This is a genomic window from Yersinia similis (assembly GCF_001053095.1).
Lineage (GTDB): Bacteria > Pseudomonadota > Gammaproteobacteria > Enterobacterales > Enterobacteriaceae > Yersinia > Yersinia similis.
On the sequence record NZ_CGBP01000002.1, the window covers coordinates 57,348 to 115,018 of the forward strand.

The following is a 57,671-nucleotide window of genomic DNA, read 5'->3' on the forward strand; positions in this document are numbered from 1 at the left end:
TAGCCGCCTTAATCTCACTGTAGTCTGTTATCCTTTTGTTTTTACAGAAACTCTGCCCACCAAACGCGTCTTGAAAGCTCCCCACTAAACCGGTCCTTAAAGCTAGCCATCATCCAACCGCCCCCGATATAACATACGGTTTTAAACTCGCCTTGGTACCGAGCCGTTCGATCACAATTTGTTGTGTTGCTCACTAGTTATCTATTTATTCTTGTTTAACCGGTTTCAATCCGTGATAAAATTCACAGTTTATTAACAACATCACATCTATGCTCTAGTACTTTTATACCTGAATGCGTCAATATGTCATTAGTTACCGGATAAAAAATAAGCGGTAGCGGGTTTTAGAAGAGCACTTTGCAGATGCGTGTTCCGCATAACATGGCAAGTCTGTAAATGGCATGGCTTTTGAATAATCAGGCGGTTTTTTCGGAGTGGAGTGAAGTCATGGACGATAGATATTCAGTTGCCAGTAGCTTTAGACGATACTTTTTTCGTTAAGGCATGGTGTTATCACCTTGTACTACCCTACATAAACCCGGAGATACAAATGAATAAGAAGGTTTTCACATTAGCGACTTTGGTTACCAGCATGATGATTGGCGCATACGCTCAAGCTGAAACCCGTATTGGTGTTACTATTTATAAATATGATGACAACTTTATGTCTGTGGTCCGCAAAGCCATTGAAAAAGACGCGAAAGCTTCCCCTGAGATCACTCTGCTGATGAATGACTCCCAGAATGACCAGTCCAAGCAAAATGATCAGATTGACGTATTGTTGGCTAAGGGCGTGAAAGCGTTGGCAATTAATCTGGTTGATCCCGCTGCTGCTCCAGTTGTAATTGATAAAGCACGTTCAAATGATGTTCCGATTGTATTTTATAACAAAGAACCGTCTCGCAAGGCATTGGATAGCTACGATAAGGCTTATTACGTCGGGACTGATTCAAAAGAGGCTGGCGTTATTCAGGGGGAACTGATCGCTAAAGATTGGCAAGCTAATCCAGAGTGGGACCTGAACAAAGACGGTAAAATTCAGTTTGTGTTGTTGAAAGGTGAACCGGGCCATCCAGATGCAGAGGCGCGTACTACTTATGTTATTAAGACCCTGAATGAAAAAGGCCTACCCACCCAACAATTGCAATTAGATTCCGCCATGTGGGATACCGCACAGGCTAAAGATAAGATGGATGCATGGCTGTCTGGCCCTAATGCAAATAAAATAGAAGTGGTTATTGCCAACAATGATGCGATGGCAATGGGTGCAATAGAAGCGCTGAAAGCACACAATAAAACCAGCATTCCAGTCTTTGGTGTCGATGCCTTACCAGAAGCGTTAGCGCTGGTTAAATCAGGCCAAATGGCGGGTACAGTGCTGAATGATGCCAATAATCAGGCGAAAGCGACCTTTGACTTGGCTAAGAATCTGGCGGCTGGCAAACCTGCAGCAGAAGGGACAACTTGGAAAATTGAGGACAGAATCGTACGTATTCCATACGTAGGTGTTGATAAAGATAATCTGGCTGAATTCACTAAATAACCACTGTGATAAGATATATTTATTAGGCAAAAATATATATCCAAAATTATTGGCCTACAGGAGAGCAACTCGCCCTCCTGTAGCGTCAAGTATTACGGGTATATACCGGGCGTCCAATACCGGGGCTGAAGGTTATCTGTTACATAGTTTCTTATTTTAAAAATTGCGCTGGTCTGGTGGTACTCCATATCACCAATAGGCAAGTAGCAGTTCTTAGCCAGGTATAATTATGGTCGATATTAATACAGCACAACCTCGTGACTGGTTACTGGAAATGAGCAATATTGATAAATCATTTCCAGGTGTGAAGGCGTTAGATAACGTTAATCTTAAAGTCCGGCCCTATTCGATCCATGCATTGATGGGCGAAAATGGAGCAGGTAAGTCAACGCTATTAAAATGCCTATTTGGTATCTATAAAAAAGATTCCGGAAGTATTATTTTCCAGGGACAAGAAATTGAATTTAAAAGTTCTAAAGAAGCGTTAGAACATGGTGTTTCTATGGTACATCAAGAATTAAACTTGGTGTTGCAACGTACAGTAATGGACAACATGTGGTTAGGGCGCTATCCAACCAAAGGCTTTTTTGTCGATCAAGATAAGATGTACAAAGATACCAAGGCCATCTTTGATGAATTAGATATTGATATTGATCCGCGCGATAAAGTAGCCATGTTATCGGTATCTCAGATGCAAATGATCGAGATCGCCAAGGCTTTTTCTTACAATGCAAAAATCGTCATTATGGATGAGCCAACCTCTTCACTAACAGAAAAAGAGGTGAACCATTTATTCACTATAATCCGAAAGTTAAAGGAGCGAGGCTGCGGTATCGTTTATATTTCTCACAAGATGGAAGAGATATTCCAACTGTGCGATGAAATTACTATTCTGCGGGATGGTCAGTGGATTACCACCCAGCCTTTGGAAGGTTTGACGATGGATCAGATCATTTCAATGATGGTCGGTCGCTCTCTGAGCCAACGTTTTCCTGATCGCCTGAATAAGCCCGGCGAAGTCATTCTTGAAGTAAAGAATCTGACCTCATTGCGTCAGCCTTCTATCCGCGATGTTTCCTTTGATTTACATAAAGGGGAAATTCTGGGAATTGCAGGTTTAGTAGGGGCTAAACGCACGGATATCGTTGAAACTTTATTTGGTATCCGCGAAAAAGTGACTGGCACTATTAAGCTGCATGGTAAGAGTATTAATAACAATAGTGCTAACGAAGCCATTAATCATGGTTTTGCCTTAGTGACAGAAGAGCGCCGTTCAACCGGGATTTACGCTTATCTCGATATCAGTTTTAACTCCCTTATCTCTAATATTCGTAACTACAAAAATAAATTTGGGCTGCTGGATAACTCCCGCATGAAAAGTGATACCCAATGGGTTATCGATGCCATGCGAGTAAAAACACCGGGCCATCGGACAAGTATTGGCTCTTTATCGGGGGGGAATCAGCAGAAGGTTATTATTGGCCGCTGGTTACTCACTCAGCCAGAAATATTAATGTTGGATGAGCCAACCCGAGGTATCGATGTTGGCGCTAAGTTTGAAATCTATCAGTTAATGGCTGAACTGGCGAAGAAAGACAAAGGGATTATTATTATCTCTTCTGAAATGCCTGAGTTATTGGGGATTACTGACAGAATACTGGTAATGAGTAACGGTCAGGTTGCGGGCATTGTTGATACCAAGCAAACCACGCAAAATGAAATATTACGCCTTGCATCCTTGCATCTCTAATCTAGTTGAAGGTTCTTATTATGAATGTGTTAAATAAGAAAGATATGCTCACTTACTTTAAAGAGAGCGGGATTTATGTGGTGTTGTTTGTGCTATTGGCAATTATTATTATCAAGGATCCGACATTTTTAAGTTTGATGAACTTAAGTAACATTCTGACTCAATCTTCGGTGCGTATTATTATCGCGTTAGGGGTCGCTGGCTTGATTGTTACCCAGGGCACGGATTTGTCCGCAGGTCGTCAGGTAGGGTTAGCCGCAGTGGTTGCTGCGACAATGTTACAATCAATGGATAACGTGAATAAAGTTTTCCCGGACTTGCAGACTGTACCTATTCCAGTGGTCATTCTAGTTGTCTGCCTGATTGGGGCGGTTATTGGTTTGATTAACGGTATAATTATTGCGTACCTGAATGTGACTCCATTTATTACCACATTGGGCACTATGATTATCGTTTATGGCGTTAACTCGTTGTATTACGATTTTGTCGGTGCTTCACCGGTTGCTGGTTTTGATCCGGCTTTTTCGACCTTTGCTCAAGGTTTTTTGCGGTTTGGTGATTTTAAACTGTCCTATATTACCTTTTACGCCTTAATAGCAATTATTTTTGTTTGGGTACTGTGGAATAAGACCCGTTTTGGTAAGAATATTTTTGCTATCGGCGGCAACCCGGAGGCGGCGAAAGTCTCTGGTGTGAATGTGCCATTGAATTTGATCATGATTTATGCGTTGTCGGGGGTGTTCTATGCCTTTGGCGGTATGCTGGAAGCAGGGCGTATCGGCAGTGCGACGAACAATCTCGGATTTATGTATGAGTTAGATGCGATAGCGGCCTGCGTGGTGGGTGGGGTGTCCTTCAGTGGTGGCGTCGGTACCGTGATTGGCGTGGTAACAGGGGTTATCATTTTCACCGTAATTAACTATGGGCTAACGTATATCGGTGTAAACCCGTACTGGCAATACATTATCAAGGGCGGGATTATCATCTTTGCGGTTGCGTTGGATTCACTGAAGTATGCGAAGAAGAAATAACCGGTTGTTGTTCGTAAAAGCACTATTAACCCAGGTGTACTGTTAGTTCAGAGGTACAACTATTTCAGGTATATCACTATTTCAGACATACAATTACGTCAGGAATAAAGTAAAAGCCAGTCAGGGCGATAGCCCGACTGGCTGAGGTTAATTATAGGCTGTTCTCTAGATCGGTTATCGGAAGTTTTATCGCCCTTCGAGACGCTTCATTGGTTTTGTTGTTTCTTTTCTGCCAACCGGCGCTCCAGTTCGACTAACTGCTCTGGTGTTACCGCTGGGTAACCTTGTGCGTCATCTGGTATCACATGTACTGCCGGAATGGGAATCAATGGACCAAGGAAGCGAGGTTCCCGCTTAAGAATATAGAGGTCAGACAGGGCACCAAGGCGCGCAAAAATCTCCCGTACTCGCACGCTGAGCATATTTTTCGGTGAAGGTACTGCAAAGCATTGTGCTTGAATGCCCATGTACATGGCGATAAATAACGCCCGTTCACAGTGAAAGCGTTGGGTGATAATGATGAAATCATTGGTATCAAAGACTTTACGAGTTCGCACGATGGAGTCTAGAGTGCGAAAACCTGCATAGTCCAGCACGATATCTGCGGGAGCAACACCCGCAGCGATCAGGTCGCGGCGCATGGTCATTGGTTCGTTATAACTATGCTGGGCATTATCACCACTGAGTAATAAATAGCTGATCTTACCGCTGTTATAGGCGTTTATTGCCCCCTGAATGCGGTATCGATAAAACTGATTAATGCCACCGGTACGAAAATATTTCGCTGTACCTAATACTACACCGACCTGACGATGAGGCAGTTCCTGTAGTTCATCGTAGATAAAAGGCGCAGTTTTCCAGCTGATCCAGCGATCGAGCGCAATAGCTGTCACCATCAGTAATCCAATGATGATAATTAAGCTAATAATCAGGCGTTTCCACATTCTCTGGCCTTTGGTTTGTGCAACTTACTGGCGATATTGGCAAGGCTACTTTACCTGCCTATGCTGTGCAAGACGTGCAGACAGTTTCTTTCCTTGGCATGAGAGTTATTTATAAAAACACTTTATTGATAAAAGTGATTCATTAATAAACGCATGTGCTTTTGGGTTACAAGTGACTTTTTGTTCAAAGTTATTCTTATTAAAAGTGATTCCGGTAGAAGAACGGTGTGGGGTAGCATTTGAGTACCCGGCCTGCGGTATATAGCACAGGCCGGGTTATACTCAAAACGAGGTGCGTTTATAGCTACGGTACTGTGGTTGCCAATAATTGTGCTCAATGGCTTTAGCCAACGCTTCTTCCGAAGTCACAATAGCGACACCTTGTAACTGAGCGGCTTGACCGACTCGCATTGCGATAGCTTTCGATACCGCCTGAATATCATCGATATTAGGCAGTAAGGCCCCTTCGCCATGGAGTGCGAGCGGCGAGCTCTCTGCTAATGCCCGGCTAGCAGCCATTAACATGCCATCAGTGACACGGCTCGCACCAGATGCCAATACACCCAAGCCGATACCGGGGAAGATGTAAGAGTTATTGCATTGAGCAATAGGATACTGTTTTTCTTTATAACTGACTGGTGGGAATGGGCTACCTGTAGCAACCAGTGCCGCGCCATCGGTCCAGTTAATAATATCTTCTGGCCGGGCTTCAACCCGTGACGTTGGGTTAGACAATGGCATGACGATAGGTCGGGCGCAGTGGCTGTGCATTTCACGGATCAACTCTTCAGTAAACAGCCCTGGTTGACCTGAAACCCCAATGAGTACGGTTGGTTTGGCATTACGGACTACATCGAGCAATGAAATCGCATCATTGTGCAGATTCCAGTGGTGTAGGGCGTCACTTTTTTGTACCAATTTACTTTGGAAATCTAGCAAGTTAGGCAGTTTATCTGTCAGCAGACCAAAGCGGTCAACCATAAAGATCCGCTCTCGGGCCTGTATTTCGCTTAAGCCCTCTGACATCATCTGAGCAATGATCTGTTCGGCAATACCACAACCAGCAGAACCCGCACCAAGGAAAGTTACTGTTTGGTCGCGCAGTTGGCTGCCCGCAGCATGGCTGGCGGCAATCAGGCTACCCAGAGTGACCGCTGCGGTCCCCTGTATATCATCATTGAAACAACATAATTCATCGCGATAGCGGTTTAGCAGCGGGGTGGCATTTTTCTGAGCAAAATCTTCAAACTGCAACAAGACATTTGGCCAACGACGTTTTACCGCCTGAATAAATTCATCAACAAATGCATAGTACTCATCACCGGAGATTCGTGGATGACGCCAGCCCATATACAGTGGGTCATTCAACCGTTGCGGGTTATTCGTCCCAACATCGAGAACTACGGGCAAAGTGTAGGCCGGGCTGATGCCGCCGCATGCGGTGTACAACGATAATTTACCTATTGGGATGCCCATACCGCCGATACCTTGGTCGCCAAGGCCTAGAATACGTTCACCATCAGTGACGACAATAACCTTAACATTTTGTTTGGTGGCATTTTGTAGCATGTCATCAATGTGTTCGCGGTTCGGATAGGAAATAAATAATCCACGTGCGCGGCGATAAATATCAGAAAAGTGCTCACACGCTTCCCCAACGGTTGGGGTGTAAATAATCGGCATCATCTCACTTAGGTGGGCTTCTAGCAGACGATAAAATAGCGTCTCATTGGTATCCTGAATATTGCGCAGATAAATATGCTTATCGTCGTCGTTTTTAAAATCCTGATACTGGCGGTAAGCCCGCTCTGCCTGCTCTTCAATGGTTTCAACCGCTTCTGGCAATAGGCCATGTAGGTTGAAATGATTACGCTCATCATTGGTAAAAGCACTGCCTTTATTGAGAAGTGGGAACTCCAGCAATATTGGGCCAGCGTAGGGGATGTACAGGGGGCGCTTACTTTCGTATTCAAGTTCCATGAGTTCTTACTCTTAAACGTTATCAAATAACAATTGTTACCCCCGATCCTAAAAGATAAGAAAAATATGTACAGCATTTGTTAGCAAATTATGACAATTGCCCGTAAAAGTGCGAGTTAACTTACAGATTTAATCGCTGGGAGGTAAAGTGCTGCATAATGTACGCGGGCAGCTACGCATTTTGTAATCAAACACCTTCGATTATTTTCTGTTTATGTTATTACATTGGCATCGATTGATTGACGGCTAACTCAATCCGTTGCGAAACAGATTTTCAGCACTTTCGTATCACCATGTTTGATTGTGAGAAGGGGCGCTTGGAGCTAGTAGCCTAACCCCGACCATCAATAAGTTGTTATGGTATTAAAACGTCACGCGTTTTACCGCTGAACAGCCCAATGCGTTCAATGTCGCCAGAGTCGCATCCCACTGGCTCATCACTGCGTTATGGCCTTCAACCAGTACAGCGCGCCGGATAGATTCACAATTCTCACCGGTGATATTAGCCAAGATCAGCGCGGCTTGCAGGGGAGGAAGGCTAGGGTTAAAGGCGGCATTTTCAGCATAACGGCCAGCATAGATTTTTCCATTGGTGGTTTCTAGTGCGACACCACTATGGGATTGGCTGTAAGGCGCATGGCTGTGATTTGCAGCATTTAACGCCGCCTGCGTAAGGGCATCGTTTTCTGCTAGCGTGTAACCGTGATTAACGGGATCCATCAAGAGTGTTGTGATCGCTAAATCTGTTGGTCCAAAAGAGTCTGGTAAATATTGGCCTAGTGTTGATGGCGGTCGGCCAGGTAGATGAATATGTAATTCAGACCCACTGTTTAATTCATTCATAAATTGGCGGCAATGACCACATGGGGTGTAATTGACAGTGATCGCAACCAGATTGGTTTCACCACGCAGCCAGGCATGGGTTACCGCGCATTGCTCGGCGTGGATTGTTTGTTGCAGTGGTACACCACTGAACTCCATATTGGCCCCGAAATAAAAATTACCACTTTTTCCACGGGCAATGGCACCAACATTAAAATGGGAGATAGGGGTAAGCGCACAAGCGGTTGCTAGCGGTAACAATGCAAAAGCCAAGGCATCATCATCCAGCCCACTGATATTTTTTACCGTTTTCACTTGCTCAGCGGTCAGCATGGCAGGGAAGTTTTCTGCGCTCAGAATAGGTTCTAGTGCGAATTGTAATGAGGCGGGTAACTCAGCCCAAGAGGCGTGAAAACGTACTTGCATAAGGTTCTCTCCAGTAGTAGCAGGAAACTAGTTTAGGCAGATTGAAGACTTATAATTGTGACTTAAATCTCGTTATTTATGAAATTCATGTAATTAAAATTTAAAATGAGAGACTTATCTCAAGTTTATATGCAAGTAATGACGACAGCTCACACCCTGCTCGCAGGCCCTAACGATGATTATCGGCTTTGATAAGGAAGACATCCCTGACGTTGCTACCACGCCAAGGGGGGGATTAACCAAACAAATGTAATAGGACCGGGAACAGGAACGGAGCCAGTAGTGAGGTAATAATTCCGCAAATCACTAGGGCTAAAGAGCTGAACGCACCCTCTTTAAAGTCTAGTTCGGCGCAACGGGCGGTCCCTAAGGCATGAGAAGCCGTCCCCATTGCTAATCCACGAGATGCTTTGGTGGTGATTTTTAATAAATTCAGCAAACTATGGCCCAAAACAGCCCCTAAAATACCGGCAAAAATAACGCAAACTGCGCTAATAGCGGGTAAGCCATGAAGAGACTCGGCCACGGCCATGGCAATCGGTGTCGTTACGGATTTAGGTAATATGGACGCCGCAATTTCTGGCGTTGCCCCCATCCACAGGGCTATCGCTGTGCCGCTGACCATGGCAGTGATACTGCCAATAAAGCAAATGGCAATAATTGATTTCCAACTGGCGCGGATCTGATGTAGCTGCTCATACAGCGGAAAAGCGAGTGCCACGACTGCGGGTTGTAGCAAGTCATTCAGAATTTTGCTGCCAGCAAAATAGTTGGCGTAAGGCATGTGCGTGACTAACAGCAATGGAATAATAACGACCATTGATATCAATAGTGGATTTAGTAAGGGGATTTTTGCCCAACGAGATAGCTGGCGTGCACCAAGGAACACCATTAGGGTCAATGGCAGTGACCACCATAGATTGCTGATCATTTGTCCTCCTCAGTCTCAGTCGGTGTTGAAGAACTGATAACTTTGCGGTCACGGTGGACATAATGAGAGCTATAGGCCACTACTAGCATCACAATCAAGGTACTGATAAAACAGGACACCACAATTGGACCGAACTGTTTGGTGAGTTGTTCGTAATATTGCATGACTCCGACGCCTATCGGTACAAACAGCAGCGCCATATAACGGATCAGTAACTGGCAGCCTGGTTTTACCCATGGTGAGGGTAAAATCTGTGATGCGAGTAAGATGAACAGAATCAGCATGCCGATGATACTACCGGGGATGACGATAGGCAGAAGTAAGGCCAGAGCTTTACCAGCCCATAAGCACAGGTAAATAATGGCAAAAGCTCGCAGGTACTGCCAGCAAAGTAACATCACATTACGCATAGATATTGTCCTGGGTGACTTGACGCATTCATCATACAATTAACTTTTGTTCTGTGCTACCCATCACACTATGAATAGCATTAATGAGGCTATGACAATCACGGTAGATTCTCCGGGCGATAAATCAGTAAAGCGTCGGGGGGCACCTAACGTATTCTGACGACGGGAGTTTTTGAGTGAGTGCACATACAAATTATTTTGTCTCATCGGGTTACCGTACTTAAATGTCCCGTTTTGTCGCTATTTTGCCAAACGGTAGCCGCGGTAGAAGAGCGCTAGCCCTAAAGTAGCCGCAATAATCAGCATATAAAACATCATTTCAGGTACTGTGTAGGCTAGCAGAAAACCACAGAGTACCGGGTTAATTGCTCCGCCGAGTTGACCAAGATTCTGCACCCCATAGTAACTGCCTTTGAGGTTTGCTGGAGCAATAAAGTCGATAAACAGGTATTCGGCTGGAATAACAATGATCTCGCCCAATGAGAAAATGGCCATTGCCAGCATCCATAACGGAATGGAATCCTGAGCCACCATAAATCCTAGTAAACCAATAATAAAGAACAGGGTGCCTATCATGAGCCAACGCATCAAATTCTGCTGGTTCATCCGGCGGCTTAATAGATATTGCAGAGTAATGACGATGGTCGCATTGACAGTCATCACCGCCCCAATAACCTGATAAGCGAAGTTGGCGTCGGATACCGTGATCAGATATTGGGAGAGGTAACCGGAGAACTGAGCGAATACCATAGCACCGAGCATGCTACCGAGCGTAAAGTAAATCAGCCGTTTATCGTGACGCAAGATATTGAATGTTTGGCGAAGGTCAGGTACTGATTCGCTGGACGCCCGTTCAGTGGCTAACATATCGGCGTCGTTTATCCTGAATTTCAGTACGATAACAACCAGTAAAGCTAGAGCGCCTGAAATGATAAAAGGCAGTTGTGGGCCGAAACCAACCACTAATACTCCCATTACCGGGCCGATAGCCCAACCTACATTAACCAGTGTGTAGTTGGCTGAAAACGCTTTAATGCGTTCATTGACCGGTAGCCAGTCGGCAAAGCAGGCTTTTACCGCGATAACGTAGACGGAGTATGCCGAATGCAGCAGTGCCAAAATCAAGATGATCCAGGCAGGATGTTCAATCCATGGCAATGCAAAAAAAGTGGCTGAGAATAATATTATGGTCAGTAAAATTAAATGTTTTTTATTAAATTTGTCGACCAGATAACCGCCATACAGGCTGGTAAAAATACCCAATGCTAAACTGGCCCCCAATAACAGGCCAACGTTATCCGGGGCCAGTTGAAAATGCTCGACCAGATAAATAGTAATGAACGGTAAGGTGACTGCACGCCCTATGGTTAGCACCAACGAAGCAATCAGCAAATTGGTTACGCGTGATTGGAATCTTTGCATGTATTTTCTTATTTTTAGTGATTTATAGAATAACTAATTGTTTTTTGTGCAATTTTTAAGCAAAAAATGGGCTTGTTATACTTCTGGCGACTCAGATGATTACAGTAAACTATTCTGATAATAAAGAGAGGGGGGCGAGAGGAAAATTTTTTGCAGGAAGCAGTTCGGCAAGAACCAATCTGCTATTAGTTTATGATTATCCCAGGTAGTTTATGATTATCCCAAGTGATTAATAAATATTCAAATAAATTGATAATTAACCTAGATGATTAATAATTAACCTGGGTGATTGATGGTTAATCTGGGTGATTGATAGTTAGCCTAAATATTCGATGATTGAGAGACCGCCGTTATAATCGGTACTGTAGATGATGCCATGAGCGTCAACAAATACATCACATGATTGAATGATTTGTGGGCGACCAGGGCGCTTATCCATCATTTTTTCGGGGGCTGCTGGAACTAACGCGCCAGTTTCCTTTGGATGACAGGGGTCACTGATATCGTAAGCGCGGACCCCAGCATTCTGATAAGTAGCAAAAATCAGAGACGAACTGATAAAACTACCTGGGCGGTTTTCATGCAGATTGTGTGGGCCAAAATGAGCGCCTTTTTTTACATAATCTCGCTCTTTCGGAACCGGAAACGTTGAAATACTCACCGGGTTGCTTGGTTCACGGATATCAAACACCCAGATATGTTTCTCGCCATCTTCTTGGTTATCCAGCACGGCTTCATCCAGTACCACCAATAAATCACGATCGGGGAGTGGCAAAGCGGTATGGGTGCCACCGCCAAAGGGGGGGCTCCAATTACGGTGGCTTATGAGTTTCGGTTCGTGACGATCACTGACATCCAATAAGGTTAGGCCACCATCACGCCAACTACCGTAAGCGGTATCGCCACTAATAATGGCATGGTGCAGTGCATAGCGTTTGCCCGCTGGCCAGTTAGGCTGTTCACCAGCCGCAGTATCCATACCAGGTAATGCATAGCGCCCGGCAACCTGTGGCTTTTGCGGATCAGCCAGATCAATGGTTAGGAAGATATAATCGCTATAGCCATCCAACAGTGCGGATACATACGCCCAACGTCCACCGACATACCAGATTCGATGGATACCTATGCCATCAAGCGGCAAGAAACTGATCTCTCGTGGCTGGTCTGGCGTTGAAATATCAAAAATACGTAAACCCGCGCTCCAACTGCGGCCTTCCTGACGCGTGCTGACCGTTTCGGCGACTGAGCGGGTGTAATACACTTTTTCTTCGGCAAAACTGGCGTCGGCAAAGAGGTCGCGTGCGTTAATCACCAGCAGCAGATCATCATGGGTCTGTAAATGCACATTCCAGGTGTTAGGTGGTGCTGCGATGAAACCCGCGGGGCGCGGGTTTTTGGCATCCCTTACGTCAATAATGGATACGCCTTGCGATACCATATGGCCGACATAGGCATAGCCCCTATGCACCATCACTTGTACACCGTCTGGTTTGCCACCTTGGTCACTGTGACCAATCAGCCGCATATTGCGGCTGTATTCAGGTATCAGCAAGGAACCTTGTGTTGCCATCTATATTTACTCCAAATCTATTGACCATTTTGGGCTGCAAGGGTCGCAAACCAAGGGGAGTTAAAATCATCAGACTGACCCCAACCAGGGATAATCTTAGCTAAACCAGCCACATTAACCGGGCCGGGTTGGCTGGCTAGCAATGCCTGAGGAATAGAGGCCGCGCGGAATTCATAGCTGGCAGGTGTGGTTTCCCTAGCAATTTTCTTGGCAATCAGGCGCAGGTTAATCGCCCCAATTAGCTTAGGGTCTACCGCAACACTGACTTTCCATGGGCTATTCGCTTCGCGCATCAGTTGTAAGTCTTGATTGGATATATCAATACTATACAGTTTGATCTCAGTGCGACCATTTTCCTGTAAAGCTTTATAAGCGCCCTGTGTGAAGGCATCCCAGGTTCCCCAGATTGCATCTATTTTACCTTTTGGGTATTTCGCCAGTACCGCCCCGACTTTATTGGCTGTATCGCCCTGAACATCAGAGGAGACTGCCCCGATAGATTCCAGTTCATTAATTCCAGGATTTTGCTTTAGCAATGCCAGATAAGCGGCTTGGCGTCTTTCCATTGGCGGGAAACCTGCGACCCAGAGCTTGATAATATTGGCTTTACCATCGAAATCTTTGATTAACTGACCGAAGGATTCATTGGTTAATGAGGCGTCATCCTGTTGAGTTACGGTCAGTCCCGGGATCTCACCCTGAATGGCAGTGTCAAATACCGATACGGCAATTCCATTATCGGTAATGCGCTTTACCAACTCTGTTGAGTAGGGGGCACGGCCCTGAGAAAGAATGATACCGTCATATTTCTGGCTAATAGCCTGATTGACAAAGTCCTGAAAGCGAGCGTCATCGCCGTTACTCAGGAAGGTATCCACTTTGAAGCCTAGCTTTTTGCCTTCTTTTAATATACTGGACAGGAATTGTGTCGTGTTGTCATCGGAACCTAAATTACGGATTACCGCAATTTTAATCTGCCCTTGATGGTTGCGATAGCGTCCGGTACCGTAGCTAATGTGGCGGGGTCAGTAGCCAATACTGGTAGTGCTGTGAGTAGGCTCAAAGCCAATATAGGGTAAGCGATTTTTTTCATTAGTAGCTCCATCATGGTGTCAATAAGTTATGCAATGTGTTGTTGTTTTATAATGGCTGTTAGTATGAAAATCATACTGTTATAGGCACTATGTATTTATAAAGAACTGTATTTATAAAGAACTGTATTTATAAAAAATCTTTATATAGCTATCTTTGCTTCTAGACGTCCGCAGGTTCGAGTCTAGCATCATAACCATAACTATTTTGATAATGAATTAACTTTGTTATAAGTTTTTCGATTGCGTTATATCTTTTAGTTTGGATAGCCTAAATAAGCAGCAAAAGCAGCCCTGAATGGGGTTATGGGGTGATGTCGTATGAATAGGCTTGCTTTCATAAAGGATTATGTATTTCTTATTATCGATTAAATTTATTTAACTTATAAATACCAAAGTTAATATCTTATTTCGTTAATGGCCTAGTACTGTTATTATAAATAAAATACAAGTGCAATAATCAAGAAAATAGATGTCAAACAGCGTATGAAGGCGCTCTTTCATCTGTGCGTTTTTTTGCCTTTTTTAAATAAATGGCTAATGATGTTTAAAGGATTAAAGTCACCATGGGTAAGATTAGCACTCTATGTAAATTAAGAAAAGATGAGACACATATAGCATGGCTAAATTCCAAAAGTCATAATAATGACACTACCTATTTTTATATATCGCGTAGTGATTTTTTATTACTTTTTATCCGATATTTATTCATGTTAATTGTTTTTATTATCGTATTGGCCGTATCATTACCTGAATCACACGATGAGTTATTACATGCATTTATATGTCTTTCACCTGCGATTTTGTCACTGGTCCTGCTGCTGCCCTGTGCCGCACGCCTTGCTAGCCAACGGTTGAGCCAGTATTTATTGGTTTTTCACCTTTTCCCGTTTATAACCTATTTTTCACTGAATCCATTAACCATACCTTTATCTGGGGTATTTTTACTTTATCTTATATTTATTAATATTTATGTCGATACGCCACCGAGTTGTGAACGCAAGAAACAGCAGGCCAATATATTACCTCAAGAGTACCCTGTTGGTTTAACACTACTCTGCTTCAGTGGGCTATATCTGACTTTTTTTGTGTGGTTTGAACTGGATCATGCGATTATTTCTCTGATGTTGTTATCGTGGGTTTTCTTTTTACTGTCCAAGTGGCGTTGGCAAGTTGTGGCATTAAATGTATTAGGCGGTGTTGGGTTGTTTTGGTTTTTTTCCTCTGGTTTTGTGGACATAAAGTATCATAAGAATATTATTGTTCGTGCTCTGATTAAAATATCTTTACTGGATAGTGTATTATTTATAATTTTCTCATTAAGCTTATTTATCAATATGTTATTTTGGTTGGAAGAGTGGCAGCGCACACGGAAACCACTAAAAGATGAGTGAGAAGTTTTACATTGGAAATGCGTGTTTTCAGTCATAAAAATGCCGGCAGGGTTACCCCAGACCGGCATTCTTGATTTTTATGACCTTCCAGCTATCTATCGTATTTTCGCTTAGTCGCCAGAAGAAGATTACTTCACTTGCATACCTGGCTGCGCACCACTGTCCGGGCTGAGCAGGAAGATATCGCTACCTCCGGGGCCAGCGGCCATCACCATGCCTTCTGAAATACCAAAACGCATTTTTCGTGGGGCCAAGTTAGCGACCATCACGGTCATGCGGCCTTCCAAGGCTTTTGGGTTAGGGTAAGCTGAACGGATACCAGAGAATACCTGGCGGGTCTCTCCTCCGAGTTCAAGTGTCAGTTTTAATAACTTATCTGAGCCTTCAACAAATTCTGCCTGTTGAATCAATGCTATTCGCATATCAACTTTGGCAAAGTCATCAAAACTGATGGTTTCCTGAATTGGATCATCGGCTAACGGGCCTGTAACCACAGTTGTAGGTGCCATATCCTCTTTAGACGAAGCGACCATTTCGTTTACTTTGACTAAATCAATACGATTAAACAGTGCCTTGAAAGCGGTGATAGAGTGGCCCAGCAGAGGTTGTTCAATGCTATCCCAAGTTAGCTCGGTATTAAGGAAAGCCTCGGTACGCTCTGTCAGAGAGGGTAATACCGGTTTCAGATAGGTCATCAGGACACGGAATAGGTTGATCCCCATAGAGCAGATTGCGTGCAGATCGGCATCGCGGCCTTCTTGTTTAGCGACCACCCATGGAGCTTGCTCATCAACATAGCGATTAGCCACATCAGCCAGCGCCATAACTTCACGAATGGCTTTACCCGACTCACGGTTGTTATAAGCATCAGCAATACTGGTTGCGGCATCGGTGAATGTTTTATACAACACCGGGTCAGCCAATTGGTCAGCTAACTGGCCTGCAAAGCGTTTATTGATAAAACCAGCATTACGCGAGGCCAGATTCACCACTTTATTGACGATATCGGCGTTAACACGTTGGACGAAATCTTCCAGATTCAAATCGATATCATCGATACGCGAAGAGAGTTTCGCCGCGTAGTAGTAACGCAGGCAATCCGCATCCAGATATTTCAGGTAAGTCCCCGCCTTAATAAACGTACCGCGAGATTTAGACATTTTCGCGCCGTTTACCGTGACATAACCATGGACAAACAGGTTTGTCGGCTTGCGGAAGTTACTGCCTTCCAACATTGCTGGCCAGAATAGACTGTGGAAGTAAACAATATCTTTACCGATGAAATGATAGAGGTCAGTCTTGGCGTCTTTACCCCAGAACTCATCAAAATCCAGGTCACCGCGTTTATCACACAGGTTTTTAAACGCCCCCATGTAACCAATTGGGGCATCTAACCATACGTAAAAATATTTACCCGGCGCATCTGGTACTTCGAAACCGAAATAAGGTGCATCACGCGTGATATCCCACTGCTGCAGGCCGGAATCAAACCATTCCTGCATTTTGTTTGCGACTTGTTCTTGTAACGCCCCTGAGCGTGTCCAGGCTTGCAACATGTCACTAAAGGCCGGTAAATCGAAGAAGAAGTGTTCAGATTCACGCATCACTGGTGTTGCACCAGAAACGGCAGATTTGGGTTCGATAAGTTCAGTTGGACTGTAGGTTGCGCCACAGACTTCACAGTTATCGCCGTACTGTTCCGGTGCCTTGCATTTTGGGCAAGTGCCTTTCACAAAACGATCGGGCAGAAACATGCCTTTCTCAGGATCATAGAGCTGAGAAATGGTACGGTTCTTTATATAACCATTGTCTTTCAGACGGCCATATATCAGGCTCGATAGTTCACGGTTTTCATCACTGTGGGTGGAGTGATAGTTATCATAACTGATAGCAAAACCGGCGAAATCCTGTTGGTGCTCCTGGCTCATTTCGGCAATCATTTGCTCCGGTTTGATACCCAGTTGCTGAGCTTTCAGCATGATAGGAGTACCGTGGGCATCATCTGCACAGATAAAATGAACCTGGTTGCCGCGCATTCGCTGGAAACGGACCCAGATGTCTGCCTGGATATGCTCGAGCATGTGGCCGAGATGAATAGAACCGTTAGCGTATGGTAGCGCGCACGTCACCAATATTTTTTTCGCGACTTGAGCCATAGTGGGAAATTGCTTTCTTTATTTTGATTAAAGGGCCTTTGATGTTAACCGATAAGCGAGTTTGCCGCTAGGGCAAGGGAGCTGGTACTGCACCTTAAGTCTGAAAGGTTCTGCTAGCAAATTCTGATGATGCGGCCATTAGCCATCAGGATTATGCATACATATTACGTATTCTCTACTGTAGACTCACACAGGTGTGGCTGAGTTCTGGTACACTAATGAATGTTGTTTTTAGGTTGATAACGATAATTTAAAGGAGCCGGGATGAGCGAAAAATCCCCCGAGCAGACAACCCCTGACCTGCTGCAATCACAAATTTTAAAGGTCCTTACGGCCTTCACCCATCCGACCTTGCAAAAGGATCTGAACGCACTGCGCGCCATTCATCACTGTGCCTTGTTGGACAACGTGTTGCATATTGAGCTGGTGATGCCTTTTGCCTGGCAATTTGGTTTTGAAATACTGAAAGAATCGGTCAGCGAAGAGTTGCTGGTGGTGACCGGTGCCAACGCCATTGACTGGAAGCTTTCCCATAACATCACCACATTACGCCGTGCTAATGATCAACCAGGTGTAAAAGGTGTACGTAATATTCTGGCTGTCAGTTCCGGTAAGGGCGGGGTGGGTAAATCCAGTACTGCGGTTAACCTGGCACTGTCGTTGGCGGAAGGGGGGATGAAAGTGGGTATTCTTGACGCGGATATCTACGGCCCTTCTATCCCAAACATGCTAGGTACGATGAACCAGCGGCCAACATCGCCAGATGGCAAGCATATGGCACCGATTATGGCCCATGGTATGGCTACTAACTCGATTGGCTATCTGGTTACTGAAGAGAACGCCATGGTGTGGCGTGGCCCAATGGCCAGTAAGGCATTGATGCAGATGCTGCAAGATACCTTGTGGCCGGATTTAGATTATTTGGTCATTGATATGCCACCGGGAACCGGTGATATCCAACTGACGCTGTCGCAAAATATTCCGGTGACGGGGGCGTTGGTGGTGACAACACCACAAGATATTGCCTTAATCGATGCCATGAAAGGTATCGTGATGTTTGAAAAAGTGCATGTGCCAGTGTTGGGTATTGTTGAAAACATGAGTATGCATGTTTGTAGTAATTGCGGCCATCTGGAGCCTATTTTCGGTACCGGTGGTGCGGAGAAACTGGCTGAGAAATACCATTGCAAATTGCTGGGCCAGATCCCGCTGCATATTTCACTGCGTGAAGACCTCGATCGTGGTGAGCCAACAGTTGTCAGCCGTCCTGATAGCGAGTTTACTGATATTTATCGTCAGTTGGCGGCTAATGTTGCTGCAGAGATGTATTGGCAAGGCGAGGCGATACCGACAGAAATCTCATTTCGTGCAGTGTAATGGCAGTTTTCGCTAAGTTGAGCGCATAAGGCACTGAGCCGGAAAGGTCATTCAATGATGCTTCCGGCTCGAAAGCTGCTTACATAGCCAGAAATTGCCTTCTTCCTTGGTATTATTCTTCGATGTGGTCGCCAAAGCGTTGCCTTAGCACTGGTATCACACTTGTTAACTCCTTATAATTGCCCCGCTCGAAGCACTTCGTGTGCTTTGTCTCCCTCCACACTTCGTAATCAGGTCTTTAATTTTATGACTGACAAAGCACATCAGTGCGTCATTATCGGGATAGCGGGTGCTTCTGCCTCCGGAAAAAGTCTTATCGCCAGTACGTTGTATCGCGAATTACGTGAACAGGTAGGCGATAAACATATTGGTGTTATTCCTGAAGATGGTTACTACAAAGACCAGAGCCATCTGTCAATGGAAGAGAGGGTCAAAACGAACTACGACCATCCGAGCGCCATGGACCACAACTTATTGTTGGAACATTTGCAGGCGTTGAAGGCAGGGAAGTCCGTTGAATTACCCCTGTACAGCTATACTGAGCACACACGTAAAAAAGAAACGGTTCATTTAGAGCCTAAAAAAGTGATCATTCTGGAAGGTATACTGCTGCTGACGGATATACGCTTGCGTCAGGAAATGAACTTCTCAATCTTCGTTGATACCCCATTGGATATCTGCCTGATGCGCAGAATGAAGCGAGATGTCAATGAGCGTGGCCGTTCTATGGATTCTGTTATGGCCCAATATCAGAAAACAGTACGTCCTATGTTTTTGCAATTTATCGAACCATCTAAGCAATATGCTGACATTATCGTTCCTCGTGGCGGTAAAAATAGAATTGCGATCGATATTCTAAAAGCAAAAATCAGTCAGTTCTTTGAGTAACATTCGTCTGGACCTTTGCTCCTTTATATGACAGTTTCTGTGGTCTATGACAGTTTTTGTAGCATACACGCTGTAACATGCGAATTATTAGGGAGATTTTAGCGATGAGACTGTGCGATAGGGACATAGAGGCCTGGCTGGATAGTGGCAAGCTAGGTATTGAGCCGCGCCCCCCGGTAGAGCGAATCAATGGTGCCACTGTTGATGTTCGCTTAGGTAATCAATTCCGTGTTTTCCGTGGGCATACTGCGGCATTTATTGATTTAAGTGGCCCGAAAGATGAGGTCAGCGCGGCCTTGGAACGGGTAATGAGTGATGAAATCAATCTTCCAGAAGGTGAAGCTTTCTTTTTGCATCCGGGAGAGCTGGCGTTGGCGGTCACATTGGAATCTGTCACCATCCCCGATGATTTGGTTGGTTGGTTAGATGGGCGTTCTTCTTTAGCGCGTCTCGGATTAATGGTCCACGTCACGGCACATCGTATTGATCCAGGCTGGCAAGGCCGAATTGTGTTGGAGTTCTATAATTCAGGTAAGTTGCCATTGGCATTGCGCCCCGGTATGTTGATTGGCGCACTGAGTTTTGAACCGCTCTCCGGCCCGGCGGCCCGGCCTTATAACAGCCGCCAAGATGCAAAATATCGTGGCCAACAAGGTGCTGTAGCTAGCCGTATTGATAAAGACTAGTGAGGTGATTGACAACGCGATTTATAGCTCAGTATGTGAAGGGTTGGCCGCACCTTAGGGGCGCTCCGGTGGCTGACGCCACTTACAATCCCAACGGCTCGTTTCCCCTTCATTTGACTTGATCAGCAGTCTGGACGAGTCATTCTTTTTTATTGAGAATTTTAGCCTGTTTGGACAAGAGGACGTCATGAGACGATTACTGACAATGTTAGTTATCCTGCTAATTGTGTTAGTCGCAGGTATGAGCGCATTAGTGCTGTTGGTGAATCCTAATGATTTTCGCGCCTATATGGTCAAACAGGTAGAGAAAAAGAGTGGTTACCACCTGCAACTGGATGGTGATTTACGTTGGCACGTCTGGCCGCAACTCAGCATTATCGCTGGGCGTATGGCGCTAACCGCGCCTGGCGCACTAGAACCGGTGGTCAGTGCTGAAAACATGCGGTTGGATGTTAAACTTTGGCCGCTGCTGTCACATCAACTGGATGTTAAACAAGTGATGTTGAAAGGGGCGGTGATCCGTTTGACCCCTGACAGCGAGGCCCAGCAACAGATAGATGCGCCAGTCGCACCTGTGGGCAGTGCACCAGTGAGTGATAGCCGTGGCTGGAAGCTGGACATCAATAAACTTCAAATCGCGGACAGTTTGCTTATTTGGCAACGTTCTGACAACGATCAAATTAATGTCCGGGATATCAATCTCGAACTCAAGCAAGACGAGCAGCGTCAGGTGCAGGTCACTCTTGCCAGCCGTGTTAACCGCAATCAGCGGGACTTAACCTTCTCAATGGTCATTGATGCCGATATGCATCAATATCCCCGACAGTTCAGTGCCAATATCAGCCAATTCACTTATAAACTGGAAGGCGCTGATATTCCTGCGGGGGGGATCAGTGGCGGAGGTGCACTGGAAGCCAGCTATCAGAGTGATATACAGCAATTACTACTTAATCAGTTAAGTTTTACTGCCAATAATAACCAATTGGCTGGCAGTGTTAAGGCGACCTTTGCTGATGTGCCTGATTACGTGGTTAGTTTGACCTCTGATAATCTCAATCTTGATGCGATCTCTGGTTGGCAGCCGAAAAGTTCAACAGCCAGTACCGACGAAACCAAACAGCCGACCACGACAGCACCGGTTATTGCCATTCAGATAGATGATGATGTAGGGCAAGATTTACAGACATTACGTGACTTTACGGCGCAAGCAACGGTTGTCGCCAATAATGTGGTTTATCGCAACATTAACATCAACCATTTGAATTTACAGGCAACTAACCAGCAGGGCGACTTACAGGTAACTCGCCTAACCGGCAATGCGTTGGCGGGAGATTTCTCACTCGCGGGGTCATTGGATGTTACTGGAAAAAAAGTGTTGGCTGCGGTGAATCCGGTGATAAACCATATGGAATTGGGGCCAGTATTGCAGGCGGCAGGTTTACCGCAGGTAATGACGGGTAAGTTTTCCATGCAAGCGCAGTTATCTGGAGATGGTGTGAATCTCGCGGCATTTAAACATCGCTGGCGGGGCGGGGCACAAGTCAGTATGAATAACGCCCGGTTACAGGACTTGAATATTCAGCAATTGATTCAACAAGCTGTCACACGTAGTACCAATGATGTCACCGGTCAGGAACGCTATGAGCGATATACTGAGGTTAAACAACTGCAAGCCTCTCTGGCGCTGAACCGAGGTGCAGTGAAAGTCAGTGGCCTCAATGCCAGTTCGTCATTAATTTCTATTAAAGGCAGCGGGGCACTTAATCTCCCAACACAGCAATGTGACATGAATCTGGCTGTACGCGTTATGCAAGGCTGGAGTGGGCAGAGTAGCCTTGTCAAAACATTACAAAATACAGATATTCCATTGCGTATTTATGGTCCATGGACCCAGCTAAATTATCAATTGAATGTTGATCAATTGCTGCGTAGTGAGTTACAGCAGCGGGCTAAGAAAGCGCTGGGGGAGTGGGCTGAACGTAACCAACAAAATCGCCGTGTGGACGATCTGAAAAAGTCACTTGATAAGTTGTAAGCCATCCATTGGAAACAGATATGCCCGGAGGTGGTTCTTCACCGGGCATAATCGTTTTATTTCTCCAGGCTTTTGTTAATTGGCCCAGGTTTATACTCAATCTATAGGGTTATCAATTAGCTACACTTCGTAATCTGGCTCAGGAACCTTCAATGGTGTTATCTTCACTTTCAAGATCCGGTGGCTATTGACCACCAGAGGTTCGAATAAGTAGTCGCCAATTGTCAGTTGTTCACCCACTTTGGGTATCCTCTGGGTATGCTCCATGAGTAACCCGGCCAGCGTGTGGTATTCACGTTTCTCATTAATTGGCAGTGGCAAATAGAGCACCAAATCTTCCAGCGGCATATAACCGTTCGCTATCCAACAGCCATCTTCAGTTTGCTGAATATCGTGGCGCGCATCTAACTCTTCCCCCGCTACGGGTAAATTACCTGCGATAGTTTCCATCACGTCGGTAAGGGTCACAACCCCCTCAATAGAACCGAACTCATCGACGACAAAAGCAAAATGTGTCTGTGCCTGACGGAATTGTTCCAGAGCCATCAGCAGTGAAACTTGTTCAGGAAAGATGAGTGGTTGGCGAATTAATGACCGCAAGTCGAGCTTTTCATTCGCTAATTGTTGTTTCAATAAATCAATTACGTGAATAACGCCTAAAGGCTCATCAGTAGAGCTATCTTCAGTAACCACGATTCGGGTATGCAGGTTTTTCGCCAGTAACTGAGTCAATTTCTCTGGTGGGTCATTGAGGTCCAAATATTCAACATCATGGCGTGATGTCATGATGCTGCTGACGGTTCGTTGTGCCAACCCCAAGACCCGTTCAATCATGCGCCGCTCTTGCGCATTAAACACTTCCTGACCTGCGCTGGTACTGTCAGCGATCAGATTGGCAGTATGGTTATCCAATTCAGCTTCTTCGTGTTTACCACTGAGCATACGTAAAACGGCCTCTGCGGTACGTTCACGTAATGGTCTAACCGTTGACAGGAAGCGCCGCCGATTGAATTGTGCAAACTGGTTCAGTGACTCAATGATTACCGAGAAACCAATAGCCGCGTACAGGTAGCCTTTCGGAATATGGTAACCAAAACCTTCAGCGACTAAGCTGAAACCGATCATCAGTAAGAAACTCAAGCACAGAATGACAATAGTTGGATGTGCATTGACAAAGCGAGTCAACGGTTTGCTGGCGAGTAACATCAAGCCAATCGCGATACAGACTGCGACCATCATCACCGCAAGGTGATCAACCATACCGACGGCGGTGATCACGGAATCGAGCGAGAAGATAGCATCCAGGACTACTATCTGTGCCACCACCGGCCAGAAACGAGCCGCTTTGCGTTGCTGATTCTGTTGATGATCTTTCCCTTCCAGCCGTTCATTTAGCTCCATCGTCGCTTTGAACAGCAGGAATATTCCGCCGACTAACATAATCAAGTCACGTGCACTGAACGAATGTTCAGAAAGAGTGATGATTGGTGTGGTCAATGTAGCCAGCCACGAAATACAGGCCAACAGTGCCAGACGCATTAGTAGTGCGCAGAGTAAACCAGTGACTCTGGCTTTATCTCGTTGATGACGAGGGAGTTTTTCTGCCAAGATGGCAATAAATATAAGGTTATCAATACCCAATACAATTTCGAGCACAACCAACGTAGCCAGTCCTGCCCAAATAGTTGGATCCGCGATCCATTCCATATATCCAGTTTCACCTTGTATTGCTACGGCTTATGCCGTCAATCAGAAAAATAGCCATTTATTAAATAAGTGCATCGACTCGAGTCGATCACAAAAAAAATCAATCCAAGCTAAGCGATTTGAACATTAGCTGGACATAACAAATCATTAACTGGACTGAGTTATGCTGATCATAGCACTGATAATTGAAAATGAATGACGGAAGATATAGAAATATGCCAGATATCAATCATATTGTAGGGAGATTCTGCTACGTTATCATGATGTTCTATTTGACTATTGTTACAAAATATTTTCTGCTCCCCCTTTTTGAAATAAATTTATATAAAGAACAGCATATTTTTAAACGATAATGGTATTGATAATCACTATCATTATGTATGATAATGTTTTCATCATTTTATCCTTCAGGAGGTAACAGGTGTCAAATACAGTACAGTTAATTACACCTCCCCCTATAGGGGTAATAGCGGATATAGCAGAACTTTTTGAAAAAACGTTTGCACATTTTTCCAGGACGTTAAAAGTAAACGCTGATGATATCCCTGAAGAATCTATAAGTTTTCATGCCTGGTCAAGTATTGATAATTTTCCTACGTTAATACAGAAATATAGAGATGAATATTATGGGGATAATGATCTAAAGCCCAACGATAAAGCCCTCTACTCATTATGGAGTCAGTGGTATTTTGGTTTGGTTATCCCACCAATGATGTTGTTATTAATAGAGTATCCACAGGCTGTTGACACACACTACCAAAATTTTAAAGTGTTATTTCATCACAGCGGAAGACCCGAAGTGGTTTACTATCAATTAAAATGGCAAAACCAAGATCCAGGTACCTTACTTGAGCGTTATTATTTATTTCTCAATCATCATGTTATTCCCATAGCAGAAAAAATTGAGTCTTACCAAGGTATAAATGGACGCTTGCTATGGAATAACATTGGATTCCTGATGTTCTGGTATCTAGGGGAATTTAAAGGTCGCTTAGGTGATGATCTCTATCAATCTATTATTAATGGGCTTTTCATGAACTTGTCTTTGCCGAGTGGTCAAGATAACCCTCTTTACCGGACAGTCATATTACGTAACGGCATCTTACAGCGACGTAGTTGTTGTCAACGAAATAAATTACCCGGTGTCGGGAGTTGCCATGATTGTCCGTTAGAAAAACCACATTAAATCTTATTAATTAGCCAAGCTCCTGCATTGCCCAGAAGCTTGTCTGTATTGACTATTTAATCCTCATTATATTTGTGCCTTATATTTACCTGCAGTTAATTATAATAAAATATTGAGAAAATATAGCGTTACCAAAACACCACTTTATATCCAGGGGTATATTATGTACGGAAATATCCATGAGGGGAAACATTTCATAGACCAAAGTGAAAATATAAGTGATGAGATTTGTTTAGAGGGCTTCCTAAATAAAGGTATCGCAGCCCATTATTATGAAAGTAGAAATAATATCAACGCAAGGACTAAGGCTATATTCATCATGACTGACAAACTCTTTAGCGGGATATTATTCTCTGAACTATCACCTGACTTTTATTGTGTTAATTTAAATCAGCCATTAATGTCAATGGATAGCGTATTAGATGAACTACAGCAGCTATATGTTAAGGGTGCTGTATATTTTCATCATCCTAAGTATGTTGCGCATCTTAATTGTCCGGTTGTTCTTCCCGCAGTACTGGCAGAAAGCATTATTAGTGCCATTAATTCTTCGTTCTTAATCCGGCGACCACACTCCAGCACCTGAACGAAATTGTGGATGCCATTATTACCGAAGGTAAAAACTATCCGACTATCTATAACAGTCAATCATGAGATTGATGTTGTTTGAACAGGAGTGATTAGAACAATGCGACCTTATGACTTTATTGGCATCGGTATTGGCCCGTTTAACCTCGGGCTAGCATGTTTAACTCAACCACTAAACGATGTTCGCTGTTTGTTTATCGATCAGAAAGCAGGGTTTGATTGGCATCCAGGAATGATGCTGGAAAGTGCAACCTTACAAACGCCTTTTATGTCAGATTTGGTGACGTTAGCATCGCCTACGCACCCATTAAGTTTTTTAAATTATATCAAGCAACAAGGGAGGATTTACTCCTTTTATATTCGGGAAAATTTTTTCCTACTACGTAAGGAATATAACCAGTATTGCCAGTGGGCAGTTGAGAAATTACCTAACTTACGGTTTAATATGCAGGTTGATGATATTCATTACGATGAAGACACCGCGCTATATCGGCTGTGCTGTTCTGACACACGCTCAGGCAGTCGCCATGAGTTTCTGTGCAAGAAACTGGTTCTGGGTACCGGCCCCTCGCCGCATATACCCGAATGTTGCCAACCTTTTATTCGGCAAATAGTGATGTCCGGCCAGTATCTGGAGCATAAAGTAGCGTTACAAAAGAAACGCGCTATCACTATTTTGGGCAGTGGTCAAAGTGCTGCCGAAATTTTCTATGATTTGCTGAGTGAAATTGATCGCTTTGATTACCAGTTGAATTGGCTTACTCGTTCACCTCGATTCTTCCCGTTGGAATATACCAAACTGACGTTGGAAATGACCTCACCTGAATATGTGGACTATTTCTATCATCTTCCACCCGAAAAACGTGATGAGCTGAATCTCTCCCATAAGCCATTGTATAAAGGTATTAACAGCACATTGATTAACGATATCTTCGATCTGTTGTATACCAAACGTCTGGACGGTGCCCTTAATGTAAATCTGTACACCAATAGTGAATTACAGCAGGTGAATTCGAGCCATGATGGTAAGGGGTTGCACCTGTCGGTGTTGCAGCATGAACAGAACCAATTATTCACGTTGGATACTGAAGGTGCTGTTTTGGCGACCGGATATCAATATCGGCCCCCAACTTTTATTGAAGGTATACGTCAACATATTCGTTGGGATAATAAAGGGCGCTATGAGGTTCAACGTAATTACAGCATTGATCGGCATAATACGGTTTTTGTACAGAACGTAGAGCTACATACCCATGGCTTTGTGACGCCTGATCTCGGTATGGCTTGTTACCGCAATTCTTGTCTGATTCGTGAAATAACCGGTACTGAATATTATCCGATTGAGAAAAATATTGCTTTTCAGCAATTCAGGGCACCCTCCCTGAGGAGAAAAGAGTGATGAACGCTGAGAGGAATATTGAGAGCGATGCCGTGGTGACGAGTGGTGATTTTCAACTCCGTCCGCTGGTGTTGGCACAAGATGTCACTTGGCTGACGGATTGGGTTAATCGTGAATATGCTCACTATTGGGGAATGCAAGGCTATAGCCCACAGCAGGTAAAGGCATTCTACCAAGAATTGGATGTCAGTCAGCCAGGCAGTGTCTTTATCGGCGTTTATCAGCAGCAGCCCGCGTTCTTGTTGGAACGTTATTTGGCCCAACAAGATGTGATTGCCGATTATTACCCTGCACAACCTAATGATGTTGGGATGCATATTTTGGTGGCTCCACCAGTTGAGAGAATCACTGGTTTCACCTGGCAGGTTTTCCAGACCATTATGACCTTTATTTTCAGCGATCCAACGGTCGCCCGTATCGTAGTCGAGCCTGACGTACGTAATGAAAAAATTCATCGTTTAAATAAACGTGCTGGTTTTGTCTATCAGCAGCAACTGACATTACCCCATAAAATCGCTTGGTTGGCGTTTTGCACCCGGGAACAATACCACCTTGCCTTACAAAAGGAGCATCAATGATGATGGACTTATCAGCGCCTCTCTCCCTACACCATAGTTTGGAAGTACCCCATTTGCGGCCGGTACTGTGGCAAAAAGTGAATCGCTTGCACCTGTGTAAAGCTATATCCGAGTTTTCCCACGAGTGCTTGTTGGCCCCCCAATTGATGACAGATAACCCTGATAGTGAGGGATATTATCACTATCAGTTGGTCGCGCCGGACAAGCAGGCGAACTATGTGTTTCGTGCCCGTCGCTTGGCACTGGATCACTGGTTAATTGATCCAGACTCGCTGCATAAAACCGTTAATGAAAAGAGTACAGATTTGGATTCGCTGTCATTTATCATTGAGTTCAAGCGGCAATTGGGCATCAGTGAACGAGTATTGCCAACCTATCTGGAGGAAATTACCAGCACGCTGTACAGCAGCGCATTTAAACACAGCCGCGCAGGTATAAGCGTTACCGCGTTGGTCAATGCCAGCTTCCAGATAATCGAGAGGGAAATGATGGAGGGGCATCCTTCCTTTGTCGCTAATAATGGGCGCATTGGTTTTGATGCTCAGGATTTTCAGAGGTTTAGCCCAGAAGCCGCATCAGATGTGCATCTGGTCTGGCTCGCCGCCCACAAAAGTAAGGCGCATTTTTCCTGCATTGAACAACTCGATTACACGACGTTGATGGAGCAGGAACTCGGATCGGAAGTGCTGGCCGAATTTGAACAGCGATTAATGACCAGAGACTGCAATCCTCAGGATTATGTGCTGATGCCAGTGCATCCGTGGCAATGGCAGAATAAACTGACCTCGATATTCGCGGCTGATATTGCCAATCAAATGTTGGTGTTTTTGGGGCAGGGCAAAGATGCTTATCAGGCACAACAATCTATTCGTACTTTCTTTAATCGCAGTCAACCGCAGCGATATTACGTAAAGATGTCGTTATCGATCCTGAATATGGGGTTTATGCGTGGTTTATCACCCTACTATATGGCAACGACGCCAGGGATTAACGAATGGCTATTTGACTTGGTTGAAGGCGATGAAATATTGCAGGCGTATGGTTTTAAGATCTTGCGTGAAGTGGCCAGTATTGGTTTTCGCAATAGCTATTATGAGCAGGCGATCACCGGGGATTCAGCATACAAAAAAATGGCTGCTGCGCTGTGGCGGGAAAACCCGCTGCAATTAATTCAACCCGGTCAGCAACTGATGACGATGGCCGCCTTGTTACATTTGGATCAAGAAGGGAAGGCGCTACTGCCTGCGTTGATTGATGCATCCGGGTTATCCACACAACAATGGCTGGAACGTTATTTGCGCAGCTATTTGTCACCGCTATTACATTGTTTATATGTTTACGATTTGATGTTTATGCCCCACGGTGAAAATATCATTTTGGTTCTACAGAATGCAGTGCCACAACATATTTTTATGAAAGATCTGGCGGAAGAAATTTTGGTGCTGAACACTAAGGCTGATTTACCGGAGAAAGCCCGGCGCATCATCGTGGAGATGCCCGATGAGATGAAAACCATGACGATCCTAAGCGATGTGTTCGACGGTGTTTTCCGCTATTTAGCCGCAGTCTTGGAGCAACAAGGGAATTATCCTGAGCGGTATTTCTGGGCCGACGTTGCGGCCTGTATCCGCCATTACCAGCAGCAGCATCCTGAATTGGCTGCTAAATTTGCGTACTATCCGTTGTTTACACCTAGAATTAAACGCTGTTGTTTGAACCGCTTACAGCTCACCAATAACCAGCACATGCTGGATTTGGCTGACCCCGTGCAAAGTTTTCAGTTTGCTGATGATTTGATCAATCCGTTGGTGGAATTCGAGGTGTCAGCTGGTTAGCGCTCAATGAGTATTGCTTTCCAGTATTTATTAATGGGCCGTTAATAAATCAATTGGTCGTTAATAAATTAATAGACCATTAATAAATTAATAGTACTGAGGTTATTGACAAAGTGCCTGCAACGGAGAGAACAGGCAGATCGTAAAGACGCCATAAACCCTTCCCTGGGGGCTCGAGCCGCGCCCTCCCTGGCGCGGACGCTTTACTCCTCTGCCTATCCTCACCGTTCAAGATTGAATCATCGGGGTTTGTCAGCAGTCTGAGACTATTAATAAATTAATAGTACTGCGCCCTGAATAGCCTTTCAGCGCGTATGGGTTAACACGAGCGACGGCGGGGTATCACCAACGGTTTACCGGATTCTGGGTCAGTAATGATCCGGCAACGTAGCCCAAAAACGGCGGCAATGTTGTCTTCAGTAACGATAGATTCTGGTAACCCTTCTGCATAAATTCTCCCCTCTTTCAACATAATCAGGTGGGTTGCATAGCGCAGAGCCTGATTAATATCGTGTAGCACCAATACCAGTGTTTTCCCCTGTTGTTGCAGTTCTTGGCATAAATCCAGCATTTCAATTTGGTGCGCGATATCCAAATATGTGGTCGGTTCATCCAGTAAGACAATCGGTGTATGTTGAGCCAGTGTCATGGCAAACCACGCCCGTTGCCGCTGACCACCAGAGAGTTCACTGACCCTTTGCTGCACCAGACTCTCCAGATTAACGGCGCTGATAGCGGCTTTTACGACACGTTCATCTTCTGCCGACCATTGATGAAAGAATGATTGATGGGCATAACGGCCACGGGAAACCAGATCAAACACTGTCAAAGTTTCGGAAACACTTGCGCCCTGAGAAAGTAGCGATAACTGGCGGGCAAAGACCTTGGCTTTATAGTGCTGAATATCCTGCTTATCTAACCTGATGTTGCCATTTTGTGGTAACAAGCTACGGCTGAGCGCTCGCAATAACGTCGATTTACCACAACCGTTTGGGCCGATAATCACACTGAACGCACCATTTTTAATGCTCAGACTAAGCTTATTGATAATAAGTTGTTGGCCGTAACCCAGTGACAGTTTTTGGGTGGTTAAACGCGGCTTATCACTGATATCGACCGGGTTCTCTAATGGTGTCATGGGGGATGTTAGCTTTCGCTGGGATATCACTTTATTTTCCTCACTTCGGCGTACAGCAAGCTCATCAGATACCCACCCCCGACCGCAGCCGTAATAACGCCCACGGGGAGCCGTGAAGATGTTGGTAATAGCAAGGTAATGATGTCTGACGCCAATAATAGAAATGCGCCCATTAAGGCAGTACATAACAGGGAAATGCCGTTGGCCTTCACCAGATGTTGGGTAATCTGAGGGGCTGATAGAGCGATAAAGGCGACCGGCCCGACAACCAATACCGCCGCCGTCGCCAGTGCGATGGCAACCAATAGACCTAGCCAATGCGTCTGGCGAATATTGACGCCTAGCGGCTGGGCAACCCTGGACCCAAGGCTCAGGTAATTAAGTTGACGACTGAGATACACCAGACCCGGCATAACCAGCACCAATGTCAGGCTGATGATGCCGACATCCCGCCAGTTTTTCTCCGCCAAGCTGCCGCTTAGCAAGGCGGCTAACTGACTCGCCTGCTCCAGACGGATCTGTGAAGTCGCAAAGTTAACAAACGCGATGCACACGGCACCAACGGCGATACCGGAAATGATAATTCTCTCTGGATGAGACAGGATGCTTATGCTACCCGCATAGACTAAAGTCACCGCAGTACAGGCACCGATGAATGCGCCCAACGGTACAGGCATTACCCCCGGCCAAATGAGTAGAGTGGCAACCACGCCTGCGGAAGCGCCTGCGGTAATACCGATAATATCAGGGCTAGCTAAGGCGTTGCGGGTTGTGGTTTGGAAAATAGCGCCGGAAATGGCCAGTGCGGCACCGGCACCCAGGGCAACCAATGCTCTTGGTAAGCGTAATTGCAGTAAGATAAATTCCTCGTACTGGCTACCTTCGCCAGCCAATACCGCCAGCATTTTTCCCCATTCGAAACCACTGGGGCTTAGCATTAGCGCAGCGGTGAGGCACAGCAGTAAAACGGGCAATATCAGCAGCAGGTAAACCCCAGTCCGGCGGGCGGGGGCTAAAAAGACCCAAGATCCCAACGTCAGCGTTCTGAATGAATCAACGGGATGCATAGACTATACCTTTTTTACTGTTGACCACCGCGTAAAGCAATGGCCCTCCTATGGCCGCGGTGATCACACCAACCATCACTTCGCCGGGGGCGATGATAATACGGGCTACTACATCGGCACTCAGCAAGAGGATCGGGCCGAGCAGAAGGCAATATGGCAGTAACCAGCGAAAGTCTGAGCCAGTCATGGCTCGGCCCAGATGAGGGGCAGCCAAACCAATAAAAGCGACCGGACCCGCTACTGCCGTCGCGGCAGCGGCCAGCAATGTTGCGCCTACCAATGCTGACATACGGATACGAACGGTATTCGCCCCCATGGCGGTAGCGACGTTTTCGCCAAATACCATCACGTTCAGCGAAGGGGCGATGGCGAAGATTATCACCAAGCCGATGACAAAATAGGGTAGCACTGCCAGCATGGCTGATGCTGATGTAGCCGCCAGCGAACCCATCATCCAGAAGCGGTAATTCTCCAGCACCGCAGGGTTGAGTAACACCACCCCCTGTACATAGGCAAACAGGCAGGCATTGATGGCCGCACCGGTAAGCACCAAACGTACTGAGTGGGTATTTCGTTGCCCGCCACCCAACAGATAAAACAGCAGGGTGGCTAGTGCTGCACCGAGTAGGGCAGGCCAAAATCGCGGTATTACTGCCAATGCGGGGAAGAACGCAAAACTGACGATAATCGCCGATGCACCGGCATTGACCCCCAATAATCCAGGGTCACCAAGTGGATTGCGCAATAGCCCCTGAGTCACCGCACCGGATAGGGCCAGTGCAGCGCCAGCCAATAGGCCAATCAGTGTGCGGGGGATCCTGGCGTCAATGACCAGATCGTTATGACTGATATGAGCGGTGTGTGTATCCAAATAGTGCATATCCAAATAGTGCCCGATTGCACTGAGTGGCAAGGTCTTCGCCCCTAGTGTCAGGCTAGCTAACACACAGATTAATGTGAGCAGTAGTAACCCCATCCATCCTAAGATGCGGTATTTTCGTAATTGTCGGACCGTGTTATGTATCATGGCAGTGTCTCTTGGGTATTAGCCAAATAGCGCGCTTTTTCAGCGAGCAATGGCATAAAGCGTTGCAACCCCCACTGAACGCTCAGCGGTGTGCCATAGGACATCGCCATGACGATCGCTTGATCGGTCAGCGGGATATATCCGCCGCGTTGCACGGCAGCCATCGCGTTGAATAAGGGTTTTTCTTCAACCCGCCGCCGCTCTTGTTCGCTGCTATACCAGGTCACTAAAATATCGGCATCATCCAGCCGATCAGCATTTTCCAGCCCAAGATTAGCGGCGAAGCTACCTCGCGATGCTGTGAGGTCTTTGATGGATGTGGCGAGTTGCATACCCATGGCGATTAAGGTATCAACCCGTGGGTCGCCTGCCACATACACCGATAAGTTGGTATTGCTACTGGCCGCTTTAATGTAAGCAAAACGCAGGTTTTTAATCCCAGGTACCGTTTGGCCCGCAGCGGATAAGGTATTTTTTAACCCTTGCAATAACGCGCTGGTTTGTGACTCTTCTCCGAGAGTTTGACCTATTAATTCAACTTGTTGCGTGATACTGGTCAGCCACGGCTGGCCGGGATAAGCCACGACGGGTGCAAAGCGGGATAGCTGGTCGTACAGGCTTTGGCTCATCCCTGACTGAGTCGCGATAATCACATCGGGTTTTAAATTGATTAACTGCTCAATATCCAACTCGGGATACATATTAAGCACTTGAGGCAGTGGCTCGCCCCGTTGTTCCAACGCCTGCCGGAACCAAGGTAAATAACCCTGCTTATCACCTCCCCATGTGTGGGATTCAATACCCACCGGAACCTTGCCCAATGCCAGCACAATGTCTTCTGCGCCTGCGCCGAGGGCCACAATACGCTGAGGTGGACGCTCAATGACCGCGGTGCCAAGTGCGCTGGTAATTTTCCGTGGGAAACCATTTTTCTGTGTGGTGGGCACAGCACCGGTTTCGGCATGGCTATCGCCGACAGAAAGCAAAAAAAACAGCGCAAGTAGACCCGCTAATATAAAAGAAATATCGCCTAACCAACGGGGAGCCAATGTGGCGCAGGTTCGCGTTTTATTCATTTGGTGTATCCATATCGATCGTGCTTGATGAAGACGTTGGCAAAAGATACAGCCGGAAAAGTGACCGGCTGTGAGGGTATCCAACTGCACTCCTTAGAAGGTGTAGCGCACGGTGGCATCCACATTGCGCGGAGAGCCTATCAAGTATTGGTTGTATTGGCCGATTTGTGTGTAGTAGTGCTGATTAAACAGGTTATCCAAATTAACTGTTAAGGAGAGCTGAGGGGTAAACTGGTAGCGGCTCATCAGGCTGTAAATGGCAAAACTGCCTTGACCGATTTGTTGAATGCCGATGGGGCTACTGAGATTTCTGTAGATTTGGCTTTGCCAGTTGACGCCACCGCCGATGGTCAGATCGTTTAGTTGCCCCGGTAAGGTATAGGTGGTGAAGAATTTTAAGACTTTCCGTGGCGTGACTGGGGTGACAGGTGTCTGGGTATTCGCACTCGGCAGTTTTACATTGTACTGGGTATAGCCCGCAGAAATATTCCAGTCTTCAGTGATTTTTCCACTGACTTCCGCTTCAAAACCACGGGTTTTGGTACCGTCTACGGCAAAGTAAGGCTGGCTGTTATCCGGCAAGCGCGGGGCGGTGGTATCCGGTACGGGCATATTATTCTGACGAATTTCAAACACGGCCAGTGAATAATCGAGGCTATTATCGAAGGCAACACCTTTCAAACCGGCTTCGTAATTCTGTCCACTCACCGGGGCCAATAATGTGTTATTACGGTCCCGACGGTTTTCCGGGTTAAATATTTCGGTATAACTGGTATAGACCGACAAATCGCGATTAATGTCATAAGTCAGGCCGCTGTATGGGACAAACTCATTCTTATAACGGGCATTTTGTGGCGTACCGAAATTATCACCACGGGTTTCCCAAGTGGTCAGGCGGCCACCAAGGATCAATGTTAACGGATCGATCAGAGACAGTTGGGTCACCACATATTGCGAGGATTGATCGCTACGCCCTTTCGAACCATAAGCCCGTTTATCACTCCAAACGGGCTTAGGATATTGCCAGCCCGGCTGGGTGAAGTCCCCAAGGCCGGGACAGGTTCTGGTGGCATTACAGGTCGCGAGATAATAGTCGTTATCAACATTTTGTCGCTGGCGGTTCCAACCAAAACCTAGCTGATGTTGTCGCCCAAACAGGCTGTACTGACCATTGACCTGAATATCATAATTTTGCTGACGGCGGGCACCATCAATCAGTGACAGGCTGCCTGGCCGCATACCAATGTTGGTTTGTGGATCGGGATAACCGGTGGGCCACAGCACGTCTTGGAGCAGCTTATCGTTATCAAAGGTAAAGGTGCCTTTAATATTCCAGCCGTTATCAAAATCATGTTGCAGACTGGTAAACAGCGTTTGAGTCCGTGTTTCAGCGGATGCCCAATCCGATGCGGTGGTGGTGGAAATAGCATAATTTGTCCGCCCGCCTGCGCTGTTAAACAGAGGAGGCCCACCAAACATACCGCCACGGGTTAGAGTCCGTTGAGTATCGGCACCAAAAGTGAGCAGGGTGTTGGGGGTGACATCGACTTCCAAGATACCGTAAAACGGGTTTTTACTTTGATCATAGCGCTCAACAAAAGAGTTCTTATCTTCATAAGCCGTGACAAAACGCCCGCGTACGCTACCCTCACTATTGAGGGGGCCAGAGAGATCCAGCGCCGTACGCCATTTATCCCATGAACCAACACCTGCCGAAACACTACCACGAAAATCCTGAGTGGGGCGTTTGCGCACAAGGTTAATGATGGCGGAAGGGTTACCCGGCCCAGCCATTAAGCCTGCCGCGCCTCGAACCACTTCAATACGATCAAACATATCGGTATCGAGCGTGTTATCGCCATAATTAAAACGGGTATCGTAAAAGGTGGCGACGCCATCTCGCATAACATTATTAATGGCCATGCCACGAGAGGTAAAACCGAAACGATCACTGTCAAACTGGCGCATACTGATACCGGTGATGTTATTCACGGCACTTTCGACGCTGTTCAGGTTTTGATCGCGCATACGCTGTTTAGTGAGGATACTCACCGATTGTGGGGTTTCCCGCGCTGAAATATTCAGGCCAGTTGCTGTCGACATTGATGATGTGTTGTAGCTGCCACTGTCTTCTGTGACGCCAGCATGACGCAATGGTGATGCCGTGACGGTTATGGTGGTATTCGCGGGGTTGCTTTCTCTTTCTTTTTTCTGACTATTATTCTCGTCAGTAGCGGCATATGCGCAACTCAACAACGATACATTAGCGGCAAGCACCCATGCCGCTGGTTTGGTGGTGTGCGTGCGGTTAAAAAGCATTCGGCTTTTGCCGTGACTTCTTTCTAATATTCTCATCTAATTATTCTCACTAAATAAAAATAGGGAAGTTTGTCTTTATGGTGTGGTAAAAATGCCAGTTTTTGTGTTTCAATATATTGATTTTTAAAGATATAGTTATTGTGAATCTTGACGTGATAAAACGTGATGTTGCCAAAGCAGGTATGTCGTAAAAATCGGTATGTCGTAAAAATAGGTGTCTCGTAAAAATACGGCAGACCATGTGGGTCAGTACGTGGTTTTGAAAACATGAATTGGGTTGACTAATGTGCCGGCAAATTTCAGATTCTTCTCTCGATCATCGAGATCGATCATTTGTTGATTATTCGCCATCTGTAGCCGATTAAGACAGGTACGGACAAAATCAGCTTTAAAGAGATCGAACTTCTTGAATTTTTTAGCCATGGCAGGGTGTTGGTCTTGATAGGTATGGATGCAGTCAGCTACCAGCCGCCAGAATTGGTGCTCATTAAGATTCAAATTTTTTTGCAGTAACGGCGTGAGGTAACGGAAAAAACAGTCGAAAATATCCAGAAAAATGTAATTGATCTTCATATCGTCTTCGATAGTGACATGTAGGAATTTGATGGCATCCGGTAGCCTAATATCCCCATTTAAAATAGCAATTTCCTCACCGATATCCTTCATCAAGACATGGACTGGAACGTTATTTTCCAGGACTAACAGCAGGTTTTCCCCATGGGGCATAAATACCAAGTCGTAAGTAAAGAAGGCGTGTAATAAAGGCGAAAGATAGGCATCCAGATAGTGTGCTATCCATGCATCTGCACTTAACCCCGATGAGTGTACCAAGGCGAAAATTACCGAGTTACCTGCATTATCACTGTGCAGTAAAGAGGCCATCGTCATTAAACGCTGGTGGCTGGCAAGTTTTGGCATAGGGCTTTCTCGCCACAGGGCCGAGAGCATTTTTTTATGGGGATTATCTTTAATTAAAGCGGTTTCAAAATGGGGGTTGAAATACCCCATAGCGGCTCTTTCGCATAGCAAGGTAAATTTTTTCTGCTGAAAGAAAGTATCTTGCTCAATTAAACCGCTAAGCCATTCATTGACCTGGGGCGTGGTTGCCATGCTATGAGGGGAAAGCCCACGCATAAAGCCCATATTCAAAATAGATAATGCCGTCTTAACATAATTTTTGTGTGGATTAGAGAGATTGAAAAATGTTCGAATGGATTGTTGGGCCAGATAACTATCCTGCCCTTGGCCTAAATAAATAATGTCGTTACGTGCAAGGTCCGCCGCAAAGCTGGTAGCAATCCTTTCATGCCATTGCCAAGGGTGCAGGGGCATAAAGAAATAATCTTGGGCGGTTAGCCCACGAGACGTTAAATACTGAGTAAATTGTTCCCATTGGTAATCGCCCAACTCCTCCTGCATTAATTGTGGGTAGCTGAGGCCGGTAAAACTGGAAAATACGGTTTTATCCTGATGCACTGCGATCCAGATTAAATTAATTGGATGGGCGCTTTCCGGTGCATAGGCAGCGTAGTCTGTAATATCAAAACCAATGCGGCCATTATTCGCGATAAAAACAGGGTGGCCCTCGCTCATCGCTGTTTCTACAGTTTGGTAATTGGCGTGAACCAATTGTGTGGCGCTAAGGTTATTCTGATGGTACTTAAAAGCGTAACCATAAAGGGTACTGGAGATTTCATCCAAATAGACGGGCAGCATTTTTTCTGAGATACCAAGCCGGTTATTTAATTCAATAATCAGCTGTAATGCATCCAGTGGCTGCGAGTGTCCATCAAGGGTTTTTGTTAAGGTGCCTGGTTCAATATCCAGGTGGTCAAGTTGATAACGTTTTGCTTTAAAAAGGTATTCTATTCGGTCTTGGTCTGGAGTGAAGCTATAGTGGTTATAGCCATCATCTTGTGTAACCAGGCAGACTGGGGCAATCAATTTCTCGTGAGTCAGTTCACGCAATATTTTTCCTACTACATGTACATTGGCGTGAGACCAATTTTCACCATTAAGATGTTGGATATTATTTTCATTGAATTGACGTTGTGAAACCATCTCTATAGTGTCCCTATTAGTAGAGGATGAATTAATTTAATGATAAGCCCTGATTTCCGTTATGGTTTAATATCCATATGCGATTTATGTATATAATTCATGTGGGTAATTCTAAAGCTAAAATAGAGGAGTCATTATTCCATTCAAGGAGGGTTATATATATCATTACGCTCACTTAGATGCAAATGATTATTATTTATGTAAAATAATAATCATTTATATCGCTATTTTGTTATGTAATGTGACAACATAACTGAGTTTTTAATTTGTTGGCATGACAGCATATTGTCAAGGTAAAGCAAGTATGTAACTTTGTTAAGTATAGGGTTGTATCTGTTTGAAATACGAGAGTAATTATTACGGAGTAATATAATTAGTTAAGTTGAATGGAATAACCATTTTGATATAAAAAATAGTTAAAAATAACATTTGGTTATAATAAGGCTGTTATATTATATAATTTGTTGCTCGTGTCGTTATCCGAAATGAAGGTGTGTTGCCTTATTAAGGTGGTGCTCCGCATTGTCATTATGGGTATTTTGTTTTCTAGAGAAGGTTTCTGGCTGTATTGCTTCATGTGTTCATTTCATTAATAAGTGAATTTTTTCTTAACTCTCAATTTATTTATTGTATTTTTTTAAAAAACACAGTATCAATTTTTTTACTAAACGTATCTATTATTGAAATGTTTATTGATATTTTTAAAATGTAATCAAGAACCTTCTGATGTAAACTGACGAAAGATTAATGAATAATAAGTCACCACTGATTGTCTCACCTGGCCTACGGCATCAATCACCCTCTGCGATCTTAAAGTCATTAGCGTTACGGGTAGGCGGCACTGATGAACTGGCTCAGAACAGTGATTCAGATGAGAGAATGTGGCTAACAACGCTGTAACTTCAGGTAAGAAGGGGACAGCGGCTCAAAATTGAAGAGGTCAGAGTAATGAAGTGTTTAAAAGCCGTCATTCCTGTTGCTGGGCTAGGTACCCGTATGTTGCCAGCGACTAAAGCTATTCCGAAGGAAATGCTCCCGGTCGTCGATAAACCCCTGATCCAGTATATTGTGGATGAATGTGTTGCCGCCGGGGTTAAAGAGATAGTACTGGTGAGCCATTCATCCAAGAATGCGATAGAGAATCATTTTGATACTTCATTTGAACTGGAAGCCGCGCTGGAATCACGGGTTAAGCGGCAGTTATTGAAAGAGATCAAAAATATTTGCCCGGCGGATGTCACGATTATGCAAGTGCGGCAGGGTCATGCTAAAGGTTTGGGGCATGCGGTGTTATGTGCTCAATCGATGGTGGGGGATAATCCTTTTATCGTCATGCTACCGGATGTACTACTTGATGATTCAACGGCTGATTTATCAAAAGAAAATCTTGCTAGTATGATTAAGCGCTTCGAAGAGACCGGCCATAGCCAAATCATGGTTGAGCCAGTGCCCAAAGCGGATGTCTCCAAATACGGTATTGCGGATTGTGGCCTCGTGGCATTAGCGCCAGGCGAAAGCACGTTGATGACAGCGGTCGTAGAAAAACCGGCTATAGCCGAGGCCCCGTCTAATCTTGCCGTGGTTGGGCGCTATGTCTTATCTAAAAACATCTGGCCGTTGCTTGAGAAAACACCTCGCGGTGCGGGGGATGAAATTCAACTGACCGATGCCATTGCGATGTTAATGCAGCAAGAACCCGTAGAGGCATTTCATATGACGGGTAAATCTCATGATTGCGGCGATAAACTAGGCTATATGAAAGCTTTTGTGACTTATGGTGTTCGCCATAATACTGAAGGCGAAAAGTTTACTGTCTGGCTGAAACAGCAACTCGACTAAATGATGCATTGTCAGGCTGAGTGTATGCCGATTTTTAATTTACCTTATAGAATCTGTAGGTAAGCATGACCAAATTGAAAGCAGTCATCCCCGTCGCTGGTTTAGGCATGAGAATGCTTCCGGCGACCAAAGCTATTCCGAAAGAGATGTTGCCAATCGTTGATAAGCCACTGATCCAGTATGTGGTGAACGAATGTGCTGCTGCTGGCATCAACGAAATCATTCTGATAACCCATTCATCCAAGAACGCCGTAGAAAACCATTTTGATACCTCCTATGAATTGGAAGCGATGCTAGAGGCTCGTGTTAAGCGCCAGCTATTGGATGAAGTACAGTCGATTTGCCCACCGGGTGTGACAATAATGCACATTCGTCAAGGGCATCCTGAGGGATTGGGCCACGCTGTTTTATGTGCCAAACCGTTAGTGGGGGATTCGCCATTTGTTGTCTTGCTGCCAGATGTTCTGATTGATGATGAACAATCTGATTTAACCCGCGATAATCTGGCTCAATTAGTGCAACGCTTTGAAGAAACAGGGGTCAGCCAAGTTTTGGTTCATTCGGTAGATCCTGAAACACTGTCTAATTATTCGGTGGTTTCATGTGAGAAATCGACCTTGCTGCCAGGGGAGAGTAGCCGGATTAATGCCATGATCGAGAAGCCACAAAGCTGTGCAGACTTACAATCAAATCTGTCCGCGGTAGGGCGCTATGTGCTGTCAGAGCATATTTGGCCATTGTTGGAGCAGACTAAACCCGGCGCTTGGGGGCGTATCCAACTGACCGATGCTATTGATGCTTTGGCTGCGGTGGAGGCGGTTGATGCGGTCGCCTTAACCGGTAAGTCCTATAACTGCGGTGAGAAACTCGGCTATATGCAAGCTTATGTGGCTTATGGTTTGCGTCACCCACAGCAAGGTGCTGAGTTTAAGTCGTGGTTAAAGGATTTCGTTGCGTAAACTCAATCAACGGTAACGGGTACATAATCCGATAATAGAGACATATCCGATAATAGATATATCCGATAGATAGAAAAGCAATCCTTGGGGGATCGAGCCGCGCCATTTGTGGTGCGGGCGCTTTACTCTTCTGCCTATCCTCACCGTTCTAAGGGAGTCATCGGGGTTTGTCAGCTATCTGAGGTTATCCTTACGATAGATTTTTGTACAAACTGGCAGGTGGATTTGCGTTTATTGACCGATAACCTCGCGAAAGCAAACGTGTGCGCACAGCAACTGGTCAGTTGTGCTATCTATCGCACCAATCACTACCCAGCTGACATAATCCTGAGTTAACATGTTTCCCACATCAAAAACCTGTTGGCCTTAAGGCTGGTAACAGGTGTTATCCTTCAGACAGGAGTTTTTTTAATGTCCAAACAACAGATCGGCGTTGTCGGTATGGCGGTGATGGGCCGTAACCTGGCGCTCAACATCGAAAGCCGTGGCTATTCCGTTTCTATTTTTAACCGTTCATCAGACAAAACCGACGAAGTGGTTGCCGAGAATCCAGGTAAGAATCTGGTGCCGAGTTATACCGTTGAAGAGTTTGTTGATTCACTGGAAAAACCGCGCCGTATCCTGCTGATGGTGAAAGCGGGTGAAGCAACAGATAAAACGATCGCTTCACTGACGCCGCATCTTGATAAAGGCGATATTCTGATTGATGGTGGCAATACTTATTACAAAGACACCATTCGTCGTAACCGTGAACTTTCTGCACAAGGCTTTAACTTTATCGGTACCGGCGTGTCTGGTGGTGAAGAGGGCGCATTGAAAGGCCCTTCTATCATGCCGGGTGGCCAGAAAGAAGCCTACGAATTGGTTGCCCCGATCCTTGAGAAAATTGCGGCCCGTGCTGATGATGGTGACGCCTGCGTTGCCTATATCGGTGCTGACGGTGCTGGCCATTACGTTAAAATGGTTCACAACGGTATCGAATACGGTGATATGCAATTGATCGCCGAAGCCTATTCACTGCTGAAACAGTCTCTGGGTCTGAGCAATGAAGAGCTGGCCAGTACTTTTGCTGGGTGGAACAAAGGCGAACTGAACAGCTACCTGATTGATATCACTAAAGACATCTTCACCAAGAAAGACGAAGACGGTAACTATCTGGTTGATGTGATCCTGGACGAAGCTGCCAACAAAGGCACCGGTAAATGGACCAGCCAAAGTTCTCTGGACTTGGGTGAGCCGTTAACACTGATCACTGAATCTGTGTTTGCCCGTTACTTGTCTTCTCTGAAAGATCAACGTGTTGCTGCCTCTAAAGTGTTGACTGGTCCTAAAGTTCAGCCTTTCACCGGTGATAAAGCCGAGTTTATCGAAAAAATTCGTCGCGCGCTGTATCTGGGTAAAATCGTTTCTTACGCACAAGGTTTCTCTCAACTGAAAGCGGCATCTAACGAGAATAACTGGGATCTGAATTACGGTGAAATCGCGAAGATTTTCCGTGCTGGCTGTATTATTCGTGCTCAGTTCCTGCAAAAAATTACTGATGCTTATGCAGAAAACGCAGATATCGCTAACTTGCTGCTGGCACCGTACTTCAAGCAAATTGCTGATGAATACCAGCAAGCGCTGCGTGATGTGGTGTCTTATGCGGTACAAAACGGTATCCCAACGCCAACATTCTCTGCTGCGATTAACTATTACGACAGCTACCGTTCAGCCGTGCTGCCTGCTAACTTGATCCAGGCACAGCGTGACTATTTCGGTGCGCATACGTATAAGCGGACAGATAAAGAAGGTGTGTTCCATACTGAGTGGATGGCGTAATCCCTTTAACGGCAACTGTGCTTTGCTATTCCAGGATTGCGCAGTGTTCGGACTCCTCACGTACTGTGTGCACGCTCCGAGTCACTTCGTGCTGGGCGGGCCGTTGAGACCATAGGGTTTAAGATACAGGCGACTCACCCGTTTAACGCTATCCAATAAAAAATGCCCCCAGTGATAAGCTGGAGGCGTTTTTTTTGCCAGCGAGCCAGCCAGAAAATTATTTCTCGTGGCGTTCCCGTAGGCGGCTAATCACGGTACTGAAGTCCAAATTTTGATCCTGCAATAACACCAGCAGGTGATACATCAAATCAGAGGCTTCATTCGTCAGCTCTTCACGGTCATTCACTGTGGCGGCCAGTGCGGTTTCAACCCCTTCTTCCCCCACCTTCTGCGCGATACGTTTGGTGCCACTGGCATACAGTTTTGCCGTGTAAGAACTGGCTGGATCAGCAGACTTACGTGATGCCAACAACTGCTCCAGTTGATACAGGAAACTCCAGTCACTGGCCGCAGGCGCGAAGCAACTGCTATTGCCCAAGTGGCAGGTTGGGCCGATAGGGTTCACCAGAATCAGCAACGTATCGTTGTCACAATCAGGATAAATATTCATTACGTTAAGGAAATGACCAGAGCGTTCGCCTTTGGTCCACAAACGCTGTTTGGTACGAGAGAAGAAGGTGACTTTGCCGGTTTTCTCAGTGACCGCCAGTGCTTCCTGATTCATATACCCCATCATCAGAACTTCGCCGGATACGGCATGCTGAACGATGGCTGGCATTAGGTTATCGACTTTTTCCCAATCTAATTGGTTGATTTGTTGTTCTGTTAACACACTCTTATCTCCACGCCCTGTTCAGACAAATACTTTTTCAATTCGCCGATATTAATGATTTGTTTATGAAATACCGATGCCGCCAGCGCGCCATCAACATCCGCGTCGCGGAGGGCTTCAAGGAAGTGCTCCGGTGTCCCGGCACCGCCAGAGGCGATTAACGGAACGTGGCAAATAGCACGCACCTGTTGAAGCTGACGCAAATCATAGCCGTTACGCACGCCGTCCTGATTCATCATATTTAATACAATCTCACCGGCCCCCCGTAACTGGACTTCTTTGACCCAATCTTCGGTTTGCCAAGTGGTGGCTTTGGTACGCTTCTCATCACCGGTAAACTGATAAACCTGATAGCTGTCGCTTTCGGCGTCATGCCAGGTATCAATCCCCACCACGATGCATTGTACGCCATAGCGGTCAGCTAAACGGGTAATGAGTGTTGGGTCTGCCAGTGCAGGTGAGTTGATTGAGATTTTATCTGCACCGAATGTCAGGATCTGGCCTGCATCTTCGACACTTTTGATCCCACCGGCCACACAGAAAGGAATATCGATCACTTCTGCGACCCGCGCTACCCAGCTTTTATCAACAACACGGCCATCGGATGAGGCAGTGATATCGTAAAACACCAACTCATCAGCCCCTTCTTGAGCATAGCGCTGTGCCAAAGGCACGATATCGCCAATGATCTCATGATTACGGAACTGAACGCCTTTAACGACCTGGCCGTCTTTCACATCCAGACAAGGAATTATACGTTTTGCCAGCATGCGATAGCCTCCTTCACGTTAAACTTGCCGTCCAGTAACGCACGGCCAACAATTACGCCCTGTACACCGCTGCCGCGTAAGCGGGCGATATCATCCAGACAACCGATACCGCCAGATGCCTGAAACGCCACTTGTGGATAACGCTGGCACACTTCCTGATACAGTTCAACATTCGAGCCACTCAGCGTGCCATCGCGTGAGATATCGGTACAGAGGACGTGTTTCAGACCGTAGGGCAGATATTGTTCGACGATTTGCTCCAGCGTCGCATCGGAGTTTTCCTGCCAGCCACTGATGGCGACGTGTTTGCAGCCAGCCTCATTAATGCGAACGTCCAATGCCAGCACGATGGCCTCGGCACCGTAACGCTCAAACCACTGCTGCACCATTTCGGGTTGCTTAACGGCAGTTGAACCCACCACCACCCTTGCTGCTCCAGCTTCCAGTAAGGCCACGACATCCTGTTCATTACGGATACCGCCGCCGACTTGCACCGGCACATCAACACCGGCCAGTAATTCGCGCAGTAGTGGGATCTGGCGAGCGGCTGGATCTTTGGCTCCGGTCAGGTCCACCAAGTGTAAAACCTGAGCACCTTGCTGCTGATAATCTTGTAAACGCGGGAGCGGGTGATTGCCGTAATCACGTTGCTGGCCGTAATCGCCCTGATGCAAACGCACCACCTTGCCTTCGATCAAATCCAAAGCGGGAATAATCATGGTGTTTACATCTCCAGAAAGTTTTTCATCAATTGGGCCCCAGCCGCTCCGGAACGTTCCGGATGAAACTGCACGCCAAAGAAGTTGTCTTTTTCTACTGCGGCGGTAAACGGCTCGCCGTAATTGGTTTGGGCGATGGTATTTGGGCATATTGGCATTGCATATCCATGCACGAAGTAGAAATAGGTTCCGTCAGGGATACCACGGAACAGATGGTTACCGGCTTGTGCGGTAATCTGATTCCACCCCATATGCGGCAGCGGCAACCCAAAATCAGTCATCTTTTTTACAGGTGTATCAATCATCCCGAGGGTGGTGATCCCGCCACTTTCCTCACTGCTGGTTGCCAGTAACTGCATACCAAGGCAGATCCCCAGGACAGGTTGAGTACAACTTTTTATCAGCTCGATAAGCTCGCGTTGCCTCAATTGTTCCATGGCGGCATGGGCGGTGCCCACACCCGGCATAAACAGTTTGTCTGCTCGCAAGACGACTGCCGGGTCGCGGCTGATAACCGGTGCATAACCCAAACGCTGTACCGCATAGGTGACAGAGGAGAGATTGGCACAACCGGTATCCAGGATCACCACATCCATTACAGCACTCCTTTTGAACTTGGCAGGGTATTGCCTTCAACGCGAATGGCTTGACGCAAGGTACGACCAAATACTTTAAACAGGCTTTCTACTCGGTGATGATCGTTGCGACCTTTGGTTTTCAGGTGCAGGGTACAGGCCATGGCATACGAAAGGGAGCGGAAGAAGTGCTCGACCATCTCGGTGCTTAGATCGCCGACACGCTGGTAGTTAAATTCAGCTTTGTATTCCAAATGTGGGCGACCAGAAATATCCAAGGCACAGCGTGCCAGGCACTCATCCATTGGCAATACAAATCCAAAGCGGCCAATACCCCGTTTGTCACCCAGTGCGATGTTGATCGCTTCGCCCAGCGCCAGCGCGGTATCTTCCACCGTGTGGTGATCATCAATATACAGATCGCCACTGACCTGAATATCCATGCGGAAACCGCCGTGGGTGGCGATTTGATCCAGCATATGGTCGAAGAAGCCCACGCCCGTTTTAATTTTGCTTCCCCCTTCGCGATCCAGCCAGACATTAACGTCAATGGCGGTTTCTTTGGTCACGCGATTAACATAGGCGTGACGGTCGCGCTGGGTCAGTTGTTTGGCAATTTGCGTCCAGTTCAAGCCATCACGTTGATAACGTAACCCGCTGATGCCCATGTTCTCGGCCAGTTGTAGGTCAGTTTCACGGTCACCGATGACATAGCTATTGGCGCTGTTCATTACGCCATCTACCAGATAGCTTTCTACCAGCGCAGTTTTCGGCTTGCGACAGGTGCAGTTATCCGCTGGCAGATGTGGGCAAATCAGTATTTGTTCAAAATTGATCCCCTGAGACGTCAGGATTTGCATCATCAGGTTATGTGGCGGATCGAAGGTTTCCTGCGGGAAACTGCTGGTGCCGAGGCCATCCTGATTAGTGATCATCACCAGTTTGTAGTCTGCTTTTTGCAACGCCAGCAATGCGGGAATGACATCAGGCTCCAGCGCCAGTTTATCCAACCGGTCAACCTGATAATCAGTTGGTGGCTCGGCAATGATGGTGCCGTCGCGGTCAATAAAAAGAAATTTCTGGCTCATATCGTTCCCTTACAGATGCTGGAGGTCTGAGAATTGGTTTTATTCTGGTTATCAATGTTATTTGAGTTATCAATGCCGGGCAGTGGGGCAAGGGCGGCAATCACTCGCTCACACTCCTGACGGGTGCCAATGGTGATGCGCAGACAGTTGGCTAACCCCGGTTGTTTATTTTGATCACGCAAAATAATGCCCTGATCCCACAATGCGTTGAATACGCTGCTGGACGCGGTAAAGCGGGCCAGCAAATAGTTGCTTTCGCTGGTGAACACCTGTTCGACACAGGCGCAATCTTGCAGTGCGGATTGTAGCCATGCGCGGTTAGCTCGTACTTCACTGACCCGTTGGCGCATTTGCTCAATTCCCTGTGGGCTGAGTGCTTGCGCGGCAATATCCGCCACTGGCGTAGATAACGGATAGGGGGCGATCACTTTAAGCAGCAATTGGATGATATCGCTGTTGGCTAACGTAAAGCCACAACGTAAACCCGCTAATGCAAAGGCTTTCGATAAGGTGCGCAAAATCACTAAATTCGGATAATCTTTTAGCCAATTACTGACCGATGCTTGTGGACAAAACTCAATATAGGCTTCGTCGATGGCGACAATCGCGCGGCCTTGCGCCAGTGCCAGCACCGCCTGTAAATCAGCCGGGTTGATTAAATTACCCGTCGGGTTATTTGGGCTGCAAACATAGATCACTTTTACCTGATCCAGATTGTTGGCAATGGCCGGTAAATCTAACTGCCAGTCAGCCTGAGCGGGTACGGTGCGCCGTTCTACACCAAAGGTTTCAGCGCTGACGGCGTACATGCCGTAGGTTGGTGGGCAGAATAAAATGGCATCTTGACCCGGCTCACAGAATGCGCGGATCAGCAGCTCGATACCTTCATCAGCACCACGGCTGACCAGTACTTGCTCTGGCGGTAAACCGGCGTAAGCGGCATAGCGCTCAATAACGTGCTTAGGCTGACACTCGGGATAGCGATTGAAGGTTTGCGTGGTCAACTGATATTCAGTGCCCAGCGGATATTCGTTAGCATTCAGCCACACATCGCCATTGCCGCCTAACCGACGTGCGGACATATAAGGAGTCAGGGCACGGATGTTGGCACGGGCCAGATCCGTGATGTTATTAGATTGGCTCATGCTTACTCCTTATTCAAGGCGGTCAGGGCGGTAACGCGCAGAGTCACTGCATTTTTGTGTGCAGTCAGTTGTTCTGCCTGTGCCAGTATTTCGATGGTGGAGGCCAGCCCTAACAAACCCTGTGGTGTTAATTGCTGTACGGTCATGCGCTTAACAAAGTCAGCCAAACCTAAACTGGAATAGGTTGAGGTATAACCGTAGGTTGGCAGTACGTGGTTGGTGCCCGAGGCGTAATCCCCAGCCGATTCCGGTGACCAATCGCCCATAAACACGGAGCCAGCGTTATCAATCTGGTCAATGATTTCTTCCGGTTGACGAATTTGTAGAATCAAATGCTCAGGGCCGTATGCATTACTGATATCAATGCATTGCTGTAAATCGTTGGTCACGATCAAACGGCTGCTTTCCAGTGCCTGACGAGCAATATCGGCTCGGGATAACAGCGCGAGTTGTTGCTCAACTTCGACTGCCACCGCTTGTGCGATAGCGGCATCAGGTGTCAGTAAGATCACTTGAGAATCAGGCCCGTGTTCCGCTTGTGAGAGTAAATCCGCCGCGATAAACGCAGGTGTAGCACCGCTGTCGGCGATCACCAACACCTCCGATGGGCCTGCGGGCATATCGATGGCAGCACCGTCCAGACGCTGGCTAACCTGACGTTTTGCTTCAGTGACATAAGCGTTGCCCGGCCCAAAAATTTTGTGCACTTTAGGTACTGATTCACTGCCGAATGCCATGGCGGCGATCGCTTGTGCCCCGCCGATCTGGAACACTTCCTGAATACCGCACAGTTGAGCGGCATACAAAATTTCATCGGCAATAGGCGGTGGAGAACATAAAACGACCCGCTGACAACCGGCAATACGTGCTGGGGTGCCGAGCATCAGTACGGTTGATGGCAACGGTGCAGAACCACCGGGAATATACAAGCCGACGGAAGCAATCGGACGCGTGATTTGCTGACAACGCACACCCGGCTGAGTTTCAACATCCACCACCGGCAGTTTCTGCGCATTGTGGAAGATTTCAATATTACGTACCGCCTGTGCCATGGCGTGCTTGACATCGTCACTCAGGCGCGCCGAGGCCGCAGCGATCTCTGATGCAGTGATACGGATATCCGCGACCTGCACGTGGTCAAAACGCTGGCTAAAATCACGCAGGGCGCTATCGCCTTCCGCTTTCACCCGGTCCAGGATGTCACTGACCGCCGCAGTGATCCTCTCGGATGCATTGATGGCCGGGCGGCTCAACAGTGCTTTTTGCTGTTCTTCACTGCATTGTTGCCAGTTGATCAGGGTATTGAAATTCGTCGGCTGCATGGGTTACTCCATCATTTTTTCAATCGGTAATACCAGAATGGAGCTGGCACCCAGCGCCTTCAATTTCTCCATGGTTTCCCAGAACAACGTTTCGCTGCTGACCATGTGCATGGCAACACGGCTCTTGTCACCGGCCAGTGGCAGAATGGTTGGGCGTTCAGCCCCTGGCAACAGAGTAATGATTTCGTCCAGACGTTCGCTCGGCGCGTGCATCATGATGTACTTGGATTCACGCGCTTGGATCACCCCTTGAATACGGGTCATCAGGCGGTCAATCAGTTGCTGTTTATCAACGGACATTTCACCATCACGTTGGATCAGGCAGGCTTTTGAGCGGTAGATCACTTCAACTTCGCGCAGGCCATTGGCTTCCAGCGTGGCACCGGTGGACACCAAATCACAGATGGCATCGGCCAAACCAGCACGCGGGGCTACTTCAACAGAACCATTCAATAAACAGGATTTAAAACGAACGCCTTGTTTATCGAGATACTGTTTTAAAATGTGCGGATAAGAGGTGGCGATACGCGTATCTTGCAGGCATTGCGGCCCAGTGTATTCAGCATCCAGTGGGGCGGCCAGTGACAGGCGGCAGCCACCAAAATCCAGGCGACGTAGGGTGAAATAGCGAGGGTCGTCGCCTTGAGCGCGGCGATTAAGTAACTCTTCTTCCAGCACGTTCTCGCCGATAATACCCAGATCGACCACACCATCCATCACCAAACCGGGGATATCATCATCACGGACCCGCAGAATATCGATGGGCATGTTCTCTGCGAAGGCTATCAGGCGCTGCTGTTGCAGGTTGATTTTAATCCCGCAGCGGGACAACAACTCTTGGGATTCATCACTCAGGCGACCCGATTTCTGCATCGCGATACGTAAACGTGTTTTATCCAGCATGGTAATCCTCTTAATTTATTAATTTATCCCCTTCGTCCTTGACGTCGCAGGGTTGTTAGCTACATTCACTCGCCCAACTTACTGACTCATTGACTCACTTGAGCCAGCTCATTGGGTGTCGTTCGCTTACCGCCTGCCTGCAATGCCAATTACGTTGGGTCTATAAAATGATGAGCAATAAAAAAGCCCTCGGAAGATTATCTTCCGAGGGCTCTCTACTGCGTTCTCTACGCCACCTGGAAGATTCGTTAACCGTCTTCCAGCACACATCGGCCTGTAAGACTAGTCAGGATGATGGTGGTGATGGTGATTAAATTGAACGCGATTCATAGTGGCTTCTCTGTTTGGGCTGTTTTGAATAAATCAAAGAATTAATCAAAATAGCCATATTCGGAACGTGTCATAATTTCTGTCAATTAACGTAAACCATCAGGCTGGTACAGCGCAACCTTTTTCTGGCCAGATGCTTTTATTTCACAGTGGCTAAAATGAATTTATTTGCCATAAATTGTTTCTTTTATGGTGATTATCACTGAATTTTAATTTTCAGTAAGCAGATTGTTTCTTTGATGTGCCATTGTGCCGATGAAAGAAAAGAAAGACCTAATAATTGTTAGGTGACACCAACTGGCGTAAGTTATCGGTATAGCATGTGTTAGCAGTATGAGAAGCCAATACTCAGAGCCGCGAGAGGAAATCATTGAGATGAAAAAAGTAGCCATTATTGGGCTGGGTTGGTTGGGTATGCCGTTGGCGCAATCACTGAACCGTCGTGGGATCGACGTGGTGGGGAGCAAAACCACCCCTGATGGTGTCGATGCGGCTCGCATGAGCGGAATTAATTGCTACCCATTGGTACTGACACCGGAATTAATTTGTGAGCCAGACGATCTGGCACAACTGATGGCGGTAGATGCATTGGTTATCACTTTACCCGCCAGCCGCACCACCGCTGGCGGGGATCACTATTTTCAAGCGGTACAACAGGTGGTTGATAGCGCACTGGCTTTTGGTGTCCCACGGATTATTTTCACCAGCTCTACCTCGGTATATGGTGAAACCCGTGGTCGTATAAAAGAAAGTTCACCGCTACAGCCAGTTACGGTCGCGGGTAAGACATTAATGGCGCTGGAGCAGTGGTTGCATCAATTACCTCATACTTCCGTTGATATTCTGCGTCTTGCGGGGCTGGTGGGTACAGATCGTCATCCAGGGCGTTTCCTTGCTGGTAAAACGGGAGTGAAAGGGGGCTCGCAAGGGGTGAATCTGGTACATCAGGAAGATGTGATCGCCGCTATCGAATTATTGCTGAATCGGCCAAAAGGCGGGCATCTTTATAATTTGTGCGCCCCCCTTCATCCTGGAAAGCGTGATTTTTACCCAGCGTGTGCGCGGGCGTTACAGTTGACCCCGCCTGAATTTGCCGTTGAGGAGCAAGAGGGCGCTAACCGCGAGATTGATGGCAGCAAAATTTGCAGTGAATTGGGGTTTGAGTATTTGTATCCGGATCCTTCGCGGATGCCGTTGAATTAAGTTATTTCTTGAGTGGTGGTCGCGAGTTGGTTTTTATTTTTAAGGGATTGTTATTTCCAAGGGGTTTATGCTTCAAGGGATTGCCTATTTGCAATCCCTTTTAAAATAATAATTACCATTCAATAATCATCAGGTATGATTTTACTTATTAAATAAACTACTGCGATAGATAAACTTATATAAATGAATCTTTCATGCCAGGTTTCGAAATGGAAAAACCAATAAAAACACAGAAAAACCAAGAGGCTACCGACTAATGCCCCGAAGTAGTGGATGCAACCACGTATAAATCGTTTTCGAAAGTTATCACGCGGCTCTTTTTGTTTTGAGTTCATTTTCCACCCTATCAATAATTTTATTAAATGCGGCATCACCATGATTTCTACGAACCATCCTTTACCCTTGGCTTTACGGTGGACGTAGCCGCGATAGCTCACCCAACTCACTGAATTAAGTCAGTGACTCGGGATTTGTTTACTGACAATCAGATGCCGTGGAGTGTTTACCCTATGGTGCCCAGGTTGTTATACAGATTATCTCACTGAGTATGCACCCAAAATAATTCGAGCTTCAGGAAGGCGGCAACTGAGAGAATCCCCAGGAGCTTACACAGGTAAGTGACTGGGGTGAACGAGGACAGCCAACGCATATGCACGTTAAATATGACGGGTATACTTATCTTTAATAGCACTGAGCTCACCACTTTGAGATAAATCTATACACTTCATAACGGTAAGTTTTGACTCGCCATTTTTGCTGATATATTTCTTTTCCAGGAATTTTTTGGCAAGTTCGCTAACTTCTTCATACGCTTCTACAGGATAAGCGCCTAACTCCACATAAGCACCGACCGCAGAAAAGGCCTCGCTATTTATTTCTCCATCAGGAAAACCCTCTGCTAAACAAATGCTTAATGCAAAATTTTCTAAATTGTTTTTTTGTTGCACTTTATTCTGATTAACTTCTGCTGCAAGAGTAGAGAAAGAAATTAAAAAGATAAGTGATATTATTTTAGCAGCCATAATTGGGCACCACCTGCCTGTTGAAAATAACAGGAATCGGAACATGAAATTCCGTTCCATAGCGTTGTATAGCCTGTTGCAGCATACAACTTCCGCATCACTGACTGGAGCCAGTTCATCGGGATTTGTGCGCTGCACCTTATTTTGATTTCCGATCACCGTTTCTGAATATAAGTCAGTGCCAGGGCCATCGCTAATACCAAGCCTTTAATAATATCCATCGCATAATAAGGCACTGACAACATCACCAACCCATTTTGCAAGACACCCAAAATTATCGCGCCAATTAAGGTGCCGAACGCATTAGGTTTACCCGAGCCAGCCAGTGAAAAGCCGATATAGGCGGCGGCGACGGCGTCCATCAAATAACCACTGCCAGCATTCACCTGCGATGAACCAATGCGTGAAGCCAGCAAGATCCCACCGAGTGCCGCCAATTGAGCGGAGAGCACATAAGCCAGTACCCGATAGCGAACCGTGCGGATCCCCGCCAGCCGCGCGGCTTGTGGGTTACCGCCAATGGCGTACATCCGCCGCCCGTGCTTGGTCAGCGATAAATACAACTGCACCACCACGGTGACCGCTAACATAATCAGCACGATAACCGGTACCTGGCCGAGTGCGGAAAAAATTTCTGGAATAACCCCTTCCGCCATATCGCCACTGGGCAACAACATACTTTGAGTGATCGAACCGCCGCGGCTGTAAGTCATGGCGACACCCTGAATCACAAACAGGCTGGCCAGGGTGGCTAGCATATCGGGGATTTTCAGCACCACAATCAGGAAAGCATTAAACAGACCGACCAGTGTGCAAATCAGCAGCGTCAGGATTATTGCGCCCGTGGTACCGAAGCCATACCAGACAAACAGTGATACCACGACGGCATTCGCCAACGAGGCCGTGGAGCCTACTGACAGGTCAAAACCGCCAATCGATAGCGAGATAGACACCCCGATGGCAATTACGGTCACAATGGCGATAGAACGTAAAATGTTGATGATATTGTTTGGATCGAGGAAGTTATCCGATGCCAAACCAAATAGCGCGATTAACGCAACAACGGTGAGCAACATTCCCCATTTGTAGAGAAAATCAAACAACTGGTGACGCCAGGGCTGCACGTCTGGTAGGGGTAATTCTTTGCTCACTGAGGGGTTCCTCCGGTTGAAAATAGTAATAATGTCTCTTCATCGACCTCTGCAGCATTCAGTTCGGCAACAATTCGGCCATCCCACAATACGCAGATACGATCACATAAACCGACTAATTCTGAAAATTCACCTGATGCATAAATAATACCTTTGCCTTGTTGCGCCAATTGGTCAATCAGAGAGAAAAGGTCTTGTTTGGCTTTGATATCGACCCCTTTGGTCGGTTCGTCAAAAATTAGCACCTGTGCATCACCGCGCAGCCATTTACCAATGGCCACTTTTTGCTGATTCCCCCCGGAGAGGCGGGCCAGTTTTTGATGCGGGGAGGATGTCCGTATACCCAGGCGCTCAATCAGTTCCTTAGCCCAACTCAATTCCTGACGGCGGCTGAAAAGACTCCAGCGGGAAAAACTGTCATCGGCGGCAACACTCAGGTTCATTGGGATGCCTTCGTCAATAAAAATACCTTCTTTGCGGCGCTCTTCAGGTACCAGTGCCAGCCCTTGCGCCACGGATCGGTCTGGTGAGCGTGGCCGCCAGGCTTTGCCGCTCAACTCCCCGCGTTCCAGCGTACTAGGCGTGTCGCCAAACAAGGCTTTGCACAATTCCGTTTTACCGGCACCGGCTAAGCCCGCAATGCCTAAAATTTCGCCCTGATGTAATGTGAGGGAGATATCGCGCAACTTATACTGATCATGTAGGCCGCTGACCGACAATAGCGTTTTCGACAACCGTGTTTTGCTGCTGACTGCCGCTCGCCGAGGGGGGAAAATATCCTCCAGCGTATGGCCGAGCATTTTTTCTACAATCTGCTCACCACTCATTCCTGCCATGGTGTCATGGCTCACGCGACGGCCATCACGCAGTACCGTGAGTTGATCACACACCTCGCGCAGTTCATGAATACGGTGCGAAATAAAGACAATGCCGATGCCCTCAGATTGCAAGCGACGCACGACGCGGAACAATCGGGCGCTCTCTTCTTGATCCAGTGGTGCAGTGGGTTCATCCAGTATGAGAAAACGACATTGGTGGGATAGGGCGCGGGCCAACAGCACTTGCTGCTTCTCTGCCAGCGTGCAGGATTCCAAACGCTGACGCACATTCAACTTGAGTTCTAGTTGCTCAAGCAAGGCTTCTGCCTGACGATAAAGTTGTGGCCAGTTAAACAAGTGCCCCCGGTCTGCCAGCTCATCCAGCATAATATTCTCTGCCACAGACAGCGTGGGGATCAGCGCAACATCCACCTCTTGCTGAACCACATGAATACCGTGCTGCCTGGCTTGCCGTGGGGAGTGAATATCGATTAGCTGGCCATCAATAAAGATCTCACCACGATAGTGGCTATGAGCGCCGGAGAGGATCGCCATCAGGGTAGACTTGCCCGCACCATTAGCGCCGATTAGCGCATGGGTTGAACCACCTTCCAGTGTAAAATCAACTTCTTGCAGGGCATGGAATCCAGAGAAAGAGATAGAAATATTCCGCATCTCAAGGCGGGAGGGGGGAATGCTGGACATAAATTTCTGCGACTGCCCTATAAAGTATTTTGGTGGCCGATACCATTTTGATTGCATTGGTATAAGCTGACGAATTTTCTCAGGTGTAGATATTTGAGCGATAGGCAGTCATTAATGCTGCTGGTAGCATTCTTTTTTAACACAATTTGTATTATTAGCAACAAACTAAAATAGCTAAGTTATAGCGAAACGCGTTGGCGTTGCCGTCAGGCAGCCCTTAAGATGGGGAAACATGGGGTCACATCGCAAGCTGTGAAGCACACTGATTTGGAAGGAATAAAGGGCATGAGCGCGAACGCAATTCGGGTGCAGGTGGGGCCTGCCAACTATTTTTCTTTTCCGGGCGCTATCGACAAACTGAGCGAGTTTTATCCTCAGGCGGCACTGGATAAGGCTTTGTGGATTTATGGTGAGCGCGCATTGGCTGCCGCCCAAGATTACCTGCCCAAGGCGTTTCACGGGCCACAGGCCGTGCGTGCCAAATTCTCTACCCATTGTAGCCAGTCTACGGTCACTGATTTGGTCAGCGCTGCGGGCGGTGACCGCCAGGTCGTGATTGGCGTCGGGGGCGGTGCAGTCCTGGATACCGCAAAAGTTGTGGCCCGTCAGTTGGGGGTACCGCTGGTGGCTATCCCGACTATTGCTGCTACTTGCGCGGCCTGGACTCCACTTTCGGTCTGGTATAACGAGGCTGGCCAAGCGTTGAATTTTGAAATTTTCAACGATGCCAACCATTTGGTTCTGGTAGAACCACGCATCATGTTACACGCGCCAGTGGACTATCTGCTGGCGGGGATCGGCGACACACTGGCTAAATGGTACGAAGCAGTGGTCCTTAGCCCGCAGCCAGAAACCCTATCGCTGACCGTTCGTTTAGGTTTACAGGCGGCTCTGGAGATTCGCAATGTGTTGCTCAAGCAGAGCGAAGCGGCATTGCAGGCGGTCGCACAGGGTGAATTGACACAAGATTTCCTTGATGTGGTTAATGCCATTATTGCCGGTGGGGGGATGGTCGGCGGTTTAGGGGAGCGCTATACCCGAGTCGCTGCTGCGCATGCGGTACATAATGGCCTGACGTTGTTGCCACAAACGGAGCGCTTCTTGCATGGTACCAAAGTGGCATACGGCATCTTGGTGCAAACGGCATTGCTGGGGCAAGATGAGGCGCTACAATCATTGATTGTTGCTTTTAACCAATTAGGTTTGCCAACCCATTTGGCGGCGTTGGGTGTTGATATTAATGACCGGGAGGCAATAGACCGGGTTATTGGCCGGATCCTGAAACCCGGAGAGTCAATACATTACCTGCCAATCGCCCTGAATTCAGACAAAATATGGGCAGCGATTGAGCAAGTGGAAATCGCGGCTCAGCACTGATACGGCGCGGGAGTTGGCATTTGAGTTAAGGCTGAAAAAGAATAGGGTTTAAGGTGATTTAACATCTTGTTTTTTGCTCTCAAGTTAGGGCAAAATACGCCGTATGAAATAGCCGACGTTTAAACGCGTCGGTTATTTTTTTGCATTCGTATTTTCATACAACCAAGAGGCCGGACAACGATCCGGATAGATAAACAGGTTCGCGCGCGATTATTCACAAACTGAAATCGCCGTTATGAGGAAAGAAGAAAGATGGGGCAATTATTCATTTTGGCACCGGTGCCCACCGGTATGCGCTGCACATGCAGCGATTATGGCGCAGCAGGTATGGCAAATACCCGTTACACCGCTCTTATTTCCCCACTTACGTATCCCAGGCAGATACGAAGTTTCCCCGTCACTTTTAACCGCTGTGAGACATTTGCGAATCGGGTTGAAAGTATGGGGAGGCTGAATCATGGCGCATGATGCTGCTGTCGTCGGCACGAATCAAACGGGTACCAATAACCGCGTCCAACTCAGAAAAACCCTGACGTTGGTTCAAGTGGTGATGATGGGTCTGGCTTATCTACAGCCTATGACCATTTTTGATACTTTCGGTATTGTATCCGGCCTGACCGATGGTCATGTCGCGACCTCTTACGCCATTGCGTTG

Annotated in this window: 46 protein-coding genes, 3 pseudogenes and 1 other annotated feature (1 of these 50 only partly in view); of the genes and pseudogenes, 21 read left to right on the forward strand and 28 right to left on the reverse strand. The window is 46.7% G+C overall.

All coding sequences use genetic code 11. From position 1 onward, the window contains the following. Positions 1-550 precede the first annotated feature (550 nt). From mglB to mglC, 3 genes are all read left to right on the forward strand, one after another. On the forward strand, positions 551-1,543 hold the full coding sequence (gene mglB, locus AC971_RS01890) for a galactose/glucose ABC transporter substrate-binding protein MglB (RefSeq protein ID WP_025383444.1): 993 nt from the start codon (positions 551-553) through the stop codon (positions 1,541-1,543). 229 nt (positions 1,544-1,772) lie between these two features. After that, entirely contained in the window at positions 1,773-3,293 is a 1,521-nt protein-coding gene (gene mglA / locus AC971_RS01895) for a galactose/methyl galactoside ABC transporter ATP-binding protein MglA (protein ID WP_025383445.1), read from the forward strand. 20 nt (positions 3,294-3,313) lie between these two features. Then, the gene (gene mglC / locus AC971_RS01900; protein ID WP_025383446.1) at positions 3,314-4,324 is read left to right on the forward strand and encodes a galactose/methyl galactoside ABC transporter permease MglC; all 1,011 of its coding nucleotides are present in this window, start codon (positions 3,314-3,316) and stop codon (positions 4,322-4,324) included. Between the two features lie 206 nt (positions 4,325-4,530). Here mglC and sanA read toward each other — a convergent pair whose 3' ends face one another. The 8 genes and pseudogenes from sanA to AC971_RS01940 all read right to left on the reverse strand — a co-directional run bounded on the left by sanA (position 4,531) and on the right by AC971_RS01940 (position 13,922). Further along, positions 4,531-5,268 (reverse strand): outer membrane permeability protein SanA, encoded by a 738-nt coding sequence (gene sanA / locus AC971_RS01905; protein ID WP_025383447.1) that lies wholly within the window; start codon positions 5,266-5,268, stop codon positions 4,531-4,533. A 282-nt stretch (positions 5,269-5,550) separates the two neighbouring features. Then, on the reverse strand, positions 5,551-7,248 hold the full coding sequence (locus AC971_RS01910) for an NAD-dependent malic enzyme (protein WP_025383448.1): 1,698 nt from the start codon (positions 7,246-7,248) through the stop codon (positions 5,551-5,553). A gap of 363 nt (positions 7,249-7,611) precedes the next feature. Then, the gene (gene cdd / locus AC971_RS01915; protein ID WP_025383449.1) at positions 7,612-8,496 is read right to left on the reverse strand and encodes a cytidine deaminase; all 885 of its coding nucleotides are present in this window, start codon (positions 8,494-8,496) and stop codon (positions 7,612-7,614) included. Positions 8,497-8,731: 235 nt separating this feature from the next. Continuing rightward, positions 8,732-9,427 carry a CidB/LrgB family autolysis modulator gene (locus AC971_RS01920; protein ID WP_025383450.1) on the reverse strand — a complete coding sequence of 232 codons (696 nt, stop codon included), beginning with the start codon at positions 9,425-9,427 and terminating at the stop codon, positions 8,732-8,734. After that, the gene (locus tag AC971_RS01925) at positions 9,424-9,837 is read right to left on the reverse strand and encodes a CidA/LrgA family protein (protein WP_025383451.1); all 414 of its coding nucleotides are present in this window, start codon (positions 9,835-9,837) and stop codon (positions 9,424-9,426) included. Before AC971_RS01925 ends, AC971_RS01920 begins: the two co-directional genes overlap by 4 nt. A gap of 240 nt (positions 9,838-10,077) precedes the next feature. After that, on the reverse strand, positions 10,078-11,259 hold the full coding sequence (locus tag AC971_RS01930; protein ID WP_025383452.1) for an MFS transporter: 1,182 nt from the start codon (positions 11,257-11,259) through the stop codon (positions 10,078-10,080). A 316-nt stretch (positions 11,260-11,575) separates the two neighbouring features. Further along, entirely contained in the window at positions 11,576-12,829 is a 1,254-nt protein-coding gene (locus AC971_RS01935; protein ID WP_025383453.1) for an LVIVD repeat-containing protein, read from the reverse strand. Between the two features lie 17 nt (positions 12,830-12,846). After that, positions 12,847-13,922 (reverse strand): annotated as a pseudogene (locus AC971_RS01940) (sugar ABC transporter substrate-binding protein). A gap of 732 nt (positions 13,923-14,654) precedes the next feature. Between AC971_RS01940 and AC971_RS01945 the strand changes: the two are divergent. After that, the gene (locus AC971_RS01945; RefSeq protein WP_025383454.1) at positions 14,655-15,314 is read left to right on the forward strand and encodes a hypothetical protein; all 660 of its coding nucleotides are present in this window, start codon (positions 14,655-14,657) and stop codon (positions 15,312-15,314) included. A 128-nt stretch (positions 15,315-15,442) separates the two neighbouring features. On the opposite strand, the gene metG is transcribed toward AC971_RS01945, so the two are convergent. Beyond that, the gene (gene metG, locus AC971_RS01950) at positions 15,443-17,470 is read right to left on the reverse strand and encodes a methionine--tRNA ligase (protein ID WP_025383455.1); all 2,028 of its coding nucleotides are present in this window, start codon (positions 17,468-17,470) and stop codon (positions 15,443-15,445) included. A gap of 264 nt (positions 17,471-17,734) precedes the next feature. Here metG and apbC point away from each other — a divergent pair, with 264 nt between their 5' ends. From apbC to asmA, 4 genes are all read left to right on the forward strand, one after another. Next, on the forward strand, positions 17,735-18,847 hold the full coding sequence (apbC, locus tag AC971_RS01955; RefSeq protein WP_025383456.1) for an iron-sulfur cluster carrier protein ApbC: 1,113 nt from the start codon (positions 17,735-17,737) through the stop codon (positions 18,845-18,847). 246 nt (positions 18,848-19,093) lie between these two features. Continuing rightward, a complete protein-coding gene (gene udk / locus AC971_RS01960) occupies positions 19,094-19,735 on the forward strand; it encodes a uridine kinase (protein ID WP_025383457.1) in 642 nt (213 codons plus the stop codon). A gap of 104 nt (positions 19,736-19,839) precedes the next feature. Further along, complete coding sequence (gene dcd, locus AC971_RS01965; protein ID WP_002211873.1) at positions 19,840-20,421, forward strand: dCTP deaminase; 582 nt, start codon at positions 19,840-19,842, stop codon at positions 20,419-20,421. A 187-nt stretch (positions 20,422-20,608) separates the two neighbouring features. Further along, positions 20,609-22,456, forward strand: a complete 1,848-nt coding sequence (asmA, locus tag AC971_RS01970) for an outer membrane assembly protein AsmA (protein WP_025383458.1) — start codon at positions 20,609-20,611, stop codon at positions 22,454-22,456. Between the two features lie 120 nt (positions 22,457-22,576). On the opposite strand, the gene AC971_RS01975 is transcribed toward asmA, so the two are convergent. After that, positions 22,577-24,163 carry a TerC family protein gene (locus AC971_RS01975; RefSeq protein WP_025383459.1) on the reverse strand — a complete coding sequence of 529 codons (1,587 nt, stop codon included), beginning with the start codon at positions 24,161-24,163 and terminating at the stop codon, positions 22,577-22,579. A gap of 421 nt (positions 24,164-24,584) precedes the next feature. Here AC971_RS01975 and fhuF point away from each other — a divergent pair. The 5 genes and pseudogenes from fhuF (at position 24,585) to AC971_RS02000 (ending at position 29,749) form a co-directional block, all read left to right on the forward strand. Continuing rightward, a pseudogene (fhuF, locus tag AC971_RS01980) lies at positions 24,585-25,363 on the forward strand (siderophore-iron reductase FhuF). A gap of 149 nt (positions 25,364-25,512) precedes the next feature. After that, a pseudogene (locus AC971_RS01985) lies at positions 25,513-25,902 on the forward strand (pyridoxal phosphate-dependent decarboxylase family protein); the annotation flags it as partial. Between the two features lie 135 nt (positions 25,903-26,037). Next, on the forward strand, positions 26,038-27,336 hold the full coding sequence (locus AC971_RS01990) for a lysine N(6)-hydroxylase/L-ornithine N(5)-oxygenase family protein (RefSeq protein WP_025383462.1): 1,299 nt from the start codon (positions 26,038-26,040) through the stop codon (positions 27,334-27,336). Further along, a complete protein-coding gene (locus AC971_RS01995) occupies positions 27,336-27,914 on the forward strand; it encodes a GNAT family N-acetyltransferase (RefSeq protein ID WP_025383463.1) in 579 nt (192 codons plus the stop codon). Before AC971_RS01990 ends, AC971_RS01995 begins: the two co-directional genes overlap by 1 nt. Continuing rightward, positions 27,911-29,749, forward strand: a complete 1,839-nt coding sequence (locus tag AC971_RS02000; protein WP_025383464.1) for an IucA/IucC family protein — start codon at positions 27,911-27,913, stop codon at positions 29,747-29,749. The genes AC971_RS01995 and AC971_RS02000 overlap by 4 nt, the downstream gene beginning before the upstream one ends. Before the next feature lie 319 nt (positions 29,750-30,068). Here the strand turns inward: AC971_RS02000 and AC971_RS02005 are convergent, their stop codons facing one another. The 6 genes from AC971_RS02005 to AC971_RS02030 form a co-directional block, all read right to left on the reverse strand. Further along, positions 30,069-30,887 (reverse strand): ABC transporter ATP-binding protein, encoded by an 819-nt coding sequence (locus AC971_RS02005; protein WP_038402200.1) that lies wholly within the window; start codon positions 30,885-30,887, stop codon positions 30,069-30,071. Positions 30,888-30,913: 26 nt separating this feature from the next. After that, positions 30,914-31,954, reverse strand: a complete 1,041-nt coding sequence (locus tag AC971_RS02010; RefSeq protein ID WP_025383466.1) for a FecCD family ABC transporter permease — start codon at positions 31,952-31,954, stop codon at positions 30,914-30,916. Beyond that, positions 31,941-32,981, reverse strand: coding sequence for a FecCD family ABC transporter permease (locus tag AC971_RS02015; RefSeq protein WP_025383467.1), 1,041 nt, complete (start codon positions 32,979-32,981; stop codon positions 31,941-31,943). The genes AC971_RS02010 and AC971_RS02015 overlap by 14 nt, the downstream gene beginning before the upstream one ends. Then, a complete protein-coding gene (locus AC971_RS02020; protein ID WP_025383468.1) occupies positions 32,978-34,057 on the reverse strand; it encodes an iron-siderophore ABC transporter substrate-binding protein in 1,080 nt (359 codons plus the stop codon). Before AC971_RS02020 ends, AC971_RS02015 begins: the two co-directional genes overlap by 4 nt. Positions 34,058-34,150: 93 nt before the next feature. Further along, the gene (locus AC971_RS02025; protein WP_025383469.1) at positions 34,151-36,412 is read right to left on the reverse strand and encodes a TonB-dependent siderophore receptor; all 2,262 of its coding nucleotides are present in this window, start codon (positions 36,410-36,412) and stop codon (positions 34,151-34,153) included. A gap of 210 nt (positions 36,413-36,622) precedes the next feature. Then, on the reverse strand, positions 36,623-38,437 hold the full coding sequence (locus AC971_RS02030) for an IucA/IucC family protein (RefSeq protein ID WP_025383470.1): 1,815 nt from the start codon (positions 38,435-38,437) through the stop codon (positions 36,623-36,625). 747 nt (positions 38,438-39,184) lie between these two features. On the opposite strand from AC971_RS02030, the gene AC971_RS24105 reads away from it, so the two are divergent. The 4 genes from AC971_RS24105 (at position 39,185) to gndA (ending at position 43,056) form a co-directional block, all read left to right on the forward strand. Then, the gene (locus AC971_RS24105) at positions 39,185-39,337 is read left to right on the forward strand and encodes a hypothetical protein (protein ID WP_155408926.1); all 153 of its coding nucleotides are present in this window, start codon (positions 39,185-39,187) and stop codon (positions 39,335-39,337) included. A 48-nt stretch (positions 39,338-39,385) separates the two neighbouring features. After that, on the forward strand, positions 39,386-40,276 hold the full coding sequence (gene galU, locus AC971_RS02035) for a UTP--glucose-1-phosphate uridylyltransferase GalU (RefSeq protein WP_025383471.1): 891 nt from the start codon (positions 39,386-39,388) through the stop codon (positions 40,274-40,276). Between the two features lie 65 nt (positions 40,277-40,341). Further along, positions 40,342-41,235, forward strand: a complete 894-nt coding sequence (gene galU, locus AC971_RS02040; RefSeq protein ID WP_025383472.1) for a UTP--glucose-1-phosphate uridylyltransferase GalU — start codon at positions 40,342-40,344, stop codon at positions 41,233-41,235. Positions 41,236-41,646: 411 nt separating this feature from the next. Next, positions 41,647-43,056 (forward strand): NADP-dependent phosphogluconate dehydrogenase, encoded by a 1,410-nt coding sequence (gene gndA, locus AC971_RS02045; RefSeq protein ID WP_025383473.1) that lies wholly within the window; start codon positions 41,647-41,649, stop codon positions 43,054-43,056. Between the two features lie 217 nt (positions 43,057-43,273). On the opposite strand, the gene hisIE is transcribed toward gndA, so the two are convergent. The 9 genes from hisIE to hisL form a co-directional block, all read right to left on the reverse strand. After that, a complete protein-coding gene (gene hisIE, locus AC971_RS02050; protein WP_025383474.1) occupies positions 43,274-43,888 on the reverse strand; it encodes a bifunctional phosphoribosyl-AMP cyclohydrolase/phosphoribosyl-ATP diphosphatase HisIE in 615 nt (204 codons plus the stop codon). After that, positions 43,882-44,658, reverse strand: coding sequence for an imidazole glycerol phosphate synthase subunit HisF (gene hisF / locus AC971_RS02055; protein ID WP_025383475.1), 777 nt, complete (start codon positions 44,656-44,658; stop codon positions 43,882-43,884). The genes hisIE and hisF overlap by 7 nt, the downstream gene beginning before the upstream one ends. Next, positions 44,640-45,377, reverse strand: coding sequence for a 1-(5-phosphoribosyl)-5-[(5-phosphoribosylamino)methylideneamino]imidazole-4-carboxamide isomerase (gene hisA / locus AC971_RS02060; RefSeq protein ID WP_002211891.1), 738 nt, complete (start codon positions 45,375-45,377; stop codon positions 44,640-44,642). Before hisA ends, hisF begins: the two co-directional genes overlap by 19 nt. Positions 45,378-45,382: 5 nt before the next feature. Further along, a complete protein-coding gene (hisH, locus tag AC971_RS02065; RefSeq protein ID WP_025383476.1) occupies positions 45,383-45,973 on the reverse strand; it encodes an imidazole glycerol phosphate synthase subunit HisH in 591 nt (196 codons plus the stop codon). Further along, positions 45,973-47,040 (reverse strand): bifunctional histidinol-phosphatase/imidazoleglycerol-phosphate dehydratase HisB, encoded by a 1,068-nt coding sequence (hisB, locus tag AC971_RS02070; protein WP_025383477.1) that lies wholly within the window; start codon positions 47,038-47,040, stop codon positions 45,973-45,975. Before hisB ends, hisH begins: the two co-directional genes overlap by 1 nt. Next, a complete protein-coding gene (hisC, locus tag AC971_RS02075) occupies positions 47,037-48,185 on the reverse strand; it encodes a histidinol-phosphate transaminase (protein ID WP_025383478.1) in 1,149 nt (382 codons plus the stop codon). The genes hisB and hisC overlap by 4 nt, the downstream gene beginning before the upstream one ends. Positions 48,186-48,187: 2 nt before the next feature. Further along, entirely contained in the window at positions 48,188-49,507 is a 1,320-nt protein-coding gene (gene hisD, locus AC971_RS02080) for a histidinol dehydrogenase (protein ID WP_025383479.1), read from the reverse strand. Positions 49,508-49,510: 3 nt separating this feature from the next. Beyond that, on the reverse strand, positions 49,511-50,410 hold the full coding sequence (gene hisG / locus AC971_RS02085; protein ID WP_002211896.1) for an ATP phosphoribosyltransferase: 900 nt from the start codon (positions 50,408-50,410) through the stop codon (positions 49,511-49,513). Between the two features lie 177 nt (positions 50,411-50,587). Then, positions 50,588-50,717: a sequence feature (His leader region), on the reverse strand. After that, positions 50,693-50,740 (reverse strand): his operon leader peptide, encoded by a 48-nt coding sequence (gene hisL, locus AC971_RS24110; protein ID WP_002231208.1) that lies wholly within the window; start codon positions 50,738-50,740, stop codon positions 50,693-50,695. Its footprint overlaps the feature before it by 25 nt. A 375-nt stretch (positions 50,741-51,115) precedes the next feature. Here hisL and AC971_RS02090 point away from each other — a divergent pair, with 375 nt between their 5' ends. Then, entirely contained in the window at positions 51,116-51,943 is an 828-nt protein-coding gene (locus AC971_RS02090; protein WP_025383480.1) for an SDR family oxidoreductase, read from the forward strand. A gap of 656 nt (positions 51,944-52,599) precedes the next feature. Here the strand turns inward: AC971_RS02090 and AC971_RS02095 are convergent. The 3 genes from AC971_RS02095 to AC971_RS24975 all read right to left on the reverse strand — a co-directional run bounded on the left by AC971_RS02095 (position 52,600) and on the right by AC971_RS24975 (position 55,639). Further along, on the reverse strand, positions 52,600-52,965 hold the full coding sequence (locus AC971_RS02095; RefSeq protein ID WP_033849681.1) for a T6SS amidase immunity protein Tai4 family protein: 366 nt from the start codon (positions 52,963-52,965) through the stop codon (positions 52,600-52,602). A gap of 155 nt (positions 52,966-53,120) precedes the next feature. Next, entirely contained in the window at positions 53,121-54,116 is a 996-nt protein-coding gene (locus AC971_RS02100) for an ABC transporter permease (RefSeq protein WP_002211900.1), read from the reverse strand. Continuing rightward, entirely contained in the window at positions 54,113-55,639 is a 1,527-nt protein-coding gene (locus AC971_RS24975) for a sugar ABC transporter ATP-binding protein (protein WP_025383482.1), read from the reverse strand. The genes AC971_RS02100 and AC971_RS24975 overlap by 4 nt, the downstream gene beginning before the upstream one ends. Before the next feature lie 285 nt (positions 55,640-55,924). Here AC971_RS24975 and AC971_RS02110 point away from each other — a divergent pair, with 285 nt between their 5' ends. The 3 genes from AC971_RS02110 to AC971_RS02120 form a co-directional block, all read left to right on the forward strand. Then, positions 55,925-57,016 carry an oxidoreductase gene (locus AC971_RS02110; protein WP_025383483.1) on the forward strand — a complete coding sequence of 364 codons (1,092 nt, stop codon included), beginning with the start codon at positions 55,925-55,927 and terminating at the stop codon, positions 57,014-57,016. A 252-nt stretch (positions 57,017-57,268) separates the two neighbouring features. After that, positions 57,269-57,484, forward strand: a complete 216-nt coding sequence (locus AC971_RS25560) for a hypothetical protein (RefSeq protein WP_025383484.1) — start codon at positions 57,269-57,271, stop codon at positions 57,482-57,484. Continuing rightward, a protein-coding gene (locus tag AC971_RS02120) for an APC family permease (protein WP_025383485.1) crosses the window boundary here: on the forward strand, positions 57,474-57,671 show its beginning. The gene runs 1,191 nt beyond the window's last position; 198 of the gene's 1,389 nt are visible here — the first part of the coding sequence; its start codon is at positions 57,474-57,476; its stop codon lies off the right edge, out of view. Before AC971_RS25560 ends, AC971_RS02120 begins: the two co-directional genes overlap by 11 nt.

Bases quoted from the DNA above. Each gene is read 5' to 3' on its own strand.
- mglB (WP_025383444.1), top strand. From the start codon at position 551: ATGAATAAGAAGGTTTTCACATTAGCGACTTTGGTTACCAGCATGATG.
- mglA (WP_025383445.1), top strand. From the start codon at position 1,773: ATGGTCGATATTAATACAGCACAACCTCGTGACTGGTTACTGGAAATG.
- mglC (WP_025383446.1), top strand. From the start codon at position 3,314: ATGAATGTGTTAAATAAGAAAGATATGCTCACTTACTTTAAAGAGAGC.
- sanA (WP_025383447.1), bottom strand. From the start codon at position 5,268: ATGTGGAAACGCCTGATTATTAGCTTAATTATCATCATTGGATTACTG.
- AC971_RS01910 (WP_025383448.1), bottom strand. From the start codon at position 7,248: ATGGAACTTGAATACGAAAGTAAGCGCCCCCTGTACATCCCCTACGCT.
- cdd (WP_025383449.1), bottom strand. From the start codon at position 8,496: ATGCAAGTACGTTTTCACGCCTCTTGGGCTGAGTTACCCGCCTCATTA.
- AC971_RS01920 (WP_025383450.1), bottom strand. From the start codon at position 9,427: ATGATCAGCAATCTATGGTGGTCACTGCCATTGACCCTAATGGTGTTC.
- AC971_RS01925 (WP_025383451.1), bottom strand. From the start codon at position 9,837: ATGCGTAATGTGATGTTACTTTGCTGGCAGTACCTGCGAGCTTTTGCC.
- AC971_RS01930 (WP_025383452.1), bottom strand. From the start codon at position 11,259: ATGCAAAGATTCCAATCACGCGTAACCAATTTGCTGATTGCTTCGTTG.
- AC971_RS01935 (WP_025383453.1), bottom strand. From the start codon at position 12,829: ATGGCAACACAAGGTTCCTTGCTGATACCTGAATACAGCCGCAATATG.
- metG (WP_025383455.1), bottom strand. From the start codon at position 17,470: ATGGCTCAAGTCGCGAAAAAAATATTGGTGACGTGCGCGCTACCATAC.
- apbC (WP_025383456.1), top strand. From the start codon at position 17,735: ATGAGCGAAAAATCCCCCGAGCAGACAACCCCTGACCTGCTGCAATCA.
- udk (WP_025383457.1), top strand. From the start codon at position 19,094: ATGACTGACAAAGCACATCAGTGCGTCATTATCGGGATAGCGGGTGCT.
- dcd (WP_002211873.1), top strand. From the start codon at position 19,840: ATGAGACTGTGCGATAGGGACATAGAGGCCTGGCTGGATAGTGGCAAG.
- asmA (WP_025383458.1), top strand. From the start codon at position 20,609: ATGAGACGATTACTGACAATGTTAGTTATCCTGCTAATTGTGTTAGTC.
- AC971_RS01975 (WP_025383459.1), bottom strand. From the start codon at position 24,163: ATGGAATGGATCGCGGATCCAACTATTTGGGCAGGACTGGCTACGTTG.
- AC971_RS01990 (WP_025383462.1), top strand. From the start codon at position 26,038: ATGCGACCTTATGACTTTATTGGCATCGGTATTGGCCCGTTTAACCTC.
- AC971_RS01995 (WP_025383463.1), top strand. From the start codon at position 27,336: ATGAACGCTGAGAGGAATATTGAGAGCGATGCCGTGGTGACGAGTGGT.
- AC971_RS02000 (WP_025383464.1), top strand. From the start codon at position 27,911: ATGATGATGGACTTATCAGCGCCTCTCTCCCTACACCATAGTTTGGAA.
- AC971_RS02005 (WP_038402200.1), bottom strand. From the start codon at position 30,887: ATGACACCATTAGAGAACCCGGTCGATATCAGTGATAAGCCGCGTTTA.
- AC971_RS02010 (WP_025383466.1), bottom strand. From the start codon at position 31,954: ATGCATCCCGTTGATTCATTCAGAACGCTGACGTTGGGATCTTGGGTC.
- AC971_RS02015 (WP_025383467.1), bottom strand. From the start codon at position 32,981: ATGATACATAACACGGTCCGACAATTACGAAAATACCGCATCTTAGGA.
- AC971_RS02020 (WP_025383468.1), bottom strand. From the start codon at position 34,057: ATGAATAAAACGCGAACCTGCGCCACATTGGCTCCCCGTTGGTTAGGC.
- AC971_RS02025 (WP_025383469.1), bottom strand. From the start codon at position 36,412: ATGAGAATATTAGAAAGAAGTCACGGCAAAAGCCGAATGCTTTTTAAC.
- AC971_RS02030 (WP_025383470.1), bottom strand. From the start codon at position 38,437: ATGGTTTCACAACGTCAATTCAATGAAAATAATATCCAACATCTTAAT.
- AC971_RS24105 (WP_155408926.1), top strand. From the start codon at position 39,185: ATGAATAATAAGTCACCACTGATTGTCTCACCTGGCCTACGGCATCAA.
- galU (WP_025383471.1), top strand. From the start codon at position 39,386: ATGAAGTGTTTAAAAGCCGTCATTCCTGTTGCTGGGCTAGGTACCCGT.
- galU (WP_025383472.1), top strand. From the start codon at position 40,342: ATGACCAAATTGAAAGCAGTCATCCCCGTCGCTGGTTTAGGCATGAGA.
- gndA (WP_025383473.1), top strand. From the start codon at position 41,647: ATGTCCAAACAACAGATCGGCGTTGTCGGTATGGCGGTGATGGGCCGT.
- hisF (WP_025383475.1), bottom strand. From the start codon at position 44,658: ATGCTGGCAAAACGTATAATTCCTTGTCTGGATGTGAAAGACGGCCAG.
- hisA (WP_002211891.1), bottom strand. From the start codon at position 45,377: ATGATTATTCCCGCTTTGGATTTGATCGAAGGCAAGGTGGTGCGTTTG.
- hisH (WP_025383476.1), bottom strand. From the start codon at position 45,973: ATGGATGTGGTGATCCTGGATACCGGTTGTGCCAATCTCTCCTCTGTC.
- hisB (WP_025383477.1), bottom strand. From the start codon at position 47,040: ATGAGCCAGAAATTTCTTTTTATTGACCGCGACGGCACCATCATTGCC.
- hisC (WP_025383478.1), bottom strand. From the start codon at position 48,185: ATGAGCCAATCTAATAACATCACGGATCTGGCCCGTGCCAACATCCGT.
- hisD (WP_025383479.1), bottom strand. From the start codon at position 49,507: ATGCAGCCGACGAATTTCAATACCCTGATCAACTGGCAACAATGCAGT.
- hisG (WP_002211896.1), bottom strand. From the start codon at position 50,410: ATGCTGGATAAAACACGTTTACGTATCGCGATGCAGAAATCGGGTCGC.
- AC971_RS02090 (WP_025383480.1), top strand. From the start codon at position 51,116: ATGAAAAAAGTAGCCATTATTGGGCTGGGTTGGTTGGGTATGCCGTTG.
- AC971_RS02095 (WP_033849681.1), bottom strand. From the start codon at position 52,965: ATGGCTGCTAAAATAATATCACTTATCTTTTTAATTTCTTTCTCTACT.
- AC971_RS24975 (WP_025383482.1), bottom strand. From the start codon at position 55,639: ATGTCCAGCATTCCCCCCTCCCGCCTTGAGATGCGGAATATTTCTATC.
- AC971_RS02110 (WP_025383483.1), top strand. From the start codon at position 55,925: ATGAGCGCGAACGCAATTCGGGTGCAGGTGGGGCCTGCCAACTATTTT.
- AC971_RS25560 (WP_025383484.1), top strand. From the start codon at position 57,269: ATGGGGCAATTATTCATTTTGGCACCGGTGCCCACCGGTATGCGCTGC.